General features: G+C 73.0%; 41 protein-coding genes and 1 pseudogene. 16 read left to right on the forward strand and 26 right to left on the reverse strand.

The window, feature by feature from the left end:
- Window positions 1-256: 256 nt before the first annotated feature.
- Window positions 257-2518 (reverse strand): substrate-binding domain-containing protein, encoded by a 2262-nt coding sequence (locus E1291_RS10685; RefSeq protein WP_131737594.1) that lies wholly within the window; start codon window positions 2516-2518, stop codon window positions 257-259.
- Window positions 2519-2829: 311 nt separating this feature from the next.
- On the opposite strand from E1291_RS10685, the gene pstC reads away from it, so the two are divergent.
- The 5 genes from pstC to E1291_RS10710 are packed head-to-tail and all read left to right on the forward strand — an operon-like array spanning window position 2830 to window position 9955.
- Window positions 2830-3825, forward strand: a complete 996-nt coding sequence (pstC, locus tag E1291_RS10690; RefSeq protein ID WP_131737595.1) for a phosphate ABC transporter permease subunit PstC — start codon at window positions 2830-2832, stop codon at window positions 3823-3825.
- Window positions 3822-5048 carry a phosphate ABC transporter permease PstA gene (pstA, locus tag E1291_RS10695; RefSeq protein ID WP_131737596.1) on the forward strand — a complete coding sequence of 409 codons (1227 nt, stop codon included), beginning with the start codon at window positions 3822-3824 and terminating at the stop codon, window positions 5046-5048. The genes pstC and pstA overlap by 4 nt, the downstream gene beginning before the upstream one ends.
- Window positions 5045-5929, forward strand: coding sequence for a phosphate ABC transporter ATP-binding protein (locus E1291_RS10700; protein WP_131737597.1), 885 nt, complete (start codon window positions 5045-5047; stop codon window positions 5927-5929). Before pstA ends, E1291_RS10700 begins: the two co-directional genes overlap by 4 nt.
- A 46-nt stretch (window positions 5930-5975) precedes the next feature.
- Window positions 5976-7598: a phosphate ABC transporter substrate-binding protein PstS gene (pstS, locus tag E1291_RS10705; protein WP_131737598.1), complete on the forward strand. Its 1623-nt coding sequence runs from the start codon at window positions 5976-5978 to the stop codon at window positions 7596-7598.
- Complete coding sequence (locus E1291_RS10710; protein WP_131737599.1) at window positions 7595-9955, forward strand: Ig-like domain-containing protein; 2361 nt, start codon at window positions 7595-7597, stop codon at window positions 9953-9955. Before pstS ends, E1291_RS10710 begins: the two co-directional genes overlap by 4 nt.
- A gap of 336 nt (window positions 9956-10291) precedes the next feature.
- On the opposite strand, the gene E1291_RS10715 is transcribed toward E1291_RS10710, so the two are convergent.
- From E1291_RS10715 to E1291_RS10750, 8 genes are all read right to left on the reverse strand, one after another.
- Window positions 10292-11578, reverse strand: a complete 1287-nt coding sequence (locus E1291_RS10715; protein WP_131737600.1) for a transcriptional regulator — start codon at window positions 11576-11578, stop codon at window positions 10292-10294.
- Window positions 11579-12402: 824 nt separating this feature from the next.
- Window positions 12403-13194 (reverse strand): hypothetical protein, encoded by a 792-nt coding sequence (locus E1291_RS10720; protein WP_131737601.1) that lies wholly within the window; start codon window positions 13192-13194, stop codon window positions 12403-12405.
- Window positions 13191-14087 carry a hypothetical protein gene (locus E1291_RS10725; protein ID WP_131737602.1) on the reverse strand — a complete coding sequence of 299 codons (897 nt, stop codon included), beginning with the start codon at window positions 14085-14087 and terminating at the stop codon, window positions 13191-13193. The genes E1291_RS10720 and E1291_RS10725 overlap by 4 nt, the downstream gene beginning before the upstream one ends.
- A 128-nt stretch (window positions 14088-14215) precedes the next feature.
- On the reverse strand, window positions 14216-14710 hold the full coding sequence (locus E1291_RS10730) for a WXG100-like domain-containing protein (protein WP_131737603.1): 495 nt from the start codon (window positions 14708-14710) through the stop codon (window positions 14216-14218).
- Window positions 14710-15033 (reverse strand): hypothetical protein, encoded by a 324-nt coding sequence (locus tag E1291_RS10735; RefSeq protein WP_131737604.1) that lies wholly within the window; start codon window positions 15031-15033, stop codon window positions 14710-14712. Before E1291_RS10735 ends, E1291_RS10730 begins: the two co-directional genes overlap by 1 nt.
- A 53-nt stretch (window positions 15034-15086) precedes the next feature.
- Entirely contained in the window at window positions 15087-15773 is a 687-nt protein-coding gene (locus E1291_RS10740) for a serine/threonine-protein kinase (RefSeq protein WP_131737605.1), read from the reverse strand.
- A gap of 840 nt (window positions 15774-16613) precedes the next feature.
- On the reverse strand, window positions 16614-17951 hold the full coding sequence (locus E1291_RS10745) for a cytochrome P450 (protein WP_165495060.1): 1338 nt from the start codon (window positions 17949-17951) through the stop codon (window positions 16614-16616).
- 417 nt (window positions 17952-18368) lie between these two features.
- Window positions 18369-18884 (reverse strand): hypothetical protein, encoded by a 516-nt coding sequence (locus tag E1291_RS10750; RefSeq protein WP_131737607.1) that lies wholly within the window; start codon window positions 18882-18884, stop codon window positions 18369-18371.
- A 438-nt stretch (window positions 18885-19322) separates the two neighbouring features.
- Here E1291_RS10750 and E1291_RS10755 point away from each other — a divergent pair, with 438 nt between their 5' ends.
- Window positions 19323-19697: an STAS domain-containing protein gene (locus E1291_RS10755; RefSeq protein WP_131737608.1), complete on the forward strand. Its 375-nt coding sequence runs from the start codon at window positions 19323-19325 to the stop codon at window positions 19695-19697.
- A gap of 175 nt (window positions 19698-19872) precedes the next feature.
- Here the strand turns inward: E1291_RS10755 and E1291_RS10760 are convergent, their stop codons facing one another.
- Window positions 19873-20097 carry a hypothetical protein gene (locus tag E1291_RS10760; protein WP_131737609.1) on the reverse strand — a complete coding sequence of 75 codons (225 nt, stop codon included), beginning with the start codon at window positions 20095-20097 and terminating at the stop codon, window positions 19873-19875.
- Between the two features lie 276 nt (window positions 20098-20373).
- Between E1291_RS10760 and E1291_RS10765 the strand changes: the two genes are divergently transcribed.
- On the forward strand, window positions 20374-20577 hold the full coding sequence (locus tag E1291_RS10765) for a cold-shock protein (protein WP_131737610.1): 204 nt from the start codon (window positions 20374-20376) through the stop codon (window positions 20575-20577).
- A gap of 728 nt (window positions 20578-21305) precedes the next feature.
- A complete protein-coding gene (locus tag E1291_RS10770) occupies window positions 21306-22541 on the forward strand; it encodes a DEAD/DEAH box helicase (RefSeq protein ID WP_370770973.1) in 1236 nt (411 codons plus the stop codon).
- A 12-nt stretch (window positions 22542-22553) separates the two neighbouring features.
- Here the strand turns inward: E1291_RS10770 and E1291_RS10775 are convergent, their stop codons facing one another.
- The 3 genes from E1291_RS10775 to E1291_RS10785 all read right to left on the reverse strand — a co-directional run bounded on the left by E1291_RS10775 (window position 22554) and on the right by E1291_RS10785 (window position 26207).
- Window positions 22554-23291, reverse strand: a complete 738-nt coding sequence (locus E1291_RS10775; protein WP_131737612.1) for a DUF4097 family beta strand repeat-containing protein — start codon at window positions 23289-23291, stop codon at window positions 22554-22556.
- A 278-nt stretch (window positions 23292-23569) separates the two neighbouring features.
- The gene (locus tag E1291_RS10780; protein ID WP_131737613.1) at window positions 23570-24259 is read right to left on the reverse strand and encodes a DUF5825 family protein; all 690 of its coding nucleotides are present in this window, start codon (window positions 24257-24259) and stop codon (window positions 23570-23572) included.
- Window positions 24260-24290: 31 nt separating this feature from the next.
- Window positions 24291-26207, reverse strand: a complete 1917-nt coding sequence (locus E1291_RS10785) for a RiPP maturation radical SAM C-methyltransferase (protein ID WP_131737614.1) — start codon at window positions 26205-26207, stop codon at window positions 24291-24293.
- A 304-nt stretch (window positions 26208-26511) separates the two neighbouring features.
- On the opposite strand from E1291_RS10785, the gene E1291_RS10790 reads away from it, so the two are divergent.
- Complete coding sequence (locus E1291_RS10790; RefSeq protein WP_131737615.1) at window positions 26512-27765, forward strand: MFS transporter; 1254 nt, start codon at window positions 26512-26514, stop codon at window positions 27763-27765.
- A 59-nt stretch (window positions 27766-27824) separates the two neighbouring features.
- Here E1291_RS10790 and E1291_RS10795 read toward each other — a convergent pair whose 3' ends face one another.
- From E1291_RS10795 to E1291_RS10805, 3 genes are all read right to left on the reverse strand, one after another.
- Entirely contained in the window at window positions 27825-30152 is a 2328-nt protein-coding gene (locus E1291_RS10795; protein WP_131737616.1) for a thiamine pyrophosphate-binding protein, read from the reverse strand.
- A gap of 132 nt (window positions 30153-30284) precedes the next feature.
- Window positions 30285-30665, reverse strand: coding sequence for a DUF488 domain-containing protein (locus E1291_RS10800; RefSeq protein ID WP_131737617.1), 381 nt, complete (start codon window positions 30663-30665; stop codon window positions 30285-30287).
- A gap of 93 nt (window positions 30666-30758) precedes the next feature.
- The gene (locus E1291_RS10805) at window positions 30759-30944 is read right to left on the reverse strand and encodes a hypothetical protein (protein WP_131737618.1); all 186 of its coding nucleotides are present in this window, start codon (window positions 30942-30944) and stop codon (window positions 30759-30761) included.
- A 167-nt stretch (window positions 30945-31111) separates the two neighbouring features.
- Here E1291_RS10805 and E1291_RS10810 point away from each other — a divergent pair, with 167 nt between their 5' ends.
- A complete protein-coding gene (locus E1291_RS10810) occupies window positions 31112-31312 on the forward strand; it encodes a hypothetical protein (RefSeq protein ID WP_131737619.1) in 201 nt (66 codons plus the stop codon).
- 56 nt (window positions 31313-31368) lie between these two features.
- Here E1291_RS10810 and E1291_RS10815 read toward each other — a convergent pair whose 3' ends face one another.
- The 4 genes and pseudogenes from E1291_RS10815 to E1291_RS44575 form a co-directional block, all read right to left on the reverse strand.
- A complete protein-coding gene (locus E1291_RS10815; protein WP_131737620.1) occupies window positions 31369-32244 on the reverse strand; it encodes a hypothetical protein in 876 nt (291 codons plus the stop codon).
- Between the two features lie 13 nt (window positions 32245-32257).
- Window positions 32258-32503 (reverse strand): hypothetical protein, encoded by a 246-nt coding sequence (locus E1291_RS10820; protein ID WP_131737621.1) that lies wholly within the window; start codon window positions 32501-32503, stop codon window positions 32258-32260.
- A gap of 165 nt (window positions 32504-32668) precedes the next feature.
- The gene (locus E1291_RS44570; protein WP_278045247.1) at window positions 32669-33577 is read right to left on the reverse strand and encodes an ABC transporter ATP-binding protein; all 909 of its coding nucleotides are present in this window, start codon (window positions 33575-33577) and stop codon (window positions 32669-32671) included.
- An 89-nt stretch (window positions 33578-33666) separates the two neighbouring features.
- Window positions 33667-34302: pseudogene (locus tag E1291_RS44575) on the reverse strand (ABC transporter transmembrane domain-containing protein); the annotation flags it as partial.
- Window positions 34303-34610: 308 nt separating this feature from the next.
- Here E1291_RS44575 and E1291_RS10830 point away from each other — a divergent pair.
- Window positions 34611-35159 carry a MarR family winged helix-turn-helix transcriptional regulator gene (locus tag E1291_RS10830; protein WP_131737622.1) on the forward strand — a complete coding sequence of 183 codons (549 nt, stop codon included), beginning with the start codon at window positions 34611-34613 and terminating at the stop codon, window positions 35157-35159.
- A 409-nt stretch (window positions 35160-35568) separates the two neighbouring features.
- A complete protein-coding gene (gene def / locus E1291_RS10835) occupies window positions 35569-36174 on the forward strand; it encodes a peptide deformylase (protein WP_131737623.1) in 606 nt (201 codons plus the stop codon).
- Between the two features lie 5 nt (window positions 36175-36179).
- On the opposite strand, the gene E1291_RS10840 is transcribed toward def, so the two are convergent.
- The 3 genes from E1291_RS10840 to E1291_RS10850 are packed head-to-tail and all read right to left on the reverse strand — an operon-like array spanning window position 36180 to window position 39398.
- Window positions 36180-37814 carry a CocE/NonD family hydrolase gene (locus E1291_RS10840; protein WP_207400668.1) on the reverse strand — a complete coding sequence of 545 codons (1635 nt, stop codon included), beginning with the start codon at window positions 37812-37814 and terminating at the stop codon, window positions 36180-36182.
- A gap of 31 nt (window positions 37815-37845) precedes the next feature.
- Window positions 37846-38448 carry a DJ-1/PfpI family protein gene (locus E1291_RS10845; RefSeq protein WP_131737624.1) on the reverse strand — a complete coding sequence of 201 codons (603 nt, stop codon included), beginning with the start codon at window positions 38446-38448 and terminating at the stop codon, window positions 37846-37848.
- On the reverse strand, window positions 38445-39398 hold the full coding sequence (locus tag E1291_RS10850; protein WP_131737625.1) for a GlxA family transcriptional regulator: 954 nt from the start codon (window positions 39396-39398) through the stop codon (window positions 38445-38447). The genes E1291_RS10845 and E1291_RS10850 overlap by 4 nt, the downstream gene beginning before the upstream one ends.
- Window positions 39399-39920: 522 nt before the next feature.
- Here E1291_RS10850 and E1291_RS41910 point away from each other — a divergent pair.
- On the forward strand, window positions 39921-40067 hold the full coding sequence (locus E1291_RS41910) for a hypothetical protein (protein WP_165495061.1): 147 nt from the start codon (window positions 39921-39923) through the stop codon (window positions 40065-40067).
- Window positions 40068-40309: 242 nt separating this feature from the next.
- Window positions 40310-40705: a VOC family protein gene (locus E1291_RS10855; protein ID WP_131737626.1), complete on the forward strand. Its 396-nt coding sequence runs from the start codon at window positions 40310-40312 to the stop codon at window positions 40703-40705.
- A 54-nt stretch (window positions 40706-40759) separates the two neighbouring features.
- On the opposite strand, the gene E1291_RS10860 is transcribed toward E1291_RS10855, so the two are convergent.
- Complete coding sequence (locus E1291_RS10860) at window positions 40760-41203, reverse strand: GyrI-like domain-containing protein (protein WP_131737627.1); 444 nt, start codon at window positions 41201-41203, stop codon at window positions 40760-40762.
- A 257-nt stretch (window positions 41204-41460) separates the two neighbouring features.
- Between E1291_RS10860 and E1291_RS44580 the strand changes: the two genes are divergently transcribed.
- Window positions 41461-42813: a sensor histidine kinase gene (locus E1291_RS44580; protein ID WP_278045248.1), complete on the forward strand. Its 1353-nt coding sequence runs from the start codon at window positions 41461-41463 to the stop codon at window positions 42811-42813.
- Between the two features lie 284 nt (window positions 42814-43097).
- On the opposite strand, the gene E1291_RS10870 is transcribed toward E1291_RS44580, so the two are convergent.
- Both E1291_RS10870 and E1291_RS10875 read right to left on the reverse strand, forming a co-directional pair.
- A complete protein-coding gene (locus E1291_RS10870) occupies window positions 43098-44237 on the reverse strand; it encodes a serine hydrolase domain-containing protein (protein ID WP_131737628.1) in 1140 nt (379 codons plus the stop codon).
- Between the two features lie 109 nt (window positions 44238-44346).
- Window positions 44347-45243, reverse strand: coding sequence for an NAD(P)-dependent oxidoreductase (locus tag E1291_RS10875; protein ID WP_131737629.1), 897 nt, complete (start codon window positions 45241-45243; stop codon window positions 44347-44349).
- Window positions 45244-45407: 164 nt separating this feature from the next.
- On the opposite strand from E1291_RS10875, the gene E1291_RS10880 reads away from it, so the two are divergent.
- Window positions 45408-48192, forward strand: a 2785-nt coding sequence (locus E1291_RS10880; RefSeq protein WP_131737630.1) for an AfsR/SARP family transcriptional regulator, incomplete at its 3' end; no start/stop codon positions are given.

The following is a 48192-nucleotide window of genomic DNA, read 5'->3' on the forward strand; positions in this document are numbered from 1 at the left end:
GGCACCGCGGCGTCGGCGACGCCGAGCAGCGCCGAGGCCCGTCCGGCGACCACCATCACCTGGGCGCGGTCGGCTCCCGCCGCGCCCGCCGCCAGCACCGCCACCCGGTTCTCGAACTCTCCGACGGCGCGTTCGGCCTCGTCGGCCGGGGTCATGGCCGCTCCCTCCGGACGGCCGGGCGGGGCCGGCGGGCGGGGCTCAGGGCCGGACGGCGGCGGCGCGTACGGCTCGGCGAGCGGCGGCGTCCACGATGCCTTCATGCCCGTGGGGCCCGGCGGCGCATCCGGCTCTGCCAGAGCAGGTAACCGCGCCATCCGCCGCCGGCCGACAGCGCCCCCGCGCCGAGGACCAGGATCAGGACGATCGGCACGATCGTGCTGGCGGCCGGGATCTTCCCGCCGCGCACCGAGCCCTCGTTGGCGACCGGCTTGAGCGAGGGCGCGGCGGCGGCGCCGGGCGTCGTCGCGCCGGGGGTCGGCAGCGTGCCGCTCGGGGTCGTCGCGCCGCCGGTGCCGCCCGTCCCGCCCGGGTCGGCGATCGTCCCGCCGCCCCCGCCGGAGCCGCCGTTGGAGCCGCCCGAGCCGGGCCGGCCGTTCGAGGGCGACGAGCCGCCGCCCTTCTTCGGCGGGTCCGCCCGCTTCAGCATCGCGGCCACGTCACGGGCCTGCTTGCGGAGCTCGGCCGGGAGCTGCGCGCCGCCGAGCTCCTCGGCCTTCTTCTGCGCGTCGTCGCTCACCGCGTACTCGATGAACGCGGCGAGGGTCTTGCGCTTGGCGATCGGCAGCGGGTTGGCGCCCTGGGCGCTCGTCCGCGGCACGGCGACGTACTGGACCATCGGCAGCGGGTAGGCGCCGGTCTTGTCGGCCTTGTCGAAGGTCGCCGTGAGCGTCCCGTCGGCGTTGTGCCGCATCGTCGAGTACGCCTCGAGGATCGACTCCTTGGTCGGCAGGACGTAGTTGCCGGCGGCGTTCTTCAGCGGGGACATCGGCAGTGCCACGCCGCGCTGCCGCTGCGCGAGGATCTCGGTGACGTCGGTGTAGCCGAGGTAGCCCCGCTTCTGCCGCTCCTCCAGCGCCTTCGGCGGGATGAAGTCGTCGTCGGGGTCGGGGTCCACGGCCTTGCCGTAGTTCGTCCCGATCAGATACGCGGTCTGCGAGCCGTTCTCCGCGCCCCGGATGTCCGAGGCGCGCTTGACCAGCAGCTCCGAGCTGCCCGGCTCGGACACGAAGAACGTGCCGAACCGGCTCTTGGACAGCGTGGCGCCGAACCACGAGGAGAGCACCAGGTTCTGCGCGGACTGGCCGCTGCGCAGGATCGGGCCCGCGGGCAGCGCGGGCAGCCCGCAGCCGCGGTTGTCGGCCATGGTCGGGCTGTTCATGCTGGAGTCGCCCCACCACCCCGAGGTGACGCCGTCGCCGTCGGCGAGCATGAACGCCAGGGTGTCGGGCGACATGCGCGCCTGGTTCAGCCCGAGGCCGCCGTACTCCGCCGAGTTCGCCACGGCGAGTCCGGTGAGGCTGACCGGGGCGTACACCACGTTCCCGCCGGCCTCCGCCTGCGTGAACGGCATGCCGGTGACCGCGAAGTCCGCGCCGGAGGTGAAACCGCTCTGGAAGCCCGCCTTCAGCCGGGCCGCCCCGAAGACGGACGTACCGCGGGTGTAGTCGACGTCGCTCGGCTGGGCCAGCCGCCGCACGTCGGCGAGCCAGCCGTCCAGCAGCACCGCGGTGTTGACCGAGCCCGCGCCGGCGATCGGCGCGCCGACCGGCTGACCCTTGATCGGCGGGAGGGGCTGAGCCTCCGGCGGGTTCGGGAACTTGCGCGGCTTGGGCGCGGGGATCTCGTGGACGTCCGGCTTGCCGTCGGACGCCGGCTTGAAGAACAGCCCGCCGCTCGCGGCGCCCACGGCCGGGTCGCTGCTCCCGGCCGGCGGCTTCCTAGGGACGAGCGTCCACGACCCGCCCGCCGGCTTCGCCATGGCGACCGGCTGGTCCCACTCGCACTCGCTCACCACGACCGAGCAGCTGTACTCGGCCTTGCCGGAGAACACCCGGCTGTTGCACTCGAACTTGTCGTTCTTGGTCTCGGTGACGTCGTCCTTGGACAGGACGACCGAGGCGAACCGTCCCGACTTGAGCGAGTAGCTGGACGTGCCGGTGCCGTCCGCGCCCGTCGTGCCGATGAACCGGGTCTGGTGGGCACAGTCCCAGGGTGGAGTCCAGATCTCGGTGTTGTGGACGTTCTTGACCTGGAACGCCGACATGCACTGGGTGATGACGACCTGGGAGCCCGGCTTGAAGCCCTTCCAGCGCACCTCGACGGCCTGGTCGCCGCCGACCCGCACCGCCTCCCTGGCCGCGTCGGGCTGGCCGTCCAGCCGCCGGGCGCCGGCCCCGGTCGACCACACCTCGACCGTGGGCTCCGCGGGGGCGCCCTCCGCCAACGCCGGCATCGCGACCAGTGACGGCATCGCCGCAACACCGACCGCGAGCGTGATCCGGCACATCCGTCCGAACATTGCACTCCCTCACCGAGCCGAGCCCCGCCGCCGGGACGAGCACCTCGCACCACACGGCGGCACGCCGCGCGCTGAGACCCGCGGCGGCAGACCCAGGAAACGCCGAGCGGAAAGCCCCTGTAAATGGGCCGGATCGCGCGCCGTTCCGCCTTAGGACGTCGTTCACCTGCGCGTACCGCCGCGGTCAGTCACGCCCTCGGACACTGTGGCGCAGCCCGCCCGCAAGGGGGCGCGGACCACGGACACGGAGGAGACGCCCAGGTGGACGGCATGACGCGGAGTCGAGCGGCGCAGTGCCCTGCGGCGCGGACATGGGTGGCACGGTGTCCGGCGACACGGTGACGGCCGTCGCCGAGGCGGAGCCCGCCCGGCGCCGGATCGAGTCGCGGCTCACCGCCGGCGACCGCGTCTACCGCACGCTCGCGACCGCCGGCGCCGGGGCGACCCTCGTGCTCATCGTGCTGATCGGCCTGTTCCTCCTGATCAAGGCGATGCCGGCGCTGCGGGAGGCGGGCTGGTCGTTCATCACGACCAAGGAGTGGAGCCCCGACGCGGAGAAGCCGCGCTTCGGCGTCGCCGCGATGATGTTCGGCACGCTCATCAGCGCCACGGTCGCGATGGCGGTGACCTTCCCGGTCTCGGTGTCGACCGCGGTCTTCATCAACGAGTACGCGCCGCGCCGGCTGCGCCGCCCGCTGACCTCGCTCATCGACCTGATGGCGGCGATCCCCAGCCTGATCTTCGCGATGTGGGGGCTGTTCGTCCTCGTGCCCTTCCTCCTCCCGCTGGAGCAGTGGGCGGTGGACCGGTTCGGCTGGCTGCCGTTCATGAAGGCGGCGGCGATCGGGGCGTCGCTGTCCAACGCCGGGCTGGTGGTCTCGCTGATGACCATCCCGATCGCCACCTCGATCATCCGCGAGGTGCTGTCCCAGGTGCCGCGGCACGAGTGCGAGGGCGCGCTCGCGCTGGGCGCGACCCGCTGGGGCATGATCCGCACGGTCGTGCTCCCGTTCGGGCGCGGCGGGATCATCGGCGGCACGATGCTCGGCCTCGGCCGCGCGCTGGGCGAGACGCTCGCCGCGACGCTCGTCCTCAGCCTCACGTTCGAGATCAAGCCGCGGGTGCTGGAGAACGGCGGGATCACCGTCGCGAGCGCGCTCGCCGTGCAGTTCAAGGACGCCCAGAAGATGGGCCTCAGCGCCCTCATGGCCGCCGGGCTCGCGCTGTTCGTCGTGACCTTCGCCATCAACCTGCTGGCCGCCTTCGTGGTGAGCCGCTCACGTTCCGGCGCGGGGGTGGACGCGTGAGCGCGCAGCGCACCGTCCAGGCCGGGCTCCCCCCTCGGCCCCTGCGGGCCCTCGCGCCACCCCGGCACCGGCCGCGGACCCTGCGGCCCGGCGACGTCGCGGAGGTCGCCGGCGCCGTGGCGGCCTCCGGCGCCCTGGTCTGGTTCGTCTACGCGCGGCTGCTCCCCTTCAGCGTGCACGTCGTCGGGATCGGGCTCAGCTGGTACGCGCTGTTCCTGCTCACCTACGCGCTGGTCGCCTGGGACGGTCACGGACGCGTCGTCGCCACCGACCGGATCATGGGCGTCGTCATCGCCACCGCGGCGCTGGCGGCGTTCACCCCGATCGTCGCCGTCATCGGCTACGTCGTGATCAAGGGCGCGAAGGTGATCCGGCCCGGGTTCTTCACCGACAACCTGTCGGTCACCGGGCCGCTGTCGGCCGCCACCGAGGGCGGCGCGGTGCACTCGATCATCGGCACGCTGGAGCAGCTCGCGATCGCCACGATGATCTCGGTGCCGCTGGGGGTCCTGACCGCGATCTACCTGAGCGAGGTCAAGGGCCGGCTGACCAAGCCCACCCGGCTGGTCACCGACGCCATGACCGCGCTGCCGTCGATCGTCGCGGGCCTGTTCATCTACTCGCTGCTGATCCTCCAGTTCCACTGGGGGTTCTCCGGGTTCGCCGGAAGCCTCGCGCTGGCCGTCCTGATGCTGCCCACGGTGACGATCGCGGCCGAGCAGGTGCTCCGGGTGGTGCCGGGCGGGCTGCGCGAGGCGTCCCTCGCCCTCGGCGCCCCGCACTGGCGGACGGTGCTGAGCGTCGTCCTGCCGACCGCGCGGGCCGGGCTGTCCACGGCCGTGATCCTCGGCATGGCGCGCGTCGTGGGCGAGACCGCGCCCATGCTGCTCACCGCGTTCGGGACGACGACGACCAACACCAACCCGTTCTCCGGGATCCAGGACGACCTGCCCCTGTTCGTCTTCACCCAGATCCGCAGTTCCCAGAACACGCAGGTGCAGCGGGCCTGGGCGGGCGCGCTGGTCCTGCTGACGCTCGTCCTCATCCTCTTCATGCTCGCCCGGCTCATCGGCGGCTCCCGTCCGGGCAAGAAGCGCCGCCGCCCGTCCCGGACCCCTGCGCACTCGCGCCGGGTACCGCGGGCGGGCGCCGGCCCCACGACCCCCGCCCCCGGCCCCACGCCCCCGGACACGGGACCAACGACGAAGGCAGGCCCTTCATGAACAACACCGATCCCGCCTCCACCCGTCCGCTCCCCCCGGGGCCGCCCCTGCCACCGGAACAGCCCGGCACAGCGCATACCGCCACAGGGCAGCCCGGCCCGGCCGCGCCCGGCGGCGGCACCCTCACCGCCACCCAGGTCAGTGCCTGGTTCGGCTCGAACAAGGTGCTGGAGGGAGTCGACCTGGACATGGACGCCGGCCAGGTGACCGCGCTCATCGGCCCGTCCGGCTGCGGCAAGTCCACCTTCCTGCGCATCCTCAACCGGATGCACGAGCTCGTCCCGACCGCGTCGCTGGCCGGATCGGTGCTGCTCGACGGGGAGGACATCTACGGCCGGACGCTCCGCGTCACCCAGGTCCGCCGCCATATCGGGATGGTCTTCCAGAAGCCCAACCCGTTCCCGGCAATGAGCATCGCCGACAACGTGGCGGCCGGGCTGAAGCTGACCGGGACGAAGGCCGCCAACCGGTCCGAGCTCATCGAGGAGAGCCTGCGCCGGGCCGGGCTGTGGAACGAGGTGAAGGGCCGGCTGCGCGACGCCGCGGGCGGCCTGTCGGGCGGGCAGCAGCAGCGGCTGTGCATCGCGAGGTCGCTGACCGTGCGTCCCGACGTGCTGCTGATGGACGAGCCGTGCTCCGCGCTCGACCCGACCTCGACGCGGCGCATCGAGGAGACGATCGACGAGCTCCGGGGCCAGGTGACGATCGTCATCGTCACGCACAACATGCAGCAGGCCCAGCGCGTCTCCCAGCGCTGCGCGTTCTTCCTCGCCGCCGAGAACGAGCCGGGCCGCATCGTCGAGTCCGGGCCCACCACCACGATCTTCGAGTCGCCCAAGGACTCCCGGACCTCCGACTACGTCCACGGCCGCTTCGGCTGAGCGGCCCCGCGACCGCCGACCCGCACCGGAAAGAGGAAAGCACGCCATGAGGACAGGACTCCCCGGCGCCAGGAGCCCGAGGGGCGGCCTGCGCGCCATCGCCGCGGCAGGGCTGGTCTGCGCCCTCGGCCCGCTGGCGCCGCCGTCGACGGCCGCCGCCGCGGCGCTCCCGGCGGTCAACGGCGCCGGGTCGACGTTCGCCCAGATCGCCATCCAGCAGTGGACCGCCGACGTGTCCCGGCAGATGGGCCTGCGGATCAACTACCAGGGCAACGGCTCCACGGCGGGCCGCGCGTACTTCGCCGAGAAGCAGGTCGACTTCGCCTCCAGCGACGTGTCCTTCGGCTTCCCCGCCGGGCTGGGCAACGAGCCCAGGCCGAACTTCTCCTACACCTACCTCCCGCTCGTCGCGGGCGGCACCGCCGTCCTCTACAACCTCAAGGACTCGGCCAACCGCCCGATCAACGACCTGCAGCTGTCGGGCCCGCTCATCACGTGGCTCTTCACGCAGCCGCACTACGGTGCGATCTACTGGGACGACGCCAGGATCGCGGCGGAGAACCCGCAGCTGCGCGGGCGTCTCCCGCACACCATCGTCCGCCCGGTCGTCCGCAAGGGCGGGTCCGGGACGACCTCGGTGTTCACCGAGTACCTCAACACCCAGGACCCGGGGCGCTGGCGCGGCTACATGGAGGTCGCCCCGAAGGCGGACGACTGCACCGGCAAGATCTGCGCGGCCACCGACGAGTGGCCCACCACGCGGAACAACCTGGACTACAAGGAGGGCTCGGACGGCGTCGCCAACCACGTCCAGCGCTACGCGGGGACCATCGGGTACGCCGAGTACGCCTACGCCCTGCAGCGGGGGATCTCCGTCTCGCGCGTGCGCAACGCCGCGGGCAACTACGTGCTCCCCGAGCCGTGCCACCAGGCGATCGCCCTGACCCGCGCGGACCGCAACAGTGACGGCACCTACAACCTCCAGCGCGTCTACACGCACCCGCACCCGAAGGCGTACCCGATCTCCAGCTACAACTACGTGATCGTGCCGACGAGCGGCTCGGACCCGCAGAAGGGCGAGGCGATGAGCCGCTTCGTCCTCTACTCGATCACCGACGGGCAGCGCAAGGCCGCCGACCTCGGCTACTCCCCGCTGCCCACCAACCTGATCTCCCAGGGGCTCAGCGCGCTCGGCCAGGTCCCCGGCCACCCGGGGATTCCCGGAAACCCGGCCCAGTGGGGGCAGTTCTACGAGAGCCTCAAGCTCCCGGACGGCAGCACGTGCGGCGACTCGGGCAAGCGCGCCACCAACCTTCCCCGCAACGGCAACAACGGCGCGAACGGCGGTAACGGCGGCGGCGCCGGTAACGGTGGCGGCGGCGCCGGCCAGGGCGCGGGCCCCGGGGGCACCGGCGGACCGGGCGCCGGGCAGGGCGGCCCGGGCGGGGTCGCGGGCCCCGGCGGCGTCGCGGGCGGCACGGGGAACGGGGCGGTGAGCCCGACTCAGGCCGCGTCCGCGGCGACCAACGTGGCCAACGCCGTCAAGTCGGCGGGCTCCCCCTGGGGGCTGTACATCACGGTGCTCGTGTTCATGGCCCTGCTGTTCGTGCCGGCGCCCATCTCCGGGTTCGTCCGGCGGCGCCTGAACCGTGACGGGGAGGCGCAGTGAGGCCCTGGCACCTTCTGGCCGCGCTCGGCACGGCGGGCGCCGGCGTCATCGCCGTCCCCGCGACGTCCCCGGCCGCGGCGGCGGCCCCCGACTCGACGATCACCGCACCGGCCGGCGGCGCGCTGCTGCGCACCGGGCCGACGGTCTTCCGCGGCCAGGCCACCGACGCCGACTCGGTGCAGGTCGCCGTGCAGGACCGCGACAGCAAACTGTGGTGGCACGCCGACGGGACGTGGGGCGAGCAGCAGCGCTTCACGGCCGCGCTCTCCGCGGGCTCCTGGTCGTTCACCTGGACCGCGCCGGAGGCCGGCGACTACCTGGTGCAGGCGTTCGCCCGCGGCGGCGCGGTCACCGACGCCACCCCGCCGTACACGCCGTTCACGATGCTGACCCTCGCCTCGGGCACCGCCCCGGACACCGCCGTCGCCGCCCCGGGCGCCGGCTCGATCGTCCGGGCGGGCACGCCGCTGACCGCGCGCGGCCTGGCGACCGCCGGCGGGCGCGTGGCGTCGGTCGGCGTCGCCGTCCAGAACCGCGCGACCAGGCTGTGGTGGCGCGCCGACGGCACCTGGGGGGCCTACCAGCGGCACCCGGCGGCCCTCGGCGGCACCGCCCCCGACGGCCGGACGGTCGCCTGGACGTTCGGCTGGACCCCGCCCGCCGACGGCGACTACGCGTTCCAGGCGGTGGCCGCCGACGGCGGCGGCACCACCGACGCGACCCCGGCCGACCGCCCGTTCGGCGCCGACGGCAACGCCCCGGACGGCACGGTCACCGGCGCCCAGGACCGCTCCCACCCGGCGCGCCGCGCGGTCACCTGGACGGGCACCGCCACCGACGCACGGGGCGTCGCGGACGTGCAGGTCGCCGTCCAGAACCGCGCCACCAAGCTGTGGTGGCACGCCGACGGCACCTGGGGCGCGTTCGCCCGGTACCCGGCCGCCATCACGGGACCGTCGGGGACGGCGGCCTGGACGGTCGCCGACGGCAGGCGCGTCTACACCTCCGCCGGCTGGGCCTTCCGCTGGACCCCGCCCGCCGCGGGCGACTACGGGCTCCAGGTGACCGCGATCGACGCCGCCCAGCGGGCCGACGCCACGCTGCCGTACCTGCGCTTCTCGGCCACCGCGGCCCCCGCCGACACCGTCCGCCCGTCCGCCGCGTTCACCGCGCCCACGGCCGACCGGACGCTGACGGCGGGCCCGATCCGCGTCAGCGGCAGCGCCGCCGACGACGTCGCCGTCACGGCCGTCCACCTCGCGATCCAGAACCGCGACACCGGCCAGTGGTGGCAGCCGGGAGGGGGCTGGGGCGCCTACAAGCGCATCGCCCCGGTGACCACCGGCCTGGGCACCCCGTCCGCGACCTGGACCTACGACTGGACGCCCCCGCAGGCCGGCGGGCGCTACCTCGCGCACGTCGAGGCGTTCGACGCGGCGGGCAACGTCGCCGGTGAGACCGCCCGGCCGAGCGTGCGGTTCGGCCACCGCCCCGGCGGGACGGGCCTGGCCACCCTGCTGCTGAGCCGCTCGCAGTGGCAGGCGGTCGACCAGCGGTGCGCGCCGCTGCGGGGCGCCGTTCCGCTCGGCGAGCTGGCCTCGGAGCTGGGCAAACGCGGAGTGCGGGCCACCGGCACGGTGGTCGTGGACCGCACCGGCGACTCCACCCGGCAGTGCGTCGCTAACTTCACCGACTACGCTACCTGGGCCGACCTGGCGAAACTCCGCGACACGTCCGGGTGGTCCTTCATCAGCCACGGCGCGACCTACGCGGACATGACCGCGCTCACGCCCGACCAGCAGAAGACCGAGTCGTGCGGGTCGCTCACCGCGCTGCGGTCGCACGGCCACGACCGCGCGTGGGGCCTGTTCGCCTACCCCAACAACAAGTACAGCGCGCTCACCCAGCAGGTCGTGTCCAGTTGCTTCGCCTACGGCCGCCAGTACGGCTTCGGGCGCAACACCTCCGCCACCACCGCCGCGCCCTACTTCCAGAGCACCTGGAGCTGGCCGTCTGGCCGCTGCAACGACCCCACGCTCACCTGTAGCACGTGGGTACCGACCTCCGACTCGTCCATCGGCGTCTACACGTCCCCCGAACGGCTCGCGGCGGCCCTCGCCGGCGGCGCCGACGAGTGGCAGACGGTCCAGGGCTACAAGTTCCTGCGCGGCCGGCGCATCGCGACGGCCAACCAGGGCCAGCAGTGGGACTGCACGTCCTCCGACTGGCGCGCCCACTGGACCAACAGCGCCGAGTCCTACTGCCTGTCCGACCTGCTCACGGCCCTTTCCCTGGCCCGCGGCACCACCTTCACCGACCCCGCCACCGTCGCCCAGACCTGGGGCCGCCGCCCCTGACCCGACATAGACGCGGCGTGCGGCGCCAACGCGGTCTTTCCGCCCCCGGCTGGGCCGCTGACCACGACCACTCCATCAGAGCCGGGCACGAGAAGTGGCGGGACGGCGCCTTGCGGGGCGAGAGGCCCGACTCGTGTTCCCGTACCCCATGCCGCCACCCGGCGTCGCCGGGTGGCGGCATGAAGGGTACTCGTCGTTCACTGTCCGCTTCTGACCAGGCATCATCGCGGGATGACGCGGGCCCTCGTGGAAATGTCCGCCGCAAGCGTGGTCCGACTCTTTTGGCCGCATTATTCGCCTGCGGGTCAGGTGGGTGCGAGATCAGGCCGGTGCAGGTCAGGGGCCGGGTTCTGTTAGTCCGGGATCGGCAAGGCAGAGCCTGGTGTGGGCTTGGACCCACTGCTCGATCTCGGCATCGGTGCCACCGCACCCGGCGATATATGCGCACACCAGCTCGCGCTTGGGCAGTTTGCCGTTGCTTCCGATCGTGGAGAAGGAGGCATAGGAGTAGGGACGGTCCACGCGCGGGTGCCTGGCGCAGACCTTGGCCATGTCCCGCAACGGCCGCTCGCCCTTGTAGACACGGAACGCCTTCATCTGGGTGACGAACTCGACGTGGTCGGTGGCCGTGGCCGGGTCGGGTGGCCGGACCCAGGGCCCACCCTGCTCTTCGTGCGGACGCGGGGGCTCGCCGGCGCGGATCTCGGTACCCGTCTCCCGGTCCATGCCGTCACCGCCGGGCAGATCTCCCGGCTCGGCCTGCGGCTCCCCGTCCCGTTCGCCGGCGGTGCGAGCGGGCGGCGGTGACGGGCCCGCGTCACCCGCCTGCCCCTCCGGCGACCATAACGCCCACGCCGGAGGGGACGCCGCGGTCGTGCGCGGTCGGCGCTCACCCCGGGGCGCGGGCCGGCGCGGCGTCCAGTCGTCGCCCGGGAACGTCGGCGGGCCGGTCTCCCGGCCGGACGGTGGTGCGCCATCGGAAGGCGGCGCCGCATCTGGATGCTGTGCCGTATCCGGATGCGGTGCCGTACCGGAAAGCGATGCCCTATCGGAGAACGTCGCCGCGTCGGAAGGCGGCGCCATACCGGAAGGCAGTGCCATACCGGAAGGCAGTGCCATACCGGAAGGCAGCGCCATCTCGGAAGGCGGGCCCGTGCCGGAAGGCGGCGCCGCATCGGAAGGCTGTGCCGCGTCGGAAGGCTGCGCCGCATCGGAAGGCAGCGCAGTACCGGAGGGCGGCGCCGTGTCCGAGGGTGCCGCCGTGCCGGAAGGCGATGCCGTACCGGCGGGACCACCGGCCGCCTGGATTCGGTCGAACAGGTCCTGAGCGACCCGCACATCGGTCTTGGACGCGCCACAGGCGCGCAGCACGGCGTCCAAGTCCCTCCAGGTGATGCCGGAGAACCTGCCCTGCAAGATCCGGTGCACCTTTCCCTCCGGGACGCCTTCCTGGGTGGCCTTGGCGATGACCCCGCCGCGGGCGCCGCGTCCCGCGAACAGCGCGGTGAAGTAGACGCCGATGATGAGGCCGTGCAGCCTCTTCTGCGGGCTCTCGTTCGGATGGACGTCCTCCAGGAACCCTTCAACGTCGCGGAAGGTCTTCTTGTCCGGTGCCCGCCTCAAGGGGCTCATCAGGGTGTCGGTGTCGCGGGTCGGCGCCGGTCACCGGCCCCCCACCGCCCGCGGGCGGCACCCGGCGTGCGGGTCCCCCGAGAGACGGGGATCGTGCGGGGCGCGGCCGGCCGGCCGGGCCGGGGCCGTGCTCGCCGGGAGGAGTGAACGCATAGACATCTCCTTGTCCGTGCTCGTTCTGTGCCTGCTCGTTGGACCGGGTGTCAAAGTAAAGGCGGACCCGGTGGGTAGCGACCAACGGGTTAACCCTGGGTAATGATCCGCTTCAGGACGGGAGCATAGTCCCCGCAACTACCGATCAGCATGCATCTTCCAACCCCCCTATTGGGGCATATCCGGACGATGCGGACTCACTACACCAAGCTAAACGTGAAACAGCCACTGACCTGCATGGACGTACAAGATCCCTGGTGTTCTATCTTGTTAAGTTGTGTCAGGTGGCACGAAATGAGTGACGCGCGGGGATCCAATCCGGGATGCTCATTGCGTGCGTTCGGGAGGGTGAAATCCGGATGCACGTGCATCTCGTTGGCCGTCCGTTGGACCGGGTGCCCGCACGAGAGGCAGAACACCCGAGAACGGCATGTTCCGTAGTAGCGGCGGAACGCCGCCGGACTCCCCGGGCCGGCGCGTCAGAGGCCAGACTCGCCTCCGGCACGCGCCGGCCTCCCCGGTCCCCTATGCGTTCGTGCCCGTCCGGGCGTCCCCGGCGGAACGCGGGAACGTTCCATCCTCGCCGTGAGACGCCGCGCCGGAGCACGGCTCCGGAGGCGGCTCTGAGCGCGGCGAGACGGATGCGCTGACCGTGCGTCCGGTCAGTGGTATTCGAGGACGCCCTTCCGGATGTAGGCGAGGTCGTGAGGGCCCTCGACGCCCACGTACGGGCAGGAGTCCGGCCCCTCCCGCAGCGCGAGGGCGGTGTCGCCGGGGGCGATCCACAGCAGGCGGCCCGAGGCGAGCCAGGGGCGCAGGTCGAAGTCCCAGTCCGCAGGCCAGGGGATCGTGTCGGCCCAGCCCTTCCATTCGCCCGCGCCATCATAGACGTCGTACTGCTGCGTGCCCCACATGTTCTCCAGGCTCACGCCGGGCCGGGGGCCGAAGTAGGCGATGGCCCATCCGGTGTGACGGCCGACCATGACCTGCGAGATGACGGCGCGGACGTCCGCGCTCTCCAGAATGCGCGGGACGACGTACGGCGCGCCGGGACCGGGCTGGCACATGAACGGGGCGTACGTCACGGGCGGGGAGAGCCGCATGGCGCCCGTCAGCGTGAGCCACGTCGGAGGCAGGGAGGCGGGACGGCGGCGAACGGGCGACTCGTAGTTCCAGAACCAGCCGTCGAGATCGACCGGGTCCATCGGCCAGTGGAGCGCGGCGCCGGTGTGCGGGTCACGGGTGAGGGGGATCTCGGGCAGCCACTCGCGGTAGCGGTGCGTCGCCTCGTTGCGGCGTTCCCGGGCCTCGGCGAGCGACCGCGCGGTGGCCTCGGAGCCGGAATCAGCGCCGGAGTCGTCGTCGAGCCGCTCGGCGTACTCCTTCCACCGGTTGCCCAGGTCGAGCAGTTCGGCGCGCTCGGCGAGCCGTCCGGCGTCCAGGGGGCCGCTCATAGGGGTGCTCCGTCTCCGCGGGCCAGAGACATCGGCCTGTGCGGAGTGAACCGCACCAGGGGCTCCATACTCGGATTGGCCGGCGAGTGGTTGTAGTCGATCGTGTCGTAGATGCCCCGGTTGACCTCGTTCTCAGGCACCCAGTACTTGTGCGCGCCGTGGTTGACGCCCATGTCGTTGTCCATCATCTCTTGGATCGTCCGGTCGTATTCTTCAGGCGTCAGCCGCTCCCCGCTCGGGTGATGGCGGATGTCGTACAGGTCGTTGTCCCCCGCGAACGGCTTGACCTGGCCGTCCTTGGGATCGACGCCCCGGACGACGCCGTCGTCGCCGACCTGGAGCTTGCCCTTACGGCCGTACTCCTCCATCGCGCCCCGCTGGTCGTAGTACTCCTTGTACCGCTGCCGGTAGCGGTTGTTGAGCCCGTCCCAGTCCTTGTCGGACATCCCGTCCGGCTTGGTCTTCGGAAGGGGCTCGGGCTTGAAGTAGCCCACCTGTCCTTCCTTGCCCTTGAGGTCGGGCCTGAGCATCACGTCGTACTTGTTGATGGTCTTCGACTTGACGTGCTGGGGCTTGGGGATCGCGTTGCCGTGCCTGAGGTGCCGCAGCGAGTCGGGGTTGACCGGACGGACGTCGATCTGCAGATTCCTGCGCTCGGCGTAGTCCTGGAACTTCTTCTGGTCCTTGCGCCGGATGCCCCACCTGTTCTGGACGTCGCGCGGGCTGTCCGGCCGGGGTCGCGCCGCCCCGCCGAGGTTGCCGCGCCGCGAGCCGCGCGGCGGCCCCTGATGGCGCGGCCGGCGCAGGAACCTGGAGGCCGCCCGGCCGATGATGCCACCGGCCCCGCCCCCCGCACCGCCGCCGCCCCTACCGCCGCCCCGGGTGCGTGCCACCGCGAGCCTCCTGTGTCGTCCTCGCCGCCGAACGTTCGCTCCCGGGCCGTGTCACCCTGTTGAGCCGCCCAGTTGAGCCGCCCAGTTGAGCCGCCCAGTTGAGCCGCCCTGTTGAACCGCCCCTCGGGTCACCCTTCGAGGATCGCTTCCAGGGCCATCGAGATGAGCTGGTCGATGATCAAGCTCGCGATCTCCTTGAAGATCGGGATCTCGGCCAGCGAGGCGCCGAAGGTCGGCACGGCGGTCGCGATCGCCTGGGCGATCTCCGCGGCCAGCAGGGCCAGCTGGACGATCGTGTTGATCTTGAGGGCGAGCACGATGGCCGCGCACACCATCAGCCCGGCGCCGATGAGCTGCCCGGCGGTGCGGGCGTCCTCCAGGTTGGCGTGCGGCGCCTCGGCGCCGCCCCACGCCTGCTGGAAGGCGGCGATCCCCTCGGCCCGGCCCGCCGTCGCGACGAGCTGGGCGTGGCCGTGGGCCTCCCCGACCGGCTCGCCGAGGGTACCGGCGAACCCGAGCCACGCCTGGCCCATGTCGACGAGCTTGCTCTCGTCGGCCTCCGGCCACGTGTAGCCCAGCATCGACAGGAGGGACGCCAGTTCACCCGGCAGCTGCATGCCCATCAGAGGAGCTCCCTGACCCTGTTGACCTCCAGATGCGAGGTGTCCTCCGACTCGCGGTAGACCTGGGCCATCTCCTGGACGCCCTCCGCGTGCTCGGCGACGCCGTCCGCGTTGTCCCCGAGACATTCCTCGAAGATCCCGAGAATGGCCTGGTAGCAGCCGCCGATGAGCGAGCCGATGTCGTCGCCGCCCCACGGCTCGCCGAACGAGCCGAGCTCGGTCCTGAACTTCTCCCAGTGCGCGTTCACGTTCCGGGCGGCCGTACCGAGGTCACGGCCGTTCTTCAGCAGCTGCTGGTGGTCGATCCGGAGTTCGGGTGCCATGGCGATCTCCTGACGCCGGTGCTCTACAGGGGTCGGGTCTCTTTGGGACGGGTCTATTTGGGTTGGGCGCTGTCCATCAGCGCGCGGAGGGAGGCGACGTAGCCGTCGAGGAGCCGGAGGCCGGTGTCCTGCGCCTCGCGGACGGACGCCAGGAACTCCGGCGAGGGCTCGGCGGCCCGGCGGGCGCTCTTCTCCGCTTCGGCGAGGGCGGTGTTGACGGCCGCGCGCACGCCTTCGGCGATCTCGGCGGTGCCGAGCCGGGGAGCCGGGTGAGAAGCGGGGCGGGGGGCCGGGTGAGGATCAGGGCGGGGGACGAGGTCCAGTGTCACGACCCGTCCGTCCGAGGACGCCGTGGCGGCGACGCGGCCGTCCGGCGACCGGCCCTCGGAGTGTGCGCGGGCCGGGGTCTCCTTGGCCGCGTCAAGGGCGGCGCGGGCCCACTGGAGCAGCCCTTCGATGTCCGGCGGCTCGAATGAGCCGCGCATGGTGGCGCGCTGGTTGATCTGCGCGACGGCCTCTCCGAGGGAGCCCGTCACGCGCGACATTCCTAACAGTCCTTCGGACAGAACGGAGTCGAGCGCCCGGCGGATGGCGTCCATGTCCGGTGGCGGATCGGCCGGCGTGTTCTCCGTCCGGGGGCGGGCCCGTTCCAATGCCGCATTGATGACGGCGGTGAGCCGGGCGGCCAGCTCGTCCGGTTCTTCGCGTAACAGCCGGCCATCAAGATCGATTTCCGTCACTCGCCGGGTTTCCGCGATCACGCGAATGCGTTCGTCCGCGGAGACCGCGATCCCCCGATCGGGGACGGCCACGGCCTCGGCCGCCGGCTCGGCCGTTTCCCCGCAGGCCCGCCGAAGTGCCGCCAGCCTACGGCGTGCGTGATCGACGCGTTCGTCCATGCCCCGTCCACGCCCCCTCGCAAACAAGATCAACAAGGCGTGATTGTACCTGTCAGAAGCACCGATAGGCACTTGCATTGGAAACTTCTTCGGCAATCGCCGCCCATGACGCAATTCCTCACACCATGAAAATGCCCCTTCCGGCGGCGGAGACGGAAGCTCTCGCACCCAATCCCGCGTCGCTGACCAGGGAAAACAATGACCGCACAGCGGCGGCGGCAGGAGGTGACGCATACCGCTTCGGACGCGGCGCGGGGCGTCCACGCGGATCGAGATACCGATCGAGTGGCGCGTCGTCCCGGACCCGCCGCGCCACCGGACCGGCAACGAAGATCAACTCGACTCGCCCGGTTGCGGAGCGCGAGGCCATGCTGACCCGGCGAATAATCGCATCGGAATTCGTCCCTCCCTGGGGTGGATCCGTCTCAGATGAGTCATGCCGGGCCCCTACGACTATGTCTTGGGCGGAAAGACGATGATGCGGTTGATCGCGAGGCTGCGACCCAGGTGATAGCGCTTGCCCCGGTCCTTCCGGTGTCGGGCAAGGCGTGGCGAGGATTACCGCTCAGGGCCGCCCGGATGTGCGCCGAGAACCGGACGCACAAGACGCCGCGAGGAGTTCGAGCGCATCTTCGGCGGATTCAACTCGTGGAGCCCCGGCATGGTGGACGTCCCGTCCGGTCACCGCTCCGCGCGGGTCAGGCGACATGTCATGGACGTCGGCAGAAGGGTGGGACCGAAGTCGATGCCCACCCCGTCCAGATCCGGGACATGCGGGGTGTATCCGGTGCACAGGTGCGCCGCGGTCAGAAGCAGGATGCTCAGGCCGAGCTGGGCGCCCATGCATCCGCGCGGGCCCGCGCCAAAGGGGAGGTAGGCGTACGGCGCGTGCGGACGGTCGGCGGACGACCAGCGGCCGGGGTCGAACCGCTCCGGCCGTCGCCACCAGCGCGGGTCGTGATGCAGGAGGTACGGGCTGACCATGACCGCGGTCTTCGGAGGGATCGTGAACCCCGCCAGCGTGGTCCGGGTGATCGTGTCGCGTCCCAGCAGCCAGGCGGGAGGGTGGACGCGCAGCACCTCGTGGACGAACGACGTGGTGTACGGCAGGACGCGCTCCGGATGCGTGCACAGCGCCTTGGAATCGGCGGCGGTCACCTCCGCGCGGATGCGCTCGCGCGCCTCGTCCTGTGCGGCCAGCTGGTAGAGCAGCCAGCACCATGACCCGCCCATGGTGCCGAGGGCTCCCAGGGCCGTCATGCTCACCGCGGCCTGTGCGACGTCGGCGGGCAGCTCCTCCCCCCGGTCGCGCAGGGCCTGCACCAGGGCGACGGGCCCCTCACCCGCGACGGAGCGGTCGTCCGGCGCCTCCAGCAGGGCCGTGACGCGGTCGCGGAGGCGCTGGTCACTGGAGTCCAGCTCGCGGCGCAGGCGGCTCGGCCACCAGCGGGGCACCCGGCCGGCGGCGGCGGCGCGCCCGCTCTGGGCGAAGGCGTCCAGCAGCGCGGCCTGCAAGGCGGGGTCGGGCCGGGGCAGGTAGAGCGGGAGCAGGGCGCGCACACTGAACTCCCAGGCCCGCTCGGCCGGGTCGAAGGGCGCGTCCTCCAGCGCCGCGAGCCCGGCGGCCACGGCGTGGGCCACGGAGGGAAGGCGCTCGGGCAGGGCCGCAGGCCTCATCCCCGGGAGGGCCGCCTGGCGGGTCCGCATCCACTGGCGGGTCTGGTCCTCGGTGGGGAAGCGGCGGCCCCGGAGCGTGTCGGTGTTGGGCACGGAGTCGCGGTTGGTCCGCGTGAGCACCTGCTGGACGAGGGCGGGATCGGTCACCACCACCACGCCGGTGTCGAACCGGAACACGTCCCCGTAACGCTCCCGGCACTCGGTCAGGAAGCCGGGCGGGTCGGCCTCGTAGGCGGCCACGTGGCGGCCGAGCAGCCCACCGGACGGGCCGGGAATCCGAGGCTCCGGGGACCGGCGCCCGAACACCGCCCCCGCGTTGAACACCGTCCGTCCCTTGAACACCGGCCGTCCCTTAAACACTGGCCGTCCCTTGAACATTGGCCATCCCTGATCGTCGCGGTCCGGCGGCGGGGCCCGGGGCGCGGCGGGGGCGGCGCCGGGACCGTGCGCCCGGCGCCGCCGTCGCGCGGCCGGATCAGATCACCGCAGCCGGTAGATCCGGTAACGGCCCGGCATCTGTCCGCGGTGCGATCCGCACACGCGCTTGATGAGCCTTGCCATGCGCACCTCCCTTCGTCGCCTCGTTCGCCCGTCCTTTGCCGTACCGGGCGCCCGCTCCGCCGCGCGGGACCTGCCGCGCTGGAGAAGCGTTTCCACACTTCCACCCGCACCGTGGACGGATAACGTCTCCGAGGTGCCCGGTTGGCTTGCGCGAGGGTCAGGACTCCCTGGCTCTGACTTCAACTTTACACACCGACTTCAATTATGGTAAATCTCGGCTATTAGGCCAGTTTCATGACCGCATCCGGGCCTGCCCGTAATGATCGGTGTGATCATGTGGCGCGTTCCGGGTTCTCTACGGCGACGAAGGCGGCCGGGAGACCCGCAGGGCGGAGCGACGCCGTGTCCCAGGGCGCTGAGCGGCCCGTCCACCTTCCAGGCGGGCACGAAAGAGGCGTTCAGCAGCGTCGCGTAGAGGTCGGCGGGCGTCGTCCAACATTCCTTGATGTGGGAGCAGTACGTGAAAGTCGCGGTGCCCAGCACGGAGCCGAGCTTGATCACGGTGGAGGCGCCGTTGGCGTAGCCGACGCCGCGAATGCATAACCCTGGAGACGCCATTGTGAACCGCACGGCGGCCGCCGGCTCCGGCGGCGATGCGCACAAGATGAAACACCGGGACGAACGCAGTCCGCCGCTCGGAATCTGATCACCATCGACCCAGGTCCGCTCGCACACCGACAGCGCACACAGACAGCGCACGCCGACGGCGGACACAGACGGCGGGTACAGACGGCGCACACCGACGGCGGACACAGACGGCGGAGACAAACAACGCGCACAGGCAGTGCACACAGGCAGTGCACACAGGTTGGGACACAGACGGCGGGCACGGTGAACCGCCGGAGACGCGGGAGGGGCCGTCCGGGCGGCGCCGATGCCGGCTGACGCTCTTTCCGCTGGTCAGCGGGGGTCGCGAAAACGTGGGGCGCGTCCGAGAGGGAGAAGGCGTAGACTCTCGGCGAACGAGGGGCCTTCGACGTGGGCGGCCAGCCCGTGTCTCCCCCGCTCCCACTACTCCCGTCTTCTTCGGAGACTCGGACAGGTCCGGTGCGCACGGCGCCGCTTTCCCCGGCGCGGTGCTCGCGACGGCACCCGTGACCGTCCTCACCCTCGCCGGAGCGGCACAACGCAGATTCCGGATCGGAGATCCACATGTCCACCACCGGCACTCCCTCGCCCGCCACAGGGCTGAGCCACGAGCGGTGCACGGGCCACACCCTCATCGCCGTCCGCGGTGAACTCGACGTCGCCACCACGCCTCACCTGCGGGAACGTCTGAACGCCGCGTTGGTCGACGCGGTGCCGCCGGTCGTCATCGACCTGTCCGGGGTGACCTTCTGCGACGCCTCGGGGCTGACGCTCCTCGTCGAGGCGCGCCGCCGCGCGCACGGCGCGGTCGTCCTGGCCGCCCCTCGCCCGCAGATGGCCAAGCTACTGCGCGTCACCGGGCTGGACCGCGCCTTCACCGTCAGCCCGAACGTGACCGCGGCGCGGCTGGCCCGTCCCGGCGCCCGGCCCGCGGCCTGACCGCGCCGTCCCTCCCGGTGAACCGGACGGGGCCGCCCCACCGCTCCACGCACGGGGTGGTCCCCGCCGTTCAGTGGGACTTGGAACGCTCCATTGCGTCCCGGTCGATGGCGCACACGCCAAAACCGCCGCGCGTGCGCGGCTTCGCCTCGTCCGCCCGCGGGCGGACGCGGCCTCAGAGCACGAAGAGCTTGGCGTACGGCGCGGGGATCCGCACCGTACGGGTACCGAAGTCGACGAGGACGGCGTTGCCCTCGACCTCGGTGACACGGCCGAGGCCGTACTTGTCGTGGGTGACCTGGTCGCCGACGCCGAACTCCTTGGCGGGCGGCGCCGGAGGCGGTGGTTCGAAGGGACTGGTGGGCAGGTGTGGCCGCCGGGCGGCTCGCGAGGGTCTCATCAATCGCCAGTATGCGCCCACACGGGCCCCCGCGGGGGCCTGATGGTCCGTCTGATCTGGAATTTTGCCGTGCGTCATTCCCGGTACACCGGCCTGCGGCCGATCAGTCGGCATGTGTGGTAGCGTGCGGGATGTTGCGGTTCCCATAGACATTCATGTGCGCCTGGAGGTCCCGACCCAGGCGCATTTTTGTTTGTTCTGGATCTTCCGGGTGGGCCATCGCGGCGTCCTCGGCCCGCACCAGGCGGGCCGGGACCGAGCCACAAGGAGATCATCATGGCCACCGGCACCGTCAAGTGGTTCAACGCGGAGAAGGGCTTCGGCTTCATCGAGCAGGACGGCGGCGGTCCCGACGTCTTCGCCCACTACTCCAACATCGCCGCCCGGGGCTTCCGTGAGCTCCAGGAGGGCCAGAAGGTGTCGTTCGACGTCACCCAGGGCCAGAAGGGCCTGCAGGCGGAGAACATCACCCCCGCCTGACGTTCCGCAAGCGGCGGGTCCGGCCCTGGCCGGCCCGCCGCCTGTTCGTCTCCGGCACGCGGCATGAACACCGCCGCCGTCACCGGTTCGTCCCGGGAGATCTCCGCCGCGCTTCCAGAGGACGCCCGGTCCCGCACCGCGGAGCGCCCCTCGGCACGGGCCGTCCCCGAGGAAGGCCCTTCATGACCCGCACGGCTCGATCGGGCGGCCGCGGCCGCCCTCCACGCGCACGCTCCGGCGCCCCGGCGCAGCACCCCGCCGACACACAGCACCCCGTCGAGGCACAGGGCCCCGTCGAAGCACAGCGCCCCGCAGGACCCCAGCGCCCCGCCGACGCGCAACGCCGCAGCGGAACACAGCGCCCCGCCGAAGCACAGTCCTCCGCCGACACACGGCGCCCTACCGACACACAGCGCCGCAACGGGACTCAGGGCTCCACTGGAACACAGCGCTCCACTGCGACACAGAGCTCTACTGGAACACAGGGCTCCGGTGAGGCGCGGCGCGGCGCGAACGGGCAGCGTTCCGCCAACCCGCCGGGATCGGGGTCGCGGCGGGGCCGCCGCGGCGGCGCGTCCGCAGCCGCGGCTTCCAGCGCCGCGGCTCCCACGCAGTCCACACCCACGCGGTCCACACCCACGCAGGGCAAGCCCGCGCTGCCCCCGGCCGCGTCGTTCGCGGACCTGCCGCTGCCTTCGGGCGTCCTGGCGGCGCTGGACCGCGAGGGCGTGACGGTGCCGTTCCCGATCCAGGCCGCGGCGCTGCCGAACGCGCTCGCCGGGCGGGACGTCCTCGGCCGCGGCCGGACCGGCTCCGGCAAGACCCTCGCCTTCGGCCTGGCGCTGCTCGCCCGCGTCGCCGGCCGCCGGGCCGAGCCGCATCGCCCGCACGCGCTGGTCCTCGTCCCCACCCGGGAGCTGGCCCAGCAGGTCACCGACGCGCTCGTCCCCTACGCGGACGCCGTGGACCTGCGGCTCGCCACCGTGGTCGGCGGCACGTCGCTGCCCCGCCAGGCCGCCGCGCTGCGGCACGGCACGGACGTGCTCGTCGCGACGCCCGGCCGGCTCGCCGATCTGATCGAGCGCGGCGACTGCGCGCTCGACCGGGTGGAGGTCACCGTCCTGGACGAGGCCGACCAGATGACCGACATGGGGTTCCTGCCGCAGGTCACCCGGCTGCTCGCGCAGACCCCGGCCGGCGGCCAGCGGATGCTGTTCTCCGCGACGCTCGACCGGGACATCGAGGGGCTGGTCCGGCGCTTCCTCGCCGACCCGGTGACCCACTCGGTGGACCCGCCGGCCGGCGCGGTCACCACCCTGGAACACCACCTCCTGTACGTCGACGACGCCGACAAGCACGAGACGACCGCGCACATCGCCGCCCGCGACGGCCGCGTGATCATGTTCGTGGGGATGAAGCACGCCGCGGACCGGCTCGTCCGCAAGCTCTCCCGCCGCGGCATCTCCGCCGCCGCGCTGCACGGCGGCAAGACCCAGTCCCAGCGCAACCGGACCCTGGACGGCTTCAAGACGGGCGACGTCACCGTCCTGGTCGCGACCAACGTCGCCGCCCGCGGCATCCACGTCGACGACCTCGACCTGGTCGTCAACGTCGACCCGCCCGCCGACCACAAGGACTACCTGCACCGCGCGGGCCGTACCGCCCGCGCCGGGCGGGCCGGGACCGTGGTCACCCTCGTCCTGCCCGCGCAGCGCCGCGAGATGGACGGGCTGATGGCCGCGGCCGGGGTCACCCCGCGCACGGCGGGCGTCCGGCCCGGCGACGAGGAGCTGGTCCGGATCACCGGCGCGCGGCCCCCGGCCCGTGAGGCCGCGCCGGGTGCCACGCCGCCCGCGCGTCCCCGCCCCGAGGCCGCGGACGGCCGTGGACCGCGCGGCGGGCAGGCGCGAACCTCGGCCCCGAGGCGCGGGCCCCGCCGGGGCAGGCCGTCCAGGAACAGCTGACGGGCGCGGCCCTCAGGACGCGGCGATTTTGAAGGTGATCGCGCCGTTGCTGGTGGTCGCGTCGAGACGGTGGTCGCCGTTCGGGTCGTTGGGGACGCCGAGATTCTTGTCCCCGTTGCTGTTTCGCGCCGCCACCTGGTAGCGGCCGGTGGGGACGGTCAGGGTGACGGACCCGTTGGACGTCTTGGCCCAGATGTCCTGCGGCGTGGTCGAGGTCAGGTCGATCCCGCCGTTGGACGTCTGCGCGCGGATCCGGCCGCCGCGCAGGCCCCGTCCGGTGATCTGGCCGTTGGTCGTGCGGACGTCGACCGTGCCCGTGATCTGGTCCAGCCTGATGCGGCCCGAGGTGGTGGCGACCTGGATCGTTCCCATGTCGATGAGGCCGATCTCGCCGGTGGACGTCCGGCCGCTCACCGGAAGGCCCGCGGGAAGGTCGATCGTGTAGGTCACCGAGCAGTCGTCGCCGCAGCCCCGCAGGGTCAGGACCCCGCCCGCGACCTCGTACGTCGGGCCCGTGGGCTTGTCGTTCGCGTAGGCGATCGACCGGTGCAGGCTCACCTTCCCGGGGGTCCGGTGACCGCGCAGAATGACTCCGCCGGACGTGCTGTCCAGCCGGACGGAGGAGATCTTCTGCGCCAGGACGGCGTCGTCGGTGACCGTCGTCCGCTCCTTGAAATCGCAGGCCCCGAGCACGGCCGCGCCGGCCGAGACGGCGACGACGATTCCCACGAGACGAACCCGACGGCGCATGACCGCCCTCCTTGTGACGCACTGGACGAAGTGGGCGATCACCTGGTCGGGATCGCCAGATCACAGGTTACGGGCATCCGAATCGACCATGCCTCCCACCAGGGAGTGGTGATCACATACTTCCCCGGTACCGGGTCCGCGCGACCGGTTCGCCTGTGAGAGCCACCGGCGAGCGGGCCCCGCGTCCGGTGCCTGCGGGCTCGTCCCCACGGGCTCGTCTCACGGGGCACCGCGCAGAACGTGGCCGGCGACGAGCGCGACGACGAGGAGCACGGGGATCAGAAGTCGATCACTGGGACGGGCCAGCGCCGCAGCCGGTAGGGGAGCCGGACGGCGGAGCCGCCGATCTCCACGGCCAGTTCGGCGTCCAGCAGGTCGGCCAGGGAGGCGCGGTCCCCGGCCGGGAGCGCGGTGACGTCGAGGGGGTCGGCCAGCCGGTGGAAGAGATCGAGGACGTCCGGCTCATGGATCACGTAGCGCGCGCCCGGCTCGGCGCGGAGGTCCTGGACGGCCGCGAATCCGTTGCCGCGGCGCCAGTAGCACAGGCCGTAGCGGTGGGCGGCGCGCCACGCGTCCGCGGCGGCGTCGCCGTGGGACGGCGGGGCCAGGTGGACCAGCAGCTCGCACGGCAGGTCGGCGACCGGGCCGCCCCATTCGAGCGGGAGCCCGAGGGAGGTCATGCGGACGAGGAACGCGATCAGCGCGGGCGCCTCGGGACGGGCATCGAACTCCAGCGTCATGCCGATGACGCCGGCGGCCGGCAGGGCGGCGAGGGCCTCGTCGCCCGGGAACGCCTCGCCCGGCCCCGGCGCCGCCGCGCGCAGCCATGTCAGGGGGCCGGGCGGAACCGCCGTGCCCGCGGCCAGGTCACCGAGCGGCAGTTCCAGCACCCGGACGTCGGTCCTGCCCGAGGCCGCGGCCACCCCGGCGGCGCTCGTCAGGTCGACGGGGGAAAGGTCGCGGATCACCGGGGCGCTCCGCCCGGCGCCGGGGAGGCGGTCATGTGGCCGCCCCCACCATCGCCGGGGTGGGGATGGCCGTGCCCTTGACCAGCGTGGGGTCGTGTTCGGTCGACAGCGTGACGGCGCGGCCGGACTCGCGGTAGACGAGACCCAGGTCGGCGAGGTCGTCGACGAAGGCGGACGACCAGGCGGCGTCGACGGGCCACCCCGCGGACGCGAGCGTGCGGGCGAGGCTCTCCGGGGAGCGGCCACGGGAGAGGGCGGCGTAGGCGGCGACCTCCACGGGCTCGTCCAGGACGTGGTCGGCGTGGGCACACGCCGTCCGCCGGTCGTACAGGTGAAGGCGGCCGTCGACGGCGCGGTGGGTGAGGGACGAGCCCGGATAGGCGTCGCGCCAGTGGTCGAAGGCGGCCTTGAGGTTCCGCAGGGTCGTGCCGCCGACGCCGCGGTCGGGAGTCTCGAAGAGGTAGGCGACATCGGTCAGGTCGGCGTCGCCGAAGTGCGGGAACACGCCGCGGTACCAGGCACGCGGACGCCGTTCCCGAAAACCCATCTCCGGGTCGTCGAAGTAGGGATTGAACCGCTCCAACGCGATGCGGTGGGCACCGAGCGGCGGCTGCAGGTGGTGCAGCAGCGGGATCTGCGCGATGACCTCCTCATAGCACGCGACCGTCTCACCGGGGAATCCCACGAGATAGTTCCACAGGACGGTGAGGCCCTGCTCCTGGAGGTCCCGGAGGCTCGCCACGTTGCTCGCGCCGGTGATTCCCTTGCGCATCAGCTTCAGTGGAAGAGAATGCAGGTTCTCGATTCCCGGCTGAACCTGTATCACCCCGGCGGTGCGCAGGGAACGGGCTTTCTCGGGCGTGAGGTTGGCCTTGATCTCGTACATGATGCGCAGATCGAGGTCGCTTTTCTCCAATTCCGGGAAGACCGTATCGAAATAGGTCTTGTCGACGATGTTGTCGGTCGTGAGGACATCGAGAACATGGTGCCGCCCGACCCCCTCCATGAGCTCGGCGACGACCCGGTCCGGGGATTTCGAGCGGAACGGCAGAATGAGGTCCGAGAGCCCACAGAAGGTGCAATGGTGACGCTCTCCCCACCAGCAGCCGCGCGCCGTCTCCATCATCAGCGCGGGCTGGATGTAGTCCGCCACCGGGGAGTTCTCGACGCGGTCGAAATAGGCGTCCTGGTCCATCGGCGGGAAGTCGGCGCCTGACGGGAGGACGCCGCCCTCCGGCACGGCGCGGGCCGTCCCGGACGCGTCGCGCCAGCACAGCCCGGGGATCGCGGCGAGCAGTCCGGGGCGGTCTGCGGGATCGGCGGCCAGGGCCTCCAGGAGGGCGCGCAGCGGCGCCTCGCCCTCGCGGCGGACGACATAGTCGATCTCCGGGAAATTGCGGTGCAGCGCGGCGCCCATGGTGTCGTCGCAGTTGGAGCCGCCGAACACGATCGTGATGCCGGGGGCCAGCGCCCGCAGCCGACGTGCCACCGCCAGCGACGGGACGGTCTGGGAGAACGTCGTGGTGAAGCCGACGACGTCGGGCCGGCCGGCGATGATCTCCGCGGCGGCGCGGTCGGCGAACGCGGGGGCCAGCCGGAAGATCTCCGCGGCGACCCCGGGGTCGAAGCCGATCGCCGCGCACGCCCGCGCCGCGGCCGACGGCAGCCCGCCCGAGCCGCCGTACAGGGCGCCGGTGAACAGCCATTCCCCGATTCCGCCGGTGAATCCCTCTTCCGCCACGTACATATAGGACTCCGGCAGGAGCCGCGCTTTCACGTCTCCCGGCGCGGCCGTCCCGGCTTCGGCGAGCATGTCCTCGGCGAAGGAAATGCTGCCGTAGTAGGTCGTGACGTCGTGGTCCGGGTCGAGGGCGGCGGCGAGGACGCTCGCGGCGCCGTTGGGGGCGGTCATGAGATGCCAGGGCATGACCGCGAGGGTGACCCGCACGTGCCGTCCTCCAGAATTCAGGTGATCACGATGAGTGGGCACCGGACACGGAACGTGGCGCGAACCCGGAAAGGGTCCGGCCACGCCGGTGACCGTCAGAACTCGTGGCGCTGGCTCGCCGTCTGCTGCTTGCGGATGCTCTTTCGCTTCACGATCCCTCCCCCTCTCAACTCGATCATTCACTGAGCTTTTCTACCCGCCGGACTGTCGATCACCCGAGCGCTTTGGCCGGTATCGGCCAAGATCAGCTTCGTGTCCGGCAAATGTCGCCCGCTGTGCTTGTCTGGACACAGGGGAGGTCGTCATGGCGTTGCCGCGGGGGCGGTCGGGAACGGGCAACTCCTACCGGGCGCTGTTCGCCGTTCCCGGCGTGACAGGGCTCCTTACCGGATACCTGCTGGCGCGCATGCCCGCCGGGGTCATCGGGCTCTCGCTGCTCCTGCTCGGCCAGGAGACCGGCGGAGCGGCGCGGTCCGGGCTGCTGGTCGGCGTCTTCTCCGCGGCGCTCATGGTCGCGACGCCGCTGCTCGGCCGCGCGCTCGACACCTTCCCCGCGGGCCGGGTGCTCGCGGCGACCGCGGCGACGCACTGCGCGGCGCTCGCCGTCCTCGCGGCGGGCTGGTACACCGCGCCGTACTCCCCCGCGCTCTCGCTCGCCGGCGCCGCCCTCGCGGGCGCCTCGCTCCCCCCGGCCGGGCCCGCGCTGCGCGTCGCGCTGCCGGGCTTCGTCCCCGACGAGCTGCTGACGACCGCGTTCGCCTGCGAGGCGGTCGTCCTGGAGACCGTCTACGTCATCGGCCCGCTGCTCGTCGGCGGGCTCGGCGCGGTGGCGTGCTGGGCGCCGATGGCGGCGGCCGGCGGCTCGGCCGTCGCCGGGACGGCGGTGATGATCGCCGGTGGCCGGCTGCCCTGCGCCGCCCGCGCGGGCGGGACGGGCCGCGCCCTGTGGACGCTCGGCCCGCTCGCCGACGGCGGCGTCCGGCGGCTGCTGCTGGCCGCGTTCCTGTTCCTGCCGGCGCTCGCCGTCGTCGAGGTCGCGGTCGCCGCGGTCGCCGGGGAGCGGAACCGGCCGCACCTGCTCGGCGTCGTGATGGCGGCCGCCGCCGTCGCGAGCCTGGCCGGCGGCCTGCTGTTCGGCCTGCGCCGCTGGCCTGGCACCCCGCCGGTGCACGCGAGCGCGCTGGCCGGCTGGTTCGCGGCGGCGTGCGTGCTGGGCGCGCTGGCGCCCGCCCCCTGGCCGGCGGGCACCGCCGTCGCGCTGGGCAGCCTCGTCGTCGCCCCCGCCCTCGCCCTGTTCGGCCGGATCGCCGGGAACATCGCACCGTCCGGGCGGGCGGCCGAGACCTACACCTGGCTGTCCACGGTGAACAACTGCGGCCAGGCGGCGACGCTCCCGCTGGCCGGATGGCTCGCCGCGAAGGCGGGCCCGGAGGGGGCGTTCCTGCTGGCCGCCGGGCTCGCCGTCGCGTCCGCGCTGGCCATCCTCGGCAACCGGCACCGGCTCGCCCCCGCGCCACCACCACCGCCACCGCTCCCGGTGAAGGTCCTCCAAAGCTGACCACCCGGCCGAGAGAGACACCCTCCAGAGCCCGAGCCCTCCAGAACTGGCTGCCCGGTTCAGAGGAGGTCGAGGGCGGCGGACACGACGCTGTCGGTGTCCAGGCCGTGATGGCGGTAGACGTCATCGAGGTCGCCCGACTGGCCGAAGGCCGACACCCCCAGGTGGACGGAGCGGACGCCGTTCACCCCCGCGAGGAACGCGAGCGTGTGCGGGTGGCCGTCGAGAAGGGTCACCAGCGGCGCGGCGCGGCGTTCCGGGAACGCCGCCTCCAGGATCCACGTCTCGGCCCGCGCGCGCCCCGTCCGCGCCTGGACGGCGTCGAACAGCAGGCCGGGGCTCGTCACGCACACCACGTCCACGGCCGTGCCGAGCGACTCCAGCCGCTCCGCCGCGGCGAGCGCCTCGGGCACCAGCGCGCCCATCGCCGCGATCGTGACCGCGGGCGTCCCGGCCGCGCGCCGCAGCGGGTACGCCCCGGCGACGGCCTGGCGGCGGCGCCGCTCCCGAGCCGCCGGGTCGGCGGGGACCGCCGCGAGCGCCTGGTCGACGGGACGGGTGGACAGCCGCAGGTACGCCGACGTGCCGTCCGGGCGGCCGAGCCGCGCCATCGACGCCAGCAGCGTCCACTCGACGTCGATCGCGAACGCCGGCTCGTAGGCGACGCAGCCCGGCTGCTCCAGCCCCACCGACGGCGTCGTGACGGACTGGTGCGCCCCGCCCTCCGGGGCCAGCGACACCCCGGACGGCGTCCCGACGAGGATCGACTGGCCGCCCGCGTAGATGCCGAACGACCACGGCTCCAGCGCCCGCTCGACGAACGGGTCGTACAGCACGCCGATGGGGAAGAGCGGCTCGCCCCAGCGCGACCACGTCGTGCCCAGCTCGCCGAGCAGCCCGACGAGGTTCGTCTCGGCGATGCCCAGCTCCAGGTGCTGGCCGGTGGGACGCTCCCGCCAGTGCAGGATCGTCTCCGGGTCGTCCTCGAACCAGTCGCGGCGCTCCCGGGCGGCCCACACGCCGACCTTGTTGACCCAGCCGCCGAGGTTGGTGGACGAGCTGACGTCCGGGCACAGCGTGACGACGCGGCGGGCGGCCTCGGGTGCGGCGCGGGTCAGGTCGAGCAGCGTGCGTCCCAGCGCCGCCTGCGTCGTTTTCGTCCCGGCGGGCGTGCGGCCGAGATCCGCGGGGACGGCGGGTGGCGCGGCGGACGCGACGGGCGGTCGGCGCAGCCGGTCCGCGGTCCGCGCGCACAGCGCCGCCTCGGGACCGTCCGCGGGGAACGGCGCCCACGGGTCGGCCGGGTCCGCGCCGACGCGGGCGGCCAGCTCGCCGAGCTGCTCGCCGGTCAGCAGCGCGGAGTGGTTCTGCGGGTGGCCCTCGGTGGCCAGCCCGTACCCCTTCACCGTGTACGCGAAGATCACCGTGGGGCGGGTGTCGTCGATCGCGGCGAACGCCTCCCGGAGCGCGCCCAGGTCGTGCCCGCCGAGGTTGCGGATCGCGGCGTGCAGCGTCGCGTCGTCCAGGGTGGCGACGAGGTCCCGCAGCGCCGGGCCGTCGGGGAGCCGCTCGCGCAGCTCCGCGGGCGCGCAGCGCAGCAGCCGCTGGTACTCGGGGTTGGTCATCTCGTCGATGCGGCGGCGCAGCGCGTCGCCCCCGGGACGCTGGAACAGCCCCTCCAGGATCCGTCCGTACTTGACGGCGAGGACCTGCCAGCCCGCCGCCGCGAACATGCCGCGCAGCCGCCCCGCGCCGATCTCCGGGACGACCCGGTCCAGGGACTGCCGGTTCAGGTCGACGATCCACACCACCTCACCCAGGTCGCCGACCATCGGGTCGAGGATCGCCTCCCAGCACGCCCCCTCATCCAGCTCGGCGTCGCCGACCAGCGAGTACTGCCGCCCGGTCCCGGCGTCCCGGCCAGCGGAGGCGCCCGTGGAGGAGGCGGTGGAGGAGACGTAGCGGCGGGCCAGCGCGCCCCAGATCGGGGCGGTCGCGCCGATCCCGACCGACCCCGTCGAGTAGTCGACCGGGTCGGGGTCCTTCGCGCGGGACGGGTAGCTCTGCAGGCCGCCGAACGCGCGCAGCGTCGTCAGGTACTCCGCGTCCAGCTCGCCGAGCAGGTGGTTGATCGCGTGCAGGACGGGCGAGGCGTGCGGCTTCACCGACACCCGGTCCCCGGGGCGCAGGTGCCCGAACCACAGCTCCGTCATGATCGACACCATTGAGGCGCTGGAGGCCTGGTGCCCGCCGACCTTCAGCCCGGACGGGTTCGGCCGCACCCGGTTGGCGTGGTCGATGATCGCCGTCGCGAGCCAGAGGACGCGCCGCTCCACGTTGCGGAGCACGGCGTCCCGGTCGAGGGCGGGCTGCACGGGGGTGTTCATGGTCATCACTCCTGGAGCGGCGTCGTCGGCGCCCCGGGCATCGGCGCATGGATCGTTCCACGCCGAAGATCGGGTCAGGCCATCGTCGCCATCGGCTCCCGTGACCGCAAGGGGGACCGGCGGCGGGCGGGCTCAGCCCAAGAGGGCGGCGAGGACCGCGGCCTGGCTGTGCTCCACGTCCTTCGTCGCGGTGAGCAGGGTCAGCGGCCCGTCCTCGGCGAGGGACCGCAGCCGTTCCAGGGCGTCCGCGCGCTCCGGCTCCGACAGCTCGGCGTCGTAGCGGCTCCTGAACTCGGCGAACCTGTCGACGCTGTGGCCGTACCACTTGCGGAGGTCCGTCGATGGGGCGACGTCCTTCTCCCACTCGTCCAGGTGGGCGTCCTCCTTGGTCAGGCCGCGCGGCCACACCCGGTCGACCAGCACCCGCGCCCCGTCATCGTCGGACGCGGGCTCGTACACCCGGCGCACACGAACAGCGCTTCCCCGACCGCTGCTCCTTCGCCCACTGGCCATGCCCGTTCCTCCTGATCACTCCCGTCCCGCCCGGTCTCTCCGCCTGCTGTCCCCGGTCCGATCCTCGGTCACACCTCACCGGGAACGCCCCGGTCATCCGGGAGGCGGCTCGGCGGCGGTCCGGCGGGCGAACTCCCCCGCCAGCGCCCGTCCCAGGACCTCGTCGTCCGGGCGGGTCCGCTCCAGGTACTCCAGCGCTTCGGCCAGTTCGGCGGTGGTGAGCCCGCGCAACGGCTTGCGCGCCCAGCTCGGGAGATCACCGGCGGACCAGGTGTTCATGAGCGGCCCTCCCTGCTGTCCTGGTCGTGCTGTCCTGGTCGTGCTGTCCTGGTCGTGCTGTCCTGGTCGTGCTGTCCTGGTCGTGCTGTCCTGGTCGTGCTCGTTCGGGTGGCGGGCGGCGGCGCGGCGGCCGGGATCCGCTCGGCCCGTTCCCCTAAAATCGCCGCGTGCATTGGTGGAGCCAGCAGGCGTGGGACGCGGCCGCCGAGGCGCAGGCGGCGGATCCCTCGCCGCGCAATCTGATGGCGGCCGCCCAGGTACAGGCGCTCATTTCGATGGCGGAGGCGCTGCATCGCGTCGCCACCGTTCTGGAAGAACGCGATGAAGAGCACACCGTCCCGCCCTCGGCCGCCCGGCCGAAAGCATGAGGAGATGAAATAACCGGTGTGCCCGGAGAAAGGGCACACCGGTATTCCAGCCGGATTCAGACGTCGCTGAAACTCCTGCGTTCGGGGCGGCCGTTGCTACCGCGCCCATTGGCACTGGTCCCATGAGCACTGGAGCCATGGGAACCGGATCCATGAGAACCGGGCCCACTGGCCCCGGCGGTGAACCGGGACGTCTTGGCCGCGGACGGCCGGATGGGGGCCGCCGGAGGCTCGGCCGCGGGCTCGCTCTCGGCCGCGACGGGAACGAGCCCGTCCTCCTCGGGCACCGGCACCGGCCGGGGCCGGTCGCGCAGCCGCGCGGCGGCCTGCCGCAGGGCCCGCTCCCCGACCAGGCGGGTCAGCTCCAGCCCCCAGCAGTCCAGCTTGTCGGCGTCGGTCAGGTCGTCGCGGTGGCCGAGCTCGGCGGCGAGCCCGCCGAGCCGCTGCGCCTCGCCGAGGTCGAACTCGCGCATGAGGTGGCAGCACAGCTCGGCCAGCGCCGCGTGGTCGCGCTCGAAGGACAGCCCCGACAGGTCGTTGTGCGACAGCCGGCTGAGCGCCCGCTTGCGCTCCAGCTCGGCGTCCGCGATCCGCAGTACGCCGTTGAGCAGCGCGACCGGGCCGGTCCCGGGCCCGCGGGCCAGGGCGGGAGCGAACGACATGCGCAGCAGCGCCGCCGAGCCGAACCCGGCGGCCATCACCCGCACGACCAGCAGGCTCACCGGGGGCATCGTCGCGGGGAGGCCGAACGTCCAGCCCGCCGCGGTCACCACGATCAGCGCGAGGACGGACGCGCTGGTGTTGACGAGGGCGAACAGCAGCCCACCCGGCGACAGCAGCGCCGCGGCGGGCTTGTCGCGGTAGCGCGCGACGAGCTCGGCGACCCCGATCGCGCCGCCGATCAGGGCGGCCAGGAACATCTCGATGATCATGGACGGGTCCGCTCTACGCGCTACGGGCGCTCAGGCGGCCGAACGGGTGCTCCTCGACCCGGCCGCCGGTCGCCGGCGGGGCCGGGCGGCGCTCCGCGGCCGGTTCGGCGCGGCCGACCTCCAGGAAGACCATCAGCCATTCCGCCGGACCCGCCGCGAGGCCGCGATGGGCGCGCAGGCCCCGCTCGCGCGCGCGGAGAAAGGTCAGCAGCCATCCGGTGGGCCCGGCCGCCACGCAGGTGCGAATTCGTGAATGCATGGGGCGACCATTCCGTAGCGCGGCGGTGAAGTCGACGTTCGCCGCGTCAAGTTTTCTGAGATCACCGGTACCACCGGCCGAGGACGGGAGTTTTGCGTCGTTTTCTCAAACAGCGCGGGCCGCGGCGGGCTCGTTGTTTCCTTTACGCGTTTCTCTTCGCGCGGCTCATGCCGCGGTGGTGAGGGACTCGTCGCGGGCGACGAGACCGGCGTACCGGCCGCCGAGCGCGAGCAGTTCCGCATGGGTGCCGCGCTCGGCGACGCGCCCGCGGTCGAGGACGACGATCTGGTCCGCGTCCCGCACCGTGGACAGCCGGTGCGCGATGGTGATCGTCGTGCGGCCGGCGGCGAGCGCGTCCACGGCCCGCTGGACGGCGCGCTCGGTCCGCGTGTCGAGCGCGCTGGTCGCCTCGTCCAGCACGAGGACCGGCGGGTCGCGCAGGATCGTGCGGGCGATCGCCAGCCGCTGCTTCTCACCGCCGGAGAACCGGTGGCCGCGCTCGCCGACGAGCGTGTCGTACCCGGCGGGCAGGGCGCTGATGTGGTCGTGGATCTGCGCGGCGCGCGCGGCGGCCTCCAGTTCCTCGTCCGACGCGCCGGGCTTGGCGAACCGCAGGTTGTCGGCGACGGACGCGTGGAACAGGTACGTCTCCTGCGAGACGACGCCGACGGCGGCGGACAGGTCGGCGAAGGAGAGGTCGCGGACGTCCACGCCGTCGAGGGTGACCCGGCCGGACGTCACGTCGTACAGGCGCGGGACGAGGTGGCCCAGCGTGGTCTTGCCCGCGCCGGTCGCGCCGACGACGGCGAGCGAGGTGCCCGCCGGGACGGTGAGGTCGATGCCGGACAGCGTCGGCGTCCCCGGCTCGTAGGAGAAGCCGGCGTCCTCGAAGCGGACGTCGCCGCGGACGGCCGGCAGCGGCCGGGGGTCGGCGGGTTCCACGAGGTCGGGCCGCAGGTCCAGGTACTCGAAGACGCGGCGGAACAGCGCCATCGAGGTCTGGACCTCCACGCCCGTCTGGAGCAGTTGGACGGACGGGCGGAACAGGCTCGTCTGCAGGGTCGTGAAGGCCACGAGCGTTCCGATGGACACGAGCGGGTGGCCCTGGAGACGGTGAACCCGGCGGCCCAGTAGACGAGCGCGGGCATCGCCGACATGACCATCTGGATCGTCGACTGCCGCCAGCGCCCGGCCATGCTCGCCCGCATCTCCAGGTCGACCAGGCCGCGGGACTCGGCGGCGAACCGGTCGGTCAGCGCCTGGGAGCGGCCCATCGTGCGGCCGAGCAGGATCCCCGAGACCGACAGCGACTCCTCGACGATGGCCGACATCGCGGCCATCTGCCGCTGCCGCCGGGAGGTGATCCGGCGCCGCTCGCGGCCGACCCTGCGGCTGATCCACACGAACAGCGGGAGCGTGCCCAGCGAGACCAGCGTGAGCCGCCAGTCGAGGGCGAGCATCGCGATGACGGTGGCGGTGACGGAGGTGAAGTTGGAGACGAGCGAGGTCGCGGTGGAGGTGACGGTCGACTGCATGCCGCCGATGTCGTTGGCGATCCTGGACTGCACCTCGCCGGTGCGGGTCCGTGTGAAGAACGCGAGCGGCATCCGCTGGAGGTGGGCGTAGACGGCGGTGCGGAGGTCGTGCATGACCCGCTGGCCGACGCCGGTGGACATGTAGGTCTGCAGCACGCCGAGGGCGCTGGTGACGACCGCGACGGCGATCATGCCGAGGACCAGCAGGGTCAGCAGCCCGGTCCGGCCGCGCGGCAGCGCGACGTCCAGGATGTGCCGCAGCATGAACGGCGACGCGAGCCCCACGAGCGAGGACAGCGCGACGAGCAGCGCGACCGCGGCGAGCCGGCCGCGGTAGGGCCGGAACAGACGCAGAACGCGCCGGACGTCGCTTCTCTGAGTCTCGCTTCTCTGGGGCTCGCTCTTCCGGGTCTCGCTGTCCTGAGGATCGTTCGTCCGGTGATCGTGCTCGTGAGGATCGGGCTTCCGGGTGTCCGGTGACGGCACGGGCGGCTCCTTCCGGGGGCTGTCCCCAAGGCTAACTGAGCTTGGCTCATAATCATTCCCTTGAACTATGAGCTAGGCTCGGTTATATGGACAACGTCCCAGCCGGCCCCGGGCAGTTGAAGCACGAGCAGTTGAAGCACGGGCAAGCAGAGCACGGGCAGCCAGAGCAGGAGCAGGCGGAGCACGGGCAGGGCGCGCACGGGCAGGATCACGATGTGGCCGATCTGTTCCTGCGGGCCGCCCGGCGGATGCGCCGGCACCAGTCGGAGAAGCTCGCCCCGCTCGGTCTGACCCCGGCCCAGGCGCGCGCCCTCAGGGTCGTCGTCGGCGGCGGGCCGCTGCGGATGGTCGATCTCGCCGACCGGCTCGGGATCGTCCCGCGCTCGGTGACGACGCTGGTGGACGCCCTGGAATCGGCGGGACTCGTCACCCGTGCCCCCGATCCCGCCAACCGCCGGTCGCTGCTCGTCGAGGCGACCGAGGAGGGACGGGCGGTCCGCGAGCGGATGGCGGGGATGCGCAGGGAGGCGGTGCGGGAGGTGCTGGCGCCGCTCTCGGCGGAGCAGCGGGAGTCGCTGCGGGAGCTGCTCACGGTCATCGACGCCGCGGCGCCCCGCCACCGCCGCGGCTGCTGACGGCCCCCCTGGGGCTGGCGACCGCCCCCGAGTCGACGACGGCCCCCGGGCCAATGCCCCCGGGTCAACGGACGGAGGGGCCACTTCCCCCGAAGCGGCCCCTCTCCCCCCGTTCCACCGGAGCGACCGGGGCGGCCTCGTAGCCGGGCCTGCCGCTCCCCCCGAAGCGGTCCGCTCCTTTCGGAGCGGTTCGCGCCGGTCGTCCGGTGGATGAGACGAACGTAGCGAGCCCCTCGCCGTCCCGGCGGCGCTTCCCGGGCCCGCGTCGACGAGCGGCTGACTATGTGCGACGAGCGGGACACGCACAGTGGCGCAGGTCGGGGGCGGCGGAACGGCGCTCCGGGCCATAAGGTCGCGGTGCTGCCATAGGGTCACGGGTGCTGGATGTGCGCTGGCGGGAGGCAAAGACATGGCGGGACGGGTACGGGCGATCACGCTGGTGGGGACTCCGGTCCTGCACCGGCCATGCCGTCCGGTCGAGGAGTTCGACGCGGCGCTGGCGGAGCTGGCCGAGGACATGTTCGCCAGCATGTACGCGGCGAAGGGCGTCGGGCTGGCCGGCAACCAGGTCGGCGTCGACCTGCGGATCTTCGTGTACGACTGCCCGGACGAGGACGGCGAGCACCACAAGGGCGTCGTGGTCAACCCCGTCCTGGAGCTGCCCGCGCTGGAGGACCGGCGCCTGGACGACGGGGACGAGGGGTGCCTGTCGGTCCCCGGTCCGTACGCGCCGCTGGCCCGGCCCGACCACGCCACCGTCCACGGCTTCGACCTGACCGGCGAGCCGCTGACGGTGGAGGGGACGGGGCTGCTGGCCCGGTGTCTCCAGCACGAGACCGACCATCTTGAGGGCAAGGTCTTCATCGACCGTCTTTCCAAGCGCGCGCGGAAGAAGGTCCTGAAGGAGTACGAGGAGCGGCGCGCGGCGGCGGAGGCCGCCTCTGGGGCCGACGCTCAGTCCGCCCCTGAGGCCGATCCGGAGAGCGACCCCGGGACCGGCGCTCAGGCGGACTGACCCGCTCAGCCCCAGACGGGCAGGACCACGGCGGACGGGTGCGCGGGGTCCCGCAGGATCTCGAAGCGGGTCCGGAGGGAAGCGACGGCGGCGCCCGCGGGCTCGCCGGTGCCGTGGTTGCGGGCGAAGCGCGGGAACGCCCCGCCCGCCAGCACGACCCGGAGCCGGTGACCGCGGCGGAACCGGTAGCCGGTCGGGTGCAGCTCGACCTCGGCGCGGACGGCGCGCCCGGCCTCGCCGGTGTCGGCCAGCCGCACGATCCCGTCGGTGACGTTCCGGGACGTCCCGCGCTCGTCCACGTCACAGAGCCGCACGAACAGGTCGCCGTGGCCGGTGCTCGTCCGGACGTGGACGGTCGCGGACACCGGGCCGATCAGGTCGAGGTCGCCGGTCAGGGGCGGGCCGGTGAGGACGGCCACGTCGTCGCGGCGCTCGATCCGGCCGTTGTCGCGCTGGCCGCCCTTGCCCGGGGACAGCAGCGGGCCGCCGACGGACGGGGTCGGGTCGTAGGGGTCGTAGGTGAAGCTGACGGGCTCCAGATCGGCGGGCGGATCCCAGGACAGGCCATCGCTGAGGTAGAGCGAGGTGGGCTTCGTCTCCGGCGGAGGCCACTGCTCGAAGTCCAGCCACCGTCCGGCCTTCTGGAGGTACAGCCGGACGGGCGCGCGCCTGAGCTCCGCCGCATCGCCCTGAAGGTGGGCCGACAGCCACGACACCTGGTCGGCGAGGATCGCGCGGAGCGCCCGTGCGTCATGCCCCCACGGCCCGATAGTGATGCGGGTTTCCTGGCCGGCCTCTTGGAGGGCGGCGAAGTCGCGGAGCTGCCCGCGCAGGAACAGGTCCCACCAGCCCGCCACGAAGCTGGCGGGCGAGGCCGTCTTGGCGACGGCGCCGCTGTGGTCGGTCTCGTCCCAGAAGCCGTCGTCCCCGGAGCCACCGCCCTCTGCGTGCGCGGTGACCTCCCGCAGGAACGGCTCGGGCCGTCCGATCGCGGCGACGTCGGCCTCCCCCACCGGCAGGTGCCGCATCGCGCGCCGGACCCGCCGGTCGTGCAGCGGAGTGGGCGCCAGGCCGCCGAGCCGCGCGCCGTCCCGCGTGCCCAGCATCGAGGACCAGACCAGCGTGTTGTGCAGGGCGAGCGCGCCGCCCGGATAGAACGAGCTGACGAACTCGGAGGCGGTGATACCGAGGCCCATCGCCGCCAGCGGCGGGTCCGCGTACGGCGCCATCGCCCACCCGGCGAACCCGAGGTAGCTCGCCCCGGCGACCGCGACCCGCCCGTCGCACCACGGCTGATCGCGCAGCCACGCGAGGGTGGCCAGCCCGTCGGCGCGCTCGTCGTGGAAGGCGCGGAACCGGCCGCCCGACCCGAACACGCCGCGGGTGTTCTGCACGACGACCTGGAACCCGCGCCGGGCGAGGACGCGGGCGAGCAGCCGCACGTCCGCGGCGTGCTTGCCGTAGGGGGTGCGCACCAGCACCGCGGGCAGCGGGCCCGTTCCGCGCGGGCGGTACACGTCCGCGACGAGGATTATCCCGTCCGACATGGGGACGCACACGTCGTGGGCCACACCGGTATCGGGTGTGCTCACCTCCGGAAGTCCCAGCACCCGGCCGGCGAGACGCCCCAGCACCGTCATCGAACCTGCTCCCGTCAGTGCCGCGCGGCCCTCAGACGGGCTCGTCGGCCAGGTAGGGCGGGGCGGGCTCGTACTGGATGTAGCGGCGCACCGCCCTCGCGTGGTCACGGCCGTGAATACGGCCGACCAGCCACAATGCCATGTCGATGCCCGCGGACACACCTTGACTCGTGACAAGGTTCCCATCAACGACATAGCGGGCGTCGCGGACGACGGTGACCTCGCCCCGCTTCTCCAGAAACTCCTCCGCCGCCCAGTGCGTGGCCACCCGGCGCCCACGCGCCGGACCCGCCGCGTGCAACAGGATCGAACCGGTGCACACCCCCGTCACCCACGCGGCGCGCGGAGCGGTCCTCGCGATCCACCCGGTCACGGCGGGGTTCGACACCTGCTTCTCGGCCGGACCGCGCCCGCCCGGGACGACCAGGACGTCCAGCTCCGGATGGTCGTCGAAGGTGTGGTCGGGCAGCACACGCAGCCCCTTGGCGAATCGGACGGGCCGCGCCTCCTCCGCGATCGACACCACGACGTCGCCGGACTCGCGGACCGCCGCCGACGCGCAGAACACCTCCCAGGGCCCCGCGAAGTCGAGCTCCTCGGCGTCCTCACAGATCATCAACCCGTAGGTGGTCATGCGAACTCCTTCATCCCTTGAAAACGCGCCCGGTAGTCGGACGGGGCCACGCCCACGTTCCGGTGGAACGCGCGGCGCAGCGTCTCGCCCGTCCCGAAACCGAGCCTGCGGGCCAGCGTCGCGACGGGCTCGTCGCCCTCCGCGAGCGCGCGCCGCGCCGCCTCGATCCGGACCCGCTCGACGTAGGCGGCCGGCGGGACGCCGACCTCCGCGCTGAACCGGCGCTGGAGGTGCCGCACGCTGAGCCCCGAGTCCGCGGCCAGGTCGGCGATGCTGTGCCGGGCGCCCGGGTCGGCCTGGATCGAGGCGAGGACCGCGCGAATCGGGTCGGAGGCGGGCGGCGCCGACCACAGCGGCACGCTGAACTGCGACTGGCTGCCCGGCCGGCGCAGGAACAGCACCAGCTCCCGCGCGGCCTTGTGCGCCGTCTCCCGGCCGTGGTCGGCCTCCACCAGCGCCAGCGCCAGGTCCATGCCCGCCGTGACCCCGGCCGACGTCCACACCCGGCCGTCCCGGATGAAGATCGGGTCGGAGTCCACGACCAGCTCCGGGAACTCGGCGCGGAGCTGCTCCTCGCGACCCCAGTGCGTGGTGACCCGGCACCCGTCCAGCAGCCCGGCGGCGGCGAGCAGGATCACGCCGCTGCACACCGACGTCAGCCGCCGTGCCTTCCTCGCGACCGCCGAGACCCAGCCGAGCAGCGCCGGGTCGTGGCGGGCCTGGTCGACGCCGTTCCCGCCCACGACCACGAGGGTGTCGACGGTGCCGGGCGGGAAGTCGGCGACCCCGTGCGGGGCGTGCACGGACAGTCCGCCGCTCGAGCGGACGAGCCCCGCCCGCGGCGCCACGACCACGCACTCGTACCGGCCGGTGAACGAGAACACCTCGTGCGGCCCGGTCAGGTCGAGCATCTGGAAGTCGTCATAGATAAGGAAGGCGACCCGCTGCATGCCCCCCAGGTTGACCCCTCATGAACATGGCGTCAACGACACGTACCCCACACTTCGCGCCATCCGGCGCGCCGCGACTCCGGATCCGCTACCGCCCGCGCCCGTCCCGCACGGCGCCTTCGATCGCGCCTCGGCCCCGTCCCTCCGCCCACCCTCTTTCGGATTTCACGAGCGAAGACAATTAACGACTTGACACGGCCGGGGCCATTATGGCTAACTCTTACGCATGAAGCTTTGATTCTTCCCGGTCGAGCCGCCGCGGTAGCACCGCGGCCCGCTCCCGCTCTCCGCGCCAGAGGCGCACTCCCCGCACGGCGAACCCGTCTCGGTCCCGCTATCGCAGCCCCGTCACGACGGGTGCGCCATCGCGGCTCCGTCATCGCGGTTCCGTGGTCCGACCAGGTCGCGACCGGTGCCGTCGGCGTGCCCTCCGGCCTTCCCCTTCACCCTTTTTTCACATCGCCGTCCCCCTTTCTCGGCCCGGCGTGGCCGAATTCGAACGTGCCCGGAGGTGGTTTGTTCATGCGTGCCATTCACTCGTCTGATCCCTTCGCGAAGTCCAAAAAGAAGGGCAAGCGCAAGAACACCGATGTCAGGTCGGCGGCCTTCGTCGGCAACCGGCGCAACACCCGGCAGCTGCCCACCCGGCAGCTCAACCGGGGCCGCTGACCCGAGCGGCCGACCCGAAGCCGCCCGAACAGGCGGCCTGAGCCGTCGGCACGCCCCACGGATGGAGTCACCGACATGAAGTACAGAGACATGAACTGACACGAGCCGCTGACAGGGTCCCCGGCCCGCCCTCGTGAGGGCGGACCGGGGCTTTGGCGATCGGCTCCGGCAATGGGCTCCGGCGCCATGGGACGCGAGCGGGGCTCGACCTCGGAGAGATCGGCGGAGCCTAGCTTGGGGGCATGGAGATCCCGGAGCACTACAAGCAGGCCGTCATCCCGCACATCATGCTCGACGGGGCCGCCGAGGCGATCACGTTCTACGCCGCCGCGTTCGGGGCGTCCGAGCTGTTCAGGCTGGAGGACGAGGACGGGCGCATCTCGCACGCCGAGATCAGCGTGCAAGGCTCGACCCTCATGCTCGGCGACGCGCACAAACCGTTCTCGACCCCCGCGGGCGCGCCGTCGGTCGGGCTGCACGTCTACGTGCCGGACGTGGACGCCCTGACCGCGCAGGCCGTGGAGGCGGGCGCGGAGCTGCTCTCACCGCCTACGGACATGGTCTACGGCGCACGTCAGTCGATGCTCCGCGACCCGTACGGCCACGTCTGGATCCTCCTCACCCCCACGTCATCCTGACCCGCCTCGCTCCCACGGCGGATCGCCCTCCTGGACACCGGGGATACCGGCCTCTCAGCGGACGGCCAGGAGCAGGTCCGCGCCGTCCGGACCGTGGATCTCAAGGTCCGTGGTGAACGCGCGCGGTGGATCGGTGTGGTCCCACGCCACCTGCCAGGCGTCGATGAGCGCACCCGGCATGGGACCGCGCGCCTCCAGCCTGAGGCACCGGGCGGCGGGCACCCGGACGACGACCAGCCCCTCCGGGAGGTCCGCGAGATCGGACACGGCCACACCGACGATCTGCGTGTAGGCGCCGTGATGGTCGCTCTCGTAGTCGGTCAGGACGGCGTAGAGCCGCGCGTCCTTCCGCGATCCCACATGGTCGAACGCGCCCGGGGCGCCCGCGCGGGCCCAGAGGCCCGCCAGGAGGCCGCGGGACGGGTCGGCCTCGGCCTCGTTGGTCGTCCGGACGGCCCGGCCCACGACCAGGATCTCTTCACGCTCCACAAGCTCCATGCTCCCCATCCTGCCCATGCTCCCCATGAAACCCCTAGGTCTCACGGGACCGTCCTGTGCCCTGGACCTGCGCCTATACGCCCCCCGGCTCTCCGGCGGACTGCCCCGCCCGCCGTCCACCCGCCCCCCAAAGAAGAACAGTTACCCTGAGTAAGGGGCGATCACATGTCGTAACGGTCCCCGGACTCGGGGGATCGGCTGTGCGGAGCGGGGACGCACGAGGGCGGCGGCGCTTCCGCCGATGGTGGAGACGGCTCGTGTTCTCGGTCCGGGGCCGCGCGACGCTCCTCACCACCGTCGTCGCGGGGCTGATCCTGCTGCTGTCGTTCACGCTGTGCATGCTGCTCCTGCGGGACTGGGCGGTGAACAAGGTCGAGGAGACCGCCGAGTCCACCCTTGAGCGGGTCACGTTCGACATCGTCCAGGGCCGGAGCGGCGGCACGCTGAACCCGGCGGACGGCGAGTCGCCGATGCTCCAGGTCGTCAGCGCGGACGGCCGGCGGGTCCTGGCGGCCAGCGAGGCGATCGCCGGCCGCCCGCCGATCGTGCACGCCGACCTGGCCGCCGGGGAGATGCTCGTCGACCGAAGGGCGTGCCCGCGCTTCCTCGACGAGTGCGTGTGGGTGTTCGGGCTGCGGCTCCGGACGTCCCCCTACGGCACCGGGGTGATGGTCCTCGCGGCCTCGCCGATGCCGCGGCTCGCGAGCGCGTGGCTGCTGGCGCTGGCGATGGCGCTGATCCTGGCGGCGCTGCTCGCGCTGATCGCCTGGTGGACGTGGCACACGGTCGGGCGGGCGCTGGCACCGGTCGACCGCATCCGCGGGGAGATGGACGCGCTCAGTGCGGGCGGCCTGGACCAGCGAGTCCTCGTCCCACAGACCGGCGGTGAGATCCAGTGGCTCGCCGAGGCCGTCAACACGATGCTCGGACGGCTGGAGGAGGCGGCGAACCGGGAGCGCCGGTTCATCTCCGACGCCTCACACGACCTGCGGAACCCGATCGCCGGCCTGCACACCCGGCTGGAGGTCGCGCTGACCGAACCGGAGGGCGGCGGCTGGCGGACGATGGTGCGCTCGGCGCTGCGCGACACCGAACGGCTCAACGACATCGTCGTGGACCTGCTGGAGCTGTCCCGGCTGGACGCCCGCGCGCCGCTTCCGGTCGAGACCGTCGACCTCGCCGAACTGGCCCGCCGGGAGGTCGAGCGCCGCCCGGACACCGCGCTGATCACGACCCGGACGGAGCCCGGCGTGGTCGTCCACGCGAGCCGGGTGCGGCTGGCCCGCGTCCTCGGCAACCTACTGAGCAATGCCGAGCGGCACGCAGAGTCACGCATCGAGGTGGTCGTGGCGCGGGAGGCGGGGCGGGCGGTGCTGGCGGTCGCCGACGACGGCGCGGGCATCCCGCCGGACCAGCGCGACCGGGTCTTCGAGCGGTTCGCGCGGCTCGCCGAGTCCCGCCGCCGCGACCCGCAGGGCACCGGGCTCGGGCTGCCCATCGCCCGCGAGATCGCCGAGATCTACGGCGGCACGCTCTCCCTCGCCGACGCCCCAGGAGGCGCCCGCTTCATCATGCGCCTCCCACTGGCCCCCTCCGACCCCACCAACTGAGCCCACTCGCTAAGCCCGCTCGCTAAGCCCACCAACTGAGCCCACCGTCTGGGCCCTCTCTTCGAGCCCGCCATCCGAGCCCGCTCGCCAAGCCCACCAACTGAATCCGCCGTATGAGCCCGCCGTCCGAGCCAGCCGTCCGAGCCCCCATTCGAGCCCGCGCAGTAAGCCCGCCGGTTGCCCCAACCAATTGAGCCCACCGGTTCAGGCTGGCGATCGGACGCGCTGGTCAGTCCGTCGCCGTGGGTCGCGCACTGGGCCCGGCCGGGGACGGTGCTCGGCGGTCAGCCGACGACCTCGGCGATCGCGGTGCTCAGCTCGCCGGTCAGCGGGTCGGCGCCGCCGCCGAGCGGGGTGTCGACGACGTAGCCGAAGGCGACGCCGCGGGACGGGTCGGCGTACGCCTGCGCCCCGGACGCCCCGTCGTGCCCGAACGACGCCGGTCCCGCGTACCGGGCGGGGACGTGGAAGACGAGCCCGAAGGACGTCGGGAACGGCAGCGCCACGTCCTGGCCCGCCGCCTGCACCGCCGTCACCGTCCTGATCGTCTCCTCGCCGATCAGCGGCGCGCGGTCCCCGGGCAGGACGGCCGCGTACAGCGCGGCGAGGCCCCGCGCGCTGCCGAAACCGCCGATGGACGGGACGCCCGCCGCGCGGAACTCCCGCATGCCCGGCAGGTCACCGCGCGGGCCGGACGCCCCGGCCCGCGGGTCGACGTTCATCGCCCGGAGGAAGAACGGCGGCAGCCCGGCGGGCGGCGGGCCGTCCGCGCCGAGGCCGAGCGGCTTGACCGGCACGATCCTCGGCTCCTGCTCCTCGGGCAGCCCGATGAAGAAGTCGACGCCGTAGGGCTCGGCGATCTCGCGGCGGAAGAACTCTCCCAGCGGCAGGCCGGTCACCCGCCTGACCAGCTCGTCGAGCAGCGTGCCGATCGTCAGGGCGTGGTATCCGTGGGCGGTGCCCGGCTCCCAGAGCGGGGCCTGCGCCGCCAGCCGCTCGGCCAGCGGCGCGTGCGCCAGCAGTTCGGGGAACGTGAACCCGCCGTCCACGTTGACGAGACCGGCCTGGTGCGAGGCGAGCAGGCGGACGGTGACGTCCTCCTTGCCGCCCGCCGCGAACTCGGGCCAGTAGCGCGCGACCGGCGCGTCCGGGTCGACCAGGCCGCGGTCGATGAGCACCGCGAGGACCATGCCCGAGGCGCCCTTGGTGGCCGAGTACACGCTCATGATGCTGTCCTCGCGCTGGTCCGGCCCACGCCACACGTCGATGACGCGTTCACCGCCGACGTGGACGGCCAGCGCCGCGTTCACCCCGGGCCGCCCCGAGGCGAACACGTCCCGGACACTCTCGAACCCGGGTTTCACATAACCCCGTACTGAGCCGTCCTGTGCTGAGCCGTCCTGCCCGCCGTGTGCCCCCGCCATGACCGTCCCCGTCTCCGTCCCTCGTCTCCGGCTCGGCCTTCACCGGCCGTCCCCGACCCTAGAACCTCAACCAAGATCAAGGTCAACCGGTTTACGGGGGCGGGACGGGTCAGGAGGCGGCCGTCTCCGGGGTCCGGATCGCCTGGATGACCCCGGCGAGCCCGTTGGAGCCCTCACCGGCGTCGACGGCGCGCCAGAAGAGGTTCCGGAGGGCGGTGGGACCGGCGACGTCGATCCCGGCCTCGCGGGCGGCCTCGATGACGTGGTCGGCGCCGACCGCCTGCATCCGGAGGCTGTTGGCGCCGCCCGGGGAGACGCCCGCGTCGATCTCCTCCGCCATGATGCGCAGGAACCCCATCGGGCCGTCGCTCGCCAGGCTGCCCACCAGGTCGCTCGCGAACGGCCGGTACTGCTCGGCGGAGACACCGGCGGTCTCCAGCAGCGCGATGGAGTGCATGAACGCCGAGAGCGTGGACCAGAACAGGTACAGCTGGGCCTGGTAGTACAGCATCGCGAGGCCCGGGTCCGTCCCCACGTAGGTGGCGTCCCCCAGCTCGCCGAGGGTCTCGCGGTGCCGGTCCAGGACGCTCTCGGACCCGCTGTAGAAGACGTACGCGCCCGGCCGGCCGATGCCCGGCGGCGGGACCATGATCCCACCCGGCAGGAGGTCCGCGCCGTGCTCGGACGCCCAGTCGCTCGCACGGCGCAGCTCGTTCGGGCTCCCGGAGCCCAGGTTGACCAGGACGCGGCCCTTCAGCGCGCCGGTCGCGCCGCCGAGCGAGTCGTACATGGCCGTGTAGTCGGTCTGGCTGATGATGATCAGCTCGGACGCGGCGAGCGCCTCGGCGGGCGTCGCGGCGAGGGTCGCGCCCTGCTCCACCAGCGGCGCCGCCTTGGCCGCCGTCCGGTTCCACAGCGTGACCGGGTGGCCGCTCCGCAGGAAGGTGGCCGCCATCGCCGCGCCCATCGGGCCCAGGCCGACGACCGTCACCGGTGATCTCGACATCGCGTTGCTCCTGAGTTCTCGGTGTTTCTGGTGCTTGTTTCTGGTGCTCGGTGTTTCTGGTGCTGGGTGTTTCTGGTGCTCGGTGTTCCCTCGTCCATCACCCTCGCGCCCGCCGCCACGGAAACGCTTCGGAGCAGTCCGTAGCGTTGATTACGCTGGTCTTCGTGCGTTTCGGGGTGTTGGGGCCGCTCACGGTACGGGCGGACGGCGGGGAGGCCGTCACCGTCCCCGAGCCCAAGGTCCGCACGCTGCTGGCCGTCCTGCTGGAGGGCCTGCTCACCGACCCGGGACGGCCCGTCTCCGCCGACCGGCTGATCGACGCGCTGTGGGGCGACCGGCCGCCCCGCAACCCCACCGGGACGCTCCAGGCGCGGGTGTCGCAGCTCCGCGGCGTCCTGGAAGGCGCCGAGCCCGGTGGCCGGGCGCTGGTGGCGCTGCGTCCCACGGGCTACGTGCTGGACGTCCCGCCGGACGCCGTTGACGCAGGACGTTTCGCGGCGCTCACCGTCCGGGCCGGGGAGTGCGCGGACGCGGCGGAGAAGGCGCGCCTCCTCGGGGACGCGCTGGCGCTGTGGCGCGGGCCCGCCTTCGACGGATTCACCGACGCGGAGTTCGCGCGCGCCGCGTCCGCGGGCCTGGAGGAACGGCGGCTGACCGCGCTGGAGGAGCGCGCCGAGGCACGGCTCGCCCCGGGCGAATCCGCAGGGCCTCCCGGGCGGGTGGCGGCGCAGGTGGTGGACGAGCTGGCCGCGGCCGTCGCGGGGCATCCGCTCCGGGAACGGCTGCGCGCGGCCCACCTGCGCGCCCTGTACCGGTCGGGGCGGCGGGGTGAGGCCCTCGCCTCCTACCACGAGCTGCGTGAACGCCTGGCCGACGAGCTGGGCATCGACCCGGGCCCGGCGCTGGTGGCGCTGTACCAGGCGATGCTCGACGAAGATCCGTCCCTGGACCCGCCGGCGCCGCGGGCTCACCGGGGAACCGAGGCACCCCGGGAAGAGACGCCCCGGGAAGGGGCTCTGCCCGCCGCGCCGCGCGTGCCCGTCCCGCTGGGGGAGCTGATCGGACGCGAGGACGCGGTGCGCCGGGCCCGCGCGTTCCTGGCGTCCGACCGGCTGGTGACCCTCACGGGCACCGGGGGCGTGGGCAAGACCCGGCTGGCCCTGGAGACGGCCGCGCGCTCGGCCGAGGACCACCCCGACGGGGTGTGGGTCGTCGAGCTGGCCTCCGGGCGCCCGGAGACGGCGGCGGAGGTCGCCGAGCAGGCCGCGCGCGTCCTCGGGCTGCGCGACGGCGACGGCTCCGGCGACCCGGTGGAGCGGCTCGCGGACGCGCTGCGGGCCCGCCGGACCCTGCTCGTCCTCGACAACTGCGAGCACGTCCTCGATCCCGTCGCCGAGCTGGCGGAACGGCTGCTGGCCGCCGCGCCGGGGCTGCGGATCCTCGTGACGGCGCAGGAGCCGCTGGGCCTGGCGGGCGAGCGGCTGCAGATCGTCCCGCCGCTGGACCTGCCCGGCCACGGCACCGCGCCCGAGGTGCTGGCGGAGTCTGCGGCGGTCCGGCTGTTCGTCGCGCGGGCCGCCGCGGCGGCGCCCGGGTTCGCGCTGGACGTGGCGTCCGCGCCCTGGGTCGCGTCGATCTGCCGGCGGCTGGACGGCGTCCCGCTCGCGCTGGAGCTGGCGGCGACCCGGGTCCGCGCGCTCGGCGTCAAGGAGCTGGCCGCGCGGCTGGACGACCGGTTCCGCGTCCTCGCCGGCGGCCGCCGCGGCGGGCCCGCGCGGCAGCAGACGCTCCGCGCGACGATCGACTGGAGCTGGGGCCTGCTCACCGGCCCGGAACGGGTCGCTCTGCGGCGCCTCGCCGTCCACGCGGGCGGCTGCACGCTGGAGGCCGCCGAGGAGGTGGGCGGCGCCGGCGTCGACGTGCTGGCCAGGCTCGTCGACCGGTCCCTCGCCGTCCGCGCCGGGGACCGCTATCGCCTGCTGGAGTCCGTCGCCGCCTACAGCCTTGAGCGGTTGGAGGAGTCCGGAGAGGCGGACGAGGTACGGCGGCGGCACGTCCTGTACTACACGGGCCTGGTGGAGCGCGCCGCGGACGGTCTCCGCGGGCCGGAGCAGTGCCGATGGCTTGAGCGACTCGACCAGGAGACCGCCAACCTGGGTGCGGCCCTAGAGCACGCCTCGGACCGTCTCAGCTCGGGAGACCTCGCCCTACGGCTGGTGAACGCGCAAGGCTGGTACTGGTACCTGCGTGGACGGTTCGGAGAGGCCCGGCGCGCGCTCGGCACGGCCTTGACGATCCCGGACGCCGATCCGGCTCCGATTACCAGGGCCAGGCTGATGGAAGCCCGGATGTGGCTGACGGGCATCACGATGGCGTCCGGTGAAGGCACCGACTCCGAGGAGCTGCGCCAAGGGGCGCTGAAGGCGTACGCCCAGGCGGACGGCCTCGCCCGCGCGAAGGCGGAGTGGTTCCTCAGCCACGTCCACTGGCCGTACGGCGACCTGGCCGCGAACGAGGCGCGAGTCAACGGCGCGCTCGCCGTGTTCCGCGCGCACGGCGACCGGTGGGGCACCGCGGCGGCGCTCGCCACCCGCGCCAAGATGCTCATGGGCCACGGTGATCTGGACGGGATGCGGCGGGACGGCACGGAGAGCCTGGAGCTGTTCACCGCCCTCGGGGACGACTGGGGACGGCTGGAGGCCGGGGACGTCCTCAGCCGGCACGCCGAGGTCACCGGCGACCACGAGGCCGCCGGCCGGCTCCGCCGCGCCGAGCTGCGGCTCGCCGAGGAGCTGCGGATGTGGCCCGACGTCGCCTACCGGCTCGGCTGTCTCGGCCGCGTCGCGCTGCTGACCGGCGACCTCGCCGAGGCCCGCGCGCTGCACGAGCGGGCGCTGGCGCTCGCCGTCCGGCAGGCCGCCCGGTCGGCCGCGGAGTTCGCCGAGATCG

This window comes from Actinomadura roseirufa, from assembly GCF_900659635.1.
In the GTDB taxonomy this organism is placed as follows: Bacteria; Actinomycetota; Actinomycetes; order Streptosporangiales; family Streptosporangiaceae; genus Spirillospora; species Spirillospora roseirufa.

Coding starts and splice junctions, on each gene's coding strand:
- E1291_RS10700 (WP_131737597.1), top strand. CDS start 5,045: ATGAACAACACCGATCCCGCCTCCACCCGTCCGCTCCCCCCGGGGCCG.
- E1291_RS10830 (WP_131737622.1), top strand. CDS start 34,611: ATGGACAACGTCCCAGCCGGCCCCGGGCAGTTGAAGCACGAGCAGTTG.
- E1291_RS10870 (WP_131737628.1), bottom strand. CDS start 44,237: ATGGCGGGGGCACACGGCGGGCAGGACGGCTCAGCACAGGACGGCTCA.
- E1291_RS10795 (WP_131737616.1), bottom strand. CDS start 30,152: ATGAACACCCCCGTGCAGCCCGCCCTCGACCGGGACGCCGTGCTCCGC.
- E1291_RS10720 (WP_131737601.1), bottom strand. CDS start 13,194: ATGAGCGGCCCCCTGGACGCCGGACGGCTCGCCGAGCGCGCCGAACTG.
- E1291_RS10850 (WP_131737625.1), bottom strand. CDS start 39,398: ATGCAGCGGGTCGCCTTCCTTATCTATGACGACTTCCAGATGCTCGAC.
- def (WP_131737623.1), top strand. CDS start 35,569: ATGGCGGGACGGGTACGGGCGATCACGCTGGTGGGGACTCCGGTCCTG.
- E1291_RS10800 (WP_131737617.1), bottom strand. CDS start 30,665: ATGGCCAGTGGGCGAAGGAGCAGCGGTCGGGGAAGCGCTGTTCGTGTG.
- E1291_RS10815 (WP_131737620.1), bottom strand. CDS start 32,244: ATGATCATCGAGATGTTCCTGGCCGCCCTGATCGGCGGCGCGATCGGG.
- pstS (WP_131737598.1), top strand. CDS start 5,976: ATGAGGACAGGACTCCCCGGCGCCAGGAGCCCGAGGGGCGGCCTGCGC.
- E1291_RS10875 (WP_131737629.1), bottom strand. CDS start 45,243: ATGTCGAGATCACCGGTGACGGTCGTCGGCCTGGGCCCGATGGGCGCG.
- E1291_RS10790 (WP_131737615.1), top strand. CDS start 26,512: ATGGCGTTGCCGCGGGGGCGGTCGGGAACGGGCAACTCCTACCGGGCG.
- E1291_RS10755 (WP_131737608.1), top strand. CDS start 19,323: ATGTCCACCACCGGCACTCCCTCGCCCGCCACAGGGCTGAGCCACGAG.
- E1291_RS10805 (WP_131737618.1), bottom strand. CDS start 30,944: ATGAACACCTGGTCCGCCGGTGATCTCCCGAGCTGGGCGCGCAAGCCG.
- E1291_RS10845 (WP_131737624.1), bottom strand. CDS start 38,448: ATGACCACCTACGGGTTGATGATCTGTGAGGACGCCGAGGAGCTCGAC.
- E1291_RS10765 (WP_131737610.1), top strand. CDS start 20,374: ATGGCCACCGGCACCGTCAAGTGGTTCAACGCGGAGAAGGGCTTCGGC.
- E1291_RS10855 (WP_131737626.1), top strand. CDS start 40,310: ATGGAGATCCCGGAGCACTACAAGCAGGCCGTCATCCCGCACATCATG.
- E1291_RS41910 (WP_165495061.1), top strand. CDS start 39,921: ATGCGTGCCATTCACTCGTCTGATCCCTTCGCGAAGTCCAAAAAGAAG.
- pstC (WP_131737595.1), top strand. CDS start 2,830: ATGGGTGGCACGGTGTCCGGCGACACGGTGACGGCCGTCGCCGAGGCG.
- E1291_RS10735 (WP_131737604.1), bottom strand. CDS start 15,033: ATGGCACCCGAACTCCGGATCGACCACCAGCAGCTGCTGAAGAACGGC.
- E1291_RS10685 (WP_131737594.1), bottom strand. CDS start 2,518: ATGTTCGGACGGATGTGCCGGATCACGCTCGCGGTCGGTGTTGCGGCG.
- E1291_RS10775 (WP_131737612.1), bottom strand. CDS start 23,291: ATGCGCCGTCGGGTTCGTCTCGTGGGAATCGTCGTCGCCGTCTCGGCC.
- E1291_RS10820 (WP_131737621.1), bottom strand. CDS start 32,503: ATGCATTCACGAATTCGCACCTGCGTGGCGGCCGGGCCCACCGGATGG.
- E1291_RS10840 (WP_207400668.1), bottom strand. CDS start 37,814: ATGACGGTGCTGGGGCGTCTCGCCGGCCGGGTGCTGGGACTTCCGGAG.
- E1291_RS10860 (WP_131737627.1), bottom strand. CDS start 41,203: ATGGAGCTTGTGGAGCGTGAAGAGATCCTGGTCGTGGGCCGGGCCGTC.
- E1291_RS10730 (WP_131737603.1), bottom strand. CDS start 14,710: ATGGGCATGCAGCTGCCGGGTGAACTGGCGTCCCTCCTGTCGATGCTG.
- E1291_RS10760 (WP_131737609.1), bottom strand. CDS start 20,097: ATGAGACCCTCGCGAGCCGCCCGGCGGCCACACCTGCCCACCAGTCCC.